Below are 56017 nucleotides of genomic sequence, written 5' to 3'. Positions count from 1 at the left end.
CGACCCGGCGGGGACGGTGACCTGGAGCTACCTGTCGCCGCCCGACGTCAACCCCGGCGCCGACGGCATCTTCGACGCGCTGGACCAACTCGCCGCCGATCGGAAGGTGATGGCCGGATGAGCACGCCACTGCAGGTCACCGCCCGACTTCGCGACCCGGTGACCACCGAGGACCACATCCGGGGGCCGGCCGACGCGGCGGTGACGATCGTCGAGTACGGCGACTTCCAGTGCCAGTTCTGTGGCGCCGCGTACCCGAACCTGCACGAGTTGCTGCGGCAGCGGGCCGACACCGTCCGGCTGGTCTACCGCTACTTCCCGATCGCCAACGTGCACCCGTACGCCGAGCGCGCCGCCGAGACGGCCGAGGCGGCCGCCGTCCGGGGTCGGTTCTGGGAGATGCACGACTGGCTCTACGAGCATCAGGACCAGCTCGACCCGGTGCACCTGTCGCTCGGCGTCGAGCAGGTCGGGTTGCCGCCGGACGAGTTGAACGCCGAGGTGGAGAACCGTGCGCACGCCGACCGGGTGCGCCGGGACTTCGTGGGCGGCATCCGCAGCGGGGTGAACGGCACCCCCACCCTGTTCGTCAACGGCATTCGGCACGACGGCGGATACGACCTGCCCGACCTGCTGACGGCTGCGGACGCCGCCGCGAACGCCTGATCGCCGTCCGCTCAGATCAGCCGCAACTCGCGCGCCCGCCGGACCGCCTCGCGCCGGCGGGTCGCGTCGAGTTTGCGGTAGATGTTGCGGACGTGGGTCTTCACCGTGTTGACCGAGAGGGACAGCTCACCGGCGATCTCCACGTTGGACAGGATGCTCTGCAGGTAGCGCAGGATGGTCAGCTCTCGCTCGGTGAGTGGCTCGTCGAGGGCGAGGCCGGGGCTGGCGGCCGGCCCGGCAGGGCCCGAGCCGGCGACCCGTACCAGATCGCTTACCAGTGCGAAGTGCGCGGTGCCGGCGTCCAGGTGGGCGGCCAGCAGGTCCCGCACGGGTGGTTCGGCACGGGTGAAGGCCCGTCGACAGCCGGACGGGCCGGCCAGGTCCAGCGTCCGCTCCAGGATCCGACCCGCCCGACGTCCGTCGCCGGAGCGTTCGGCAAGTACCGCGTCCAGCAGACCGGCGTCCAGCCGTACCGGTAGCGGCCAGGCGGTGGCGGCCGGCGCCTGCCAGTCCGGCAGGGTCCGTTCAGCGGCGGCGGCGTCGCCGGCAAGCAACTGCACCTTCGCCAACGTCACCGCGAGCACCGGGTCGGCCCCCTCGTCGGCGGCGCCGGCCAGCAGCTCTCGGGCGGAGTCCAGGTCGCCCCGCGCGGCGCGCAGGTCGGCTTCGGCGGCCCGCAGCAGACCTGTCACCGCGGCGGCCGACGGCCGGTCGGCGAGCGCCTCCCGGGCCCGGACGAGCAGTCGTTGGCCGGCCGCCGGGTCGCCGGAGTCGTGTCGCAGTCGGGCCTGGCACAGCGCGGCCACCGCCGCCGCCACCGGTTCACCGGAGGCGGCGACCAGCCAGTCGTCATCCCCTCCGGGGCTACCGGCCCAGCCGCCCGTCACGACGAGCGCCGGGCGGGCGAGGGCGAGGTTGGCCGTGGCCTCCCCGGGCTGGTCACGCAGCAGCGCCACCACGGCGAGGGCCAGGTAGGCGTAGCCGCAGTCGAGCCGGCAGGACCAGCCCCGGCCGGTCGGCATGGCGAGCGCGTCGCGGGCCGCCTGCTCGGCCGCCGCCACCTCGCCGCGCAACGCGAGCAGCAGCGCGGCGCGACTCGCGGCGACCAGCTCGGTACGTGGCCGATCGGCCTCCCGGGCCGCCGCCCGGGCCCGGACGAAGCGAGCGGTGGGCAGCGCGCCGTCGGCCAACCCGACAAGCCCCAGCGCGGTGCCGGTGAACGCCCGCAGGTCCAGGTCGTCGGCTGCGCCACCACCACCTGTCGTGGGGGCGGAACCGGCCACCCCGGCGCCTGTCGGCCGCCCGTCCGAGCCGACGGCGGAACTGCTCGGGGCAGTGGGCGTGGCGTCCGCCGGGCGGGTGCGCAGCAGTCGAGCCGCCGCGGCCCGGGCCTCGGCGCGGTCGTCGACGAGCCGGGCCACGGTCAGCTCCAGAGCGGTGACCAACCGGAGGAAACGGTCCCGGCGCGGCACCGGCAGATCTGCGGCGTGCGCGGCTGCGGCCCGCAGGTGACCGGTGGCGGCCGGCAGGTCACCGGCGTACGCGCGCTCGGCGGCGCAGGCCAACGCCGTCTCCGGGTCGGCGCGGATCACCTCCGCCGGCGGCGGCGCGGGTGCCGGGGCGTGCGTCGGGTCAGCGTCGTAGCGGGTCAGCTCCGGCCAGTTCGCGACGAACAGGTCGCCGGCCAGGTCCCAGCGGCCGGCGGCCAGGGCGTGCCGCAGCGCTTCGGCGGGCCGGCCGTCGCCCGCGTACCAGTCGGCGGCTCGGACGTGCAGCTCCCGCACCTCGTCGGCGGGCAACCGGGCCAGGTCGGCGCGGAGCAGGTCGGCGAGGAGCGACTCGCACCGGTACCAGGGCGGCCGGGTGTCCTCCCGGTGCAGCAGCCCATCGTGGGCCAGGTCGGCAAGCGCCCTGTCGGCGTCGGAGCGCCCGGTCAGGGCCTCGGCCAGGTCGGGGCAGACGGTGTCGACGAGCGCGGTACGGCGCAGCAGGTCCCGCTCGGCCGGGTCGACCGTCGCGAGCACCTCCTCGTGCAGGTAGCCGGCGATCTCCGGTTGGTCACCGCCGAACTGGCCCACCCAGCGCTCCGGGTCGGGCTGTCCGCGTACCGCCAGGGCCGCGATGCGCAGCGCGGCCGGCCAGCCGCCGGTGCGCTCGCGCAGCCGGTGCACGGCGGTCGCGGGCAACGCGGCGGCGTGGGCGGTGAGCAGGTCGGCCACCTCGTCGTCGGTGAACGCCAGCTCGTCCGGGCCGATCTCGGTCAGCTCGCCGGCGAGGCGGAACCGGTGCAGCGGCAGGTGCAGGCCGGCCCGCGCGCCGATCACCAGACGGAGCCGCCGCCCGGCGTGCCGCAGCAGGAACTCGAGGCCGCTCAACGCCGCCGGGTCGGCCACCCGGTGCAGGTCGTCGAGGATCAGCAGCACCGGCCGGTCGGCGGCGGCGAGGGTGGCGGCCAGCGCCTCCAGTTGGTCGGGGCGCGGCGGGCGGTCCGGCATGGGGCCGTCCTCCGCCGACCCGGTCGCCGACCGCAGCGCTGCGGCCAGGTAGGCCCAGAGCCGGTTCCCGTCGTCGCCGGTCTCCACCGACATCCACGTGGTCACCGGGTCGTCGGTGGGCGAAACCGACAGGTCACCGGAGTCGGGCACGACCGCGCCCGGCTCGACGTCGGGTGGCGCGCCGCCAAGCCGCACCCAGGAGGCGAGCAGCGTGGTCTTGCCCCAGCCGGCGGGGGCGGTCACCAGGGTGACGGGACCCGCGCTGCCCTCGTCCAACCGGCGCAGCAGGCGGGGCCGGGCCACCACCGGCTCCGGCGGCACGGCCGGCGTCAGCCGGGACGCCAACAGCGGTGGCCCCGGCGCCGACTCCACCCGTACCCGATTCTGTTCCGGCACCCAGCCCCACCCCCACCACGCGCTCCGCCCCCGGTCGGCGAGCGGTTACCCGACAAGGGCCGGTTCACCCCTTCCGGGCGAGCGCGCTTCACCCGGGCAGCACGGACGATCGAGGGACGCGAACCGGGAGGACGGGTGGTACCGATGGGACGGCTGGCGCGGACGGGACCCGCCCTCGGCGGCGCGGCGCTGGCCGGGGCGGCGCGGCTGCGGCGCGTACGCCGTTGGCTGGGCCGGCCCGGCGCGGACGGCGACGCGGGTGGCCGGCCCGGCGCGGACGGCGACGCGGGTGGCCGGCCCGGCGCGGACGGCGACCCTGGCCCGCCGGGTCGGTGGGAGGTGGTGACCGTGGACCGGCCACCGGAGCAGGTGCTGCCCGACGGCCGCCTGCCGGAGCCGCTGCGCCGCCTGGACGGCGCGGTCGAGGTGCGGGTGCGGCCGGCGCCCGGCGATCGGGGCACCGAGCTGGCCGCCCGGCCGCTGGCCGGCGTCACCCCGCCCACCGGGCTGGCCGCGCATCTGGTCGGCGACGACCCGGGTCTGCTGGTCCGCCGGACCCTGCGCCAGATCAAGCAACGGGTGGAGGCGGGTGAGGTGCTGCGCGCGGACCGCTCCGCGCTGGACCGTCCCGAGGTCCGCGGGTGAGGGCGCTGTGCTGGGTGGCCGCCGGCGAGCTGGGGGTACGCGAGGTGCCCGACCCGGAGCTGCGCAACGAGCGCGACGCCATCGTGAGGGTCCGGCGGAGCGCCACCAGTGGCGGTGACCTGCCGCTGCTGGCCGGGCGGCACCCGCTGCTGCGGGACGGCGACGTGCTCGGTGCGGAGTTCCTGGGCGAGGTGGTCGAGGTCGGCCCCGGGGTCCGCCGGCACCGCACCGGCGACCGGGTGGTGGTCGGCGCGAGCGTGGCCTGCGGCGGCTGCTGGTACTGCCGTCGGGGCCTGCACTCCTGCTGCGACAACGCCCATGCCGACCTGGCCAGCGTCGACCCCGACTGGGCCCGCTCGGACGCCGGCTGCTTCGGCCGCCCCCGGGCGGCGGGTGGCTTCGCCGGCGGTCACGCGGAGTACGTGCGGGTGCCGTACGCCGACGTCAGCGCCTTCCGGGTGCCGGACGCCGTGGACGACGACCGGGCGGTGTTCGCCGCGGACGCGGCGCCGACCGGGTGGCTCGCCGCCGAGTTGGGCGCGGTGCGCCCCGGCGACGTGGTGGCGATCTGGGGCGCCGGGGCGGTGGGCCAGTTGACGGCCCGGGCGGCGGTGCTGCGCGGAGCGGCCCGGGTGCTGGTCGTGGACCGGCACGAGGAGCGGTTGCGGATGGCCGAGCGGCACTCCGGCGCCGAGCCGCTCGACTACCGGCGCGGCGACGTCGCGGCCGAACTGCGGGACCGGAGCGGTGGGCGCGGTCCGGACGTGTGCGTGGTGGCGGTCGGCACGCCACCGGCCCGCTCGGTGGCCGACCGGTTCGCTGGTCGGCACGCCGACCGACCGGACGCGCTGCGGGAGGCCGTGCACGCGTGTCGCAAGAGCGGCGTGGTGGTGGTGCTCGGCGAGCCGGGTGGCTTCGTCGACGCGTTCCCGCTCGGCGCGCTGACCGAGCGGCGGCTCACGCTGCGCGGTGCCGGCCGGCCGGACCTGCGCGACGTGCCGGCGCTGCTGGATCGGATGGCCCGCGACGAGCTGCGGACCGAACACCTGGCCACCCACCGACTGCCGTTGGCGCAGGGCCCCGAGGGGTACGCGCTGTTCCGGGATCGGGCCGACGGCTGCGTACGGGCCGTGTTCACCCCGTGACGCGGGCCCGCACGAGTGTCGATCGGCGACCGCGACTGGCAGACTCCGGGCATGGCCGTGGAACGGACGTACGACGTGGTGCTGTTCGGGGCGACCGGGTTCACCGGCGGTCTGACCGCCGAATACCTGGCCCGACACGCGCCGGCCGGGCTGCGCTGGGCGCTGGCCGGGCGCAACCCGCAGCGCCTCGCCGCCGTCCGGGATCGGCTCGCCGCGATCGACCCGAGCCTGGCCGACCTGCCGCTGCTCACCGCCGACGTGACCGACGCCGGGTCGCTGCGGGCGGTGGCGGAGGGTGCCCGGGTGGTGGCAAGCACGGTCGGTCCGTTCATCCACCACGGGGAGCCGCTTGTCGCGGCCTGCGCCCGGGCCGGCACCGACTACCTGGACATCACCGGTGAGCCGGAGTTCGTCGACCTGATGTACGTGCGTCACCACGACGAGGCGACCCGCACCGGAGCGCGGTTGGTGCACGCCTGCGGCTTCGACTCCGTCCCGCACGACCTGGGCGCCTGGTTCACCGTCAAGCAGTTGCCCGCGGACGTCCCGATCACCGTGGACGGCTATGTGCGCGCGGGCGGCCGGTTCTCGGCCGGCACCTACCATTCGGCGCTCACCGCGTTCTCCCGTACCGGGCAGGCCGGTCAGGCCGCCCGGGAGCGCCGGGCGGTCGAGCCGCGCCCCACCGACCGTCGGGTCCGGGCGGTGCCCGGTCGGCTGGCCCGCTCGGCGGAGCTGGGCATCTGGACCGTGCCGCTGCCGACGATCGACCCGCAGGTGGTCCGCCGCTCGGCGGCGGCCCGCCCGGAGTACGGCCCGGACTTCCGCTACCGGCACTTCGCCGCGGTGAAGCGGCTGCCCACCGTGCTGGCCGGCGCGGCCGGGCTCGGCGCGCTGCTCGGGTTGGTGAAGGTGCCGCCCAGTCGGCGCTGGCTGCTGGGCCGGCTCGCGTCCGGGCAGGGGCCCACCGCGCAGCAGCGGGCGGCGTCCTGGTTCCGGGTCCGGTTCGTCGGCATCGGAGGCGGGCAGCGGGTGGTCACCGAGGTCGCCGGCGGTGACCCCGGCTACGACGAGACGGCGAAGATGCTCGCCGAGTCGGCGCTGTGCCTGGCCCTCGACGAGTTGCCGCCGACCGCCGGCCAGCTCACCCCCGTCGCGGCGATGGGTGACGCGCTGCTCGACCGGCTCGTCCGGGCCGGTCTCACCTTCCGGGTGCTCACCCGCTCGGCTTGACCCTCGACCGGGTCGAGGGGGCAGGATGCCCTGCGTGAGCGACCTGCACAGCATCGGTGAGCTGGCCCGGGCCAGCGGCCTGACCGTCAGCGCCCTGCGCTTCTACGACTCGGCGGGGGTACTGGAACCGGCGATGGTCGACCCGGTCACCGGCTACCGCTGGTACGCCGAGGGGCAGGTCGCCCCGGCCCGGCTGGTGGCCGGGCTACGCCGGATCGGCATGCCGGTGCCGGAGATCGCCGCCGCGGTACGCGCCGAGCCGGCCGTGGTGCACCAACTGCTCGACGCGCACCTGCGTCGGCTCGTCGACGGGCTCAGCGACGCCCGCCGTGAGGTCGATCGGCTCCGGGCCCTGGTCGACCCGGCCCCGCCGACAGCCACCACGCTCCTGGTCTCCCCCGCTGCCCTGGCCGCCGCGCTCGACGCGGTGCGCTTCGCCGTAAGCGTCGACCCGGAGCTGCCGATGCTCGCCGGCGTGCTGTTCGACGTGGAGCCCGACGGCGTCCGGCTGGTCGCCACCGACAGGTACCGGCTGGCGCTGGCGCGGGCCGGCGCCGACGTCGACGGGCCGCCGGTACGGGTGTTCGTGCCGGTGACCCTCGTCGACAGGCTTCGGCCGCTGCTCGACACCGCCGACGCCTGGCCGGTGCGGCTGAGCGTGGCGGGTGCGGACCTGCGGGTGCGGGCGGCCGACCGCACGGTGACCGGCACCGCGCTGCCGTACGACTTCCCGGACTACCACCGGCTGCTGCGTCAGTCCGTCGGCGAACGGCCGGCCGCGCGTCGGATCCCGGTGGACGTCGCCGCGCTGCGGGCCGCGTTGGCCGACCCGGCGGCCCCCACGGTCGCCCTCGACCAGGACGGCACGACCCGGCACGTCACCGTGCTCGGCGTCGACGACCGAGGCGACCTTCGGCTGCTGCGCACCGCCGACCTGGGCACCGACACGCTGCGGGTCGGGGTGGACGGTGGTTACCTGCTGGACGCGCTGGACGCGGCCGGCGCGCCGCAACTGGTGCTGGAGCTGGACGGGCCGATCGCCCCACTTGCCGTACGCCGACCCGACGACGCCGACACCTACTCGGTGCTGATGCCGATCCGGCTGGAGAACCTCCCCGTCCCGGGCCGAGGGGGCCGCGACGGTAGCATCTGATGGTTCACCAGTGAACCCCGGACGGAGGCGTACGGAGCAGCATGCTCGACATGGAGTTGATCCGGAAGGATCGCGAGGCGGTAGCGACCGCGTTGGCGAAGCGCCTGGATCCCGCCGAGGTCACCCGATTCCTGGACGAGATCCAGCGGCTCGACCAGGAACGCCGCGCCCTGATCACGGAGATCGACGCCGAGCGGCAACGCCGCAAGGCCGAGGCCCGGGCGTACGCGCAGGCGAAGCGGGCCGGCGAGGAGCCGCAGGTCGCCGCACCGGACGCCGAGCGTAAGCAGCTCGCCGAGCTGGAGTCCCAGCTGGACGAGGTGCAGGCCCGGCTGCGCGACGCGATGAGCGAGCTGCCCAACCTGCCCAGCGACGACGTGGTGGCCGGCGGCAAGGAAGCCAACCGGGTGGTGAAGACCTTCGGTGAGCCGCCGGTGATCGAGAAGGTCCGCGACCACGTGGAGCTGAGCCGCGCGTTGGGCCTGGTCGACTACGAGCGCGGTGTGAAGCTCGGCGGGTCCGGCTTCTGGATCTACACCGGCATCGGCGCCCGGTTGGAGTGGGCGCTGCTCAACTACTTCGTCGACCAGCACATCAGGGCCGGCTACGAGTTCCTGCTCCCGCCGCACCTGCTGCTGGATTCGGCCGGTTTCGCCGCCGGGCAGTTCCCCAAGTTCTACGACGACGTCTACCACCTCGACTCGGCGTCCGCCCCGCGCGGCCAGTTCCTGCTGCCCACGTCGGAGACGGCGATCCTCGGCGCGTACCAGGACGAGATCCTGGAGACCCCGAAGCTGCCGCTGAAGGCGTTCGCGTACACGCCCTGCTACCGGCGGGAGTCGGCCGGCTCGCACTCGGACGAGCGCGGCACCGTGCGCGGCCACCAGTTCAACAAGGTGGAGATCTTCCAGTTCACCCTGCCGGAGCAGGCCGACGCCGCTCTTGAGGAGATGCTCGCCCATGCGGAGAGCCTGGTCGAGGGGCTGGGCCTGCACTACCAGCGCACGCTGCTCTCGGCCGGTGACGCCAGCGCCTCGATGAAGAAGACCCTCGACATCGAGGTGTGGATGCCGAGCACCGGCAAGTACAAGGAGGTGTCGTCGGTCTCCTGGGCCGGTGACTACCAGGCGCGTCGGGCCGCCATCCGCTACCGCGAGCCGGGCGGCAAGCAGACCCGGTTCGTGCACACGCTCAACGGTTCGGCGCTCGCCACCAGCCGGCTCTTCCCGGCCATCCTGGAGCAGTACCAGCAGGCCGACGGCAGTGTCCTGGTCCCGAAGGTCCTCCAGGAGCGCCTAGGAACAGACCGCCTGACCCCGCGCTAGAACCAGCCCACCCCGCCGATCTTGCACTTTCTGTCGTATCGATGCCCCGATCCGCGTCTTTTGGGACGACAGAAAGTGCAAGATCGCGGGGCGTACCGGTTTACGCGCCGGACACCTCTGCGGAGGTGAGTCGGGCGTCACCGGGCCGCCAGTCGCCGACCGCGATCGCCACGTACCGCCCGGAGGCGCTGGTCGAGACGGTGGTCTCGGGTTTCGGCTTCGGGACCGAGGCGACCGTCACGTAGCCGAGCCCGTCGGCAGAGGTGGATACGGTGACCGGTCGCCGCCGACCGGGTGTCCAGGTCAGGCGGACCGACGTCAGTTCCCGGAGCGATCCGAGGTCGATCACCATTCGGCCGGTCGGGCCGGGTTGCCAGGTGGTCCCCGGGTCGCCGTCGACGGCCGCCGACGGGTCGGTCATGCCGGCCGGGAGCGGTGACGTCGGGTACGTCGTCCGGGACCGGGCCAGGTCGCTTGTCGGCGTCACCGTCCCACCGGCGAACGCGACGTCCTTGCGGTGTCCGGCGGGAACCGTCACTCGCTGGCGGGCACCGCCGGCCGCGGACTCCACCTGCACCTTCACGGCGTGCCCGGCGGGCGCGGTGACTCGCAGGTGGTGCGAGTCGGTGACGTCGAACCGGGTACCGGCCGGGATCGCCTTCTCCGGCTGTGCCGCGGTCACGGTGAACCGGGGCGGCTCGACGCGTGCGGTCGCGGCGGCGAGGTCGACCTGGTAGGTGCTGGTCCCCGATCCGGTGACCTGGCTTCCGCGGTACAGCCGCAGCGTCTCGCGCTGCGCAAGCGTGACGGACGCCGTCGTGATGTCGTCGCCGGACAGGTTGAACAGGCTCAGGTATCCGTCCGCGTCACTCACCCGCAACGCCTCCGGACCACCGCTGGGCAGGGTTCGAGACGCCGCGGCGGCCAGGGCCGACCTGCTCGCGCCCGCGTACCCCTCGATTACCAGCCGAGTGCTGCCGGTGGCCGGTCCGCTGGACAGGGTGACGGTGGTGGCGGTCACGGTGATCGGATTCTGGGCGTTGTGGACCACCAGACCCGCTCGTCCGTCGACGTCCAGCCAGGAGCCGGCGATGGTCGGGCTGTCCGGCACCACCGCCGCGTCGCTCCACTCGGTGCCGTCGAGCGAGGTCTGGATGACGTAGCGGGTGCCGTACGCGGCCTCCCAGTCCAGGCGTACGCCGCTGATGTCGACGGACTCACCGAGGTCGACGGCGAGCCAACTGTCCGCGCGGGCGCGTTCCTCCCGGGCGACCGCCCAGCGGGTGGAGGGGTTGCCGTCGGTCGCGCGCGCTGCCGGGTAGGCGGGGTCGGCGGACGAGGCCGTGGTGGGCCGGCCGGTGGCCCGGTCAACCCCAGCGGCGTCGAGCACGGCGAACGCGAACAGCGAGTAGCCGTACTGGTTGACCGGGGATCGGCCGAGCATCCGCACGTACCGGGCGGGACGGGGCGCGAAGCTGATCTGGTCGGTGCCGCCGTCGCCGACGCCCGACTGTCCGGTCAGGGTGACCGACCCCTGTTCGCCGGTGAACGTACGGCTGCCGGTGAGCCCGGGTACGCCGGGCATGTCCAGGTTGAACAGGGTGAGCGCGCCCTCGTCGACACCGGTGCCGGTGGTGGCGTACACGACCGTGCCGGTGGGCAGCGTGACGTATCCGGCGGTGCCGGCGGCGACGCGCAGAACTGTCGCCGTGGCGTCGAGACCGTCCCGGGCCACGGTGTACGCGGCGGAGGTGCGGCCCAGGACCGGCGCGGACTGCCTGGGCAGCAGCGAGGCGGCCCGGGTGTCGAACAACCAGTTGTCGTGGGCCGGTGCCCACTGGAACGAGACGAATCCGGTCTTGCTGACCGCAGCGGCGAACGCGGTCGGGGTCTGGTGGGCGGTCAGCCCGGCCTGCTCCCCGAAGTCCCGGGTGCCCGCCGCCGCCGTGAAGAACGTGGTGCTGGCGACCGGCTCGACCACGCCGCCGTTGGCTGCCCGCCAGGCATGGAAGAGGTAGCTGATGGCGACTTCGGCCCGGGCCTCGGGCTCGTACTTCGGCTCGCCGCTGAACTTGGTGAGCCGATTCTCGGGCGGGTAGTTCAGGTAGGGCATGAGCCGGTCGGCGAGGTCCGCCTCGGCCCGGGCGGCGTGCCGGTCGCCCTGGACCTGCGCGAGGAAGGCGAGCGGCAGGACGTCACGGCCGTACAGGTGGTAGCGGTCCGCGACCATCGGCATGAAGGGTTCGCCGGCATCACTGGCCAGCAGCCGCATGGTCCGCCACAGTTGGTCGCCGTTGGGCTGCCGGGAAAGCGCCTCGGGCAGCGGTTGGCCGGCGGTCAGGAAGTGCGCCGCGGTACGACCTGCGGTGCGCCACAGCTCCTCCTGGTAGTGCGGGCCGAAGGAGCCGTGGTTCTCGACGAGGAACGTGTCGTGGATGTTGTGGGCGGTGTTCCAGTCGGCGACCGCCCGCCCGTCGACGACGACGGGGTTGGCGCGGTCGGCTGCCGGCAGTCCGGTCGCGTTGAGCGTCCACATCGAGAACCGCTCGCGCCACGCCGCGGCTGCGGGGTCGTCCGCCGCCCAGGCCAGGCCGGGCGCGATCGCCTGGGCGTAGACCCCCATCTCCTCGAGCTTGGTGTCACCGATCCAGCCACCGGTGCGGCCGTTCGGCGTCCAACTGCCACTCAGCGGGTCGTTGCCGGTGCCGAGGGAGTGGGCGTACGCGGCCTGCCCACGGGCGATGCGGTCGACGTTGGTGCGGGTCAGCTCGTCCAGGTCGGACCAGAGCAGTCGGGCGGCCAGGACGAAGTACAGCTCGAAGGTGCTGTCCCAGAAGAGCTGTCGGCCCCACTCGGTGCCGCCGGCGAGCCGGTTGGTGGCCGCGAACCGGCGGATGGTGGCGACGGTACGCGCGTGCAACGTGTCCCGGTCGACGCCTGCTGCCGCCGGGTCGTACCCGGGCGAGGTGAGCAGGACCGCGTTACCGAGGACGACCGCGAACCTGAAGTCCGCGAGGCGGTACGCGTTGATCGCCGGATCCCACTGCTCCTCGGCCCATCGGGTGTGGGCGAGCAGCAGCGCGTGGTAGGTCCTGGCGACCGGGCCGGTGGCCGCGGCCGGTGACGTGGTGGCGGCTGGCGCGGCCTGGGCGGCGGCGGGCCGGGCGATGGCGAGTCCAGCGCCGACGGCGCTGCCAAGGATGAGGAGCCGCCGCCTGCTCAACTCGAATTCGGACATACGCATGGTGGCCCTCCGATGTGACAACGTTGTCAGCCCACCCTCCGGTGATCCTTCCCCGAAGTCAACCCCACGCGCCCTAATCGTTGATCATGAAGTTATTGCCCCTCGCCCCGGCGTGTCGGGGCAGTAACTTCATGATCAACGGGGGCTGCGGTCTGGCGGTGGGTGCGTTTCACCAGGAGCGCGGTTACGAGGAGCAGGGCCAAGGTGGCCAGCAGGACCGTTGGGCCGGCCCGGTCCAGGGCATCGGCCAGGGCTCGCTGGACCTGGGCGGCCACCCGGATGACCGGGTCTTCGAGGGCGTCGCGGCGGCCGGCGGCGAGGCGCAGCTCGTACCAGCCGTACCAGCCGACGTAGCCGCCGGCGAGCAGCAGCACCAGGCCACTGAGGCGGGGCACCAGCGCGCCGGCGACGCGCAGCCGGGCCACCAGACCGTCGCGCAGCAGCGCCACCCCGAGCGCGGCGACCGCGACCACCAGACCCATCCCGAGGGCGTACGCGCCGAACAGCGCCAACCCCTGGCCGGTCGAGCCGGCCTGGAGGCTGGTCACCACGATGGCCAGGAAAGGTGCGATGGCGCAGCCGAGCGACGCCAGCGCGTACGCCGCGCCGAACAGCGCCATCGACGGCCAGGACCGGGTCAGTCGGGGGGCCCGCGCGGACCAGCCGGGGGCCGGCAGCCGCCGACCGGCAAGCAACCAGCAGCCGGCCACCACAAGCAGCACGCCGAGCGCCACGGTCAGCCACGGCAGCCGGGGTCGCAACCAGCCGGCAAGCGGCGCGAGCGCAAGGCCGAACGCGCCGAACACCAGCACGTACCCCAGGGTCAGCCCGGCCGCCGCGGTGAGCGCGCGGCCGACCGCGCCCCGGGTGTCCGACGTCCCGGAGACCAACAGCGAGAGGTACGCGGGCAGCAGCGCGAAACCGCACGGGTTGACCGCGCCGAGCATGCCGGCGGTCAGCGCGAGCAGCAGTGCGCCGGTCACGCCCCGGCCAGTGCGGCGACCTTGGCGGTGAGCGCCTCACCGTCCAGGAAGCCCTGGTGGACGACCGTGCCGTTCCGGTCGATGACCACGAAGATGCTCTGCTCGGTCACCTTGAACCGCTTCCAGAGCACGCCCTTGCTGTCCTCGATCTGTGGCATCGCGCCGAGCTCGAACTCGGTGACGAACTCCTTCATGGCCTTCCGTTCGCCGAGCCCGGCGACGCCGACGATCGGCACGGTGTCCCGGTACTTCGGTGCGATCTCGGCCACCGTCCAGGCCTGGCTGGCGCAGGTGGCGCACCACGGCGCCCAGAACCACAGCACCACCGGCCGGCCGGCGAGCTGCGCCGCGTCGAACGCGGCCCCGCCGAGGGTGGTCCCGGTGAAGCGCAGCACGTCCGGGACCTGCGCCGGAGCGGCGGGTGGTCCGCCGCTCGGCGCGACCGGCGGCGTGGTCGGCGAGCCGGCCGGCGTGGTCGCCGAGCCGGTCGCGGCCGGGGGCGATCCGGCGGCGGCGGGCCCACCCGGCGCGGTGCCGGTACAGGCGGCGACTCCGACCAGGGCCGTGAGCAGCGCGCCGGCGGTGACGGCGCGGCGCAGCCGCCCGACCCCCGCCCGGCGCCGCACCCGCCCGAGCGTTCCCCACGCCATGCCGATCCGCATCCGCTGCTCCGTTCCGGTCCGGAAGGGACCCCTGCTGGGCCTTGAAGCTTGCCTACTCGACCTTGGCGAGTCGCAGAGCCAGCTCCGGGCAGACCTTGACCGCCTTCAACGCGCCCTCGCGCAGCCAGGTCGGCACCGGGGTGGCCGGGAAGGCGGGGTATCCGTTCGCGTCGAGCCGGATGAAGTCCGGTACGACGTGCGCGCACAGGCCGTGCCCGTCACAGCGCGACCAGTCCAGGGTGAGCTTCTGCGGGTTCGCGTCGGGTGCGCCCGGCAGCCCCATCACGCCCTTGACCCGTCGGCCGCAGCCGTCGCCGGTGCTGTGCAGCCGCAGGTCGTCGGTGAAGACCTCGATCGCGGAGAGCGCGAACCGGGCGGTGCCGTCCGGGTGACTGCACGCGCCCCGGCCCTTCACCTCGCCGGCGGCGGCCCGTACGACGTCCGCCGGTTGGCTGCCGGCAACGGCCAGGTCCACCGCGCGGGCCAGGTCCGGCAGGCCCATCTTGCACGGTCCGCACTGACCGGCGGACTCGCCGGCCAGGTAGCGCACCACCTGGGCGGCCTCACCGAGTGGGCAGGTGTCCACGCCGAGCGGAATGATGATGCCCGCACCGAGGGTGCCACCGACGGCGGCCAGGCCCTTGCGGGAGACCTCGGCCTTCTCCGCCGCCTCCGGGGTGATCCACTTGCCGTGGTAGCCGCCCATCAGGATGCCCTGGACGTCCGGCACCTCGCACAGGTCGAGCACGTCGCGCAGCGGCATGCCGGCGGTGCACTCCACCACGGCCGGTCGGCCGGCCGCCCCGGTCACGGTGAGCAGCACGGTGCCCGGCTCGTCGTCGGTGCCGAGCGCCGCGTACTCGTACGGGCCCAGTCGGGCACCGATGGCGAGCTGCGCAAACGTCTCGGCGTTCGACAGCAGGGTGGGCAGGCCGCTGACCCCGGAGTCGCTCGAACGCTTCTTGGTGCCGGGCGGGATGTGCGGCAGACCGTTGATGCCGTTGACGAGTGCGCCGCCCTCACCGGAGATGAACCGGTGCGGCACGGTCACGATCGTCGTCTGCACCGGCATCCGGCGCTCGTCGAGGGCCTCCATCAGCGAGTCCTTGCCGACCCCGTCGTCCGCCACGCCGATCACGATCTCGTCGGCGTCGAGGGCGTACGCCGCCAGGGCCGCGCCGTCCAGGATCAGGTGCGGGGCGCGGGTCAGCAGGACCTTGTCCTTCCAACTGGCCGGCTCCCCCTCGGTGGCGTTGACCACCACCACGGCGGCCAGGTCCTGCCGCTCGCAGGACTCCAGCACCGCGCGCATCTTGCGGGCGAACGGGAACCCCGCCCCGCCCTTGCCCTTGAGCTGCATGCCCTCGGCGAGTTGGAGCAGTTGCGCGGGCTCCATCGGGCCGATGGGTCCGTGCACCTCCTCGTGCGCGGCCAGGTCGAGCCGGCCGTACTCGGCGAAGCCGGCGGTGAGCCGGGGCTCGCCCACGCAGGCGACCGGTGGCACGGCGGTGCGCATCACTTCGCCTCACCGCGCAGCCCGGCCCAGTACGCCCCGTCCACCGCGTCGGCGCTTGCCTTGCGGCGCTTGGCGGACCGGCCCTCGCCGGCGGCCCGCTTGGCGCGGCGGGACGCCAGGTCGACGAGGGTCGGGGTGTCGTCGACGGGCGGCGCCACCTCGTCCGGCACGTACCGGGCCGGCGGACGCCAGTAGTCCGGCTCCTCGGGCAGGTCGTCCTCGACGCTGTGCCGGCCGCTGCCGCTGCGCGGCGCCGACGAGATCGGGTTGCTGGAGACCGGGCCGGCCGAGATCGGCTCCACGGAGATCGGCTCGGTGCCCTGCCACCGGCGCGGGCTGTCCCACGGCTCCTCCGGCTCGGCCGTCGGCAGCGGCGGGGCCGAGTACCTGCTGTCCTCGTCCTCGCGGCGGGACCGGCGGCTGGGCCGCTCGGCGTCCGACTCCTCGGCGCGTCGCCGGCCGGTCGGAACCTCCTCGTCCCGGGTACGCGAGCCGCGCCGCCGGGCCACCGGCTCCAACTCCTCCTCGTCGCGTCGGCGGGTGCCGGTCTCCTCCACGCTGCGGCGGGCCGAGCGACGTGTGGTGGGCTCCGCCTCGTCGCGTCGGGTGCGGGACGACCGTTCGGTGTCCCGGCGGGCCGCCGGCTCCTCCTCCCGTCGGCGTCGACTCGGCCGGGCCGGCTCGACGAGCGAGCCGGGTTCGGGCACCACCGGGACGGTGAACCGTTCCGGGTCGCGCCGGGCGGCCGGGGCGGCCCAGGTGGCGGTGGTGGTGTCCGCCCAGGCGGGACGCTTGTCGGCGGGCTTGCTGCGCCGCCCCAACCCGGCAAGCAGCGTTCGGGCGGTCTTCGCCTCCTCGGCCCGGCCAGCCATCACCGCGTTGCGCACCGCTGCCTGGTGCTGCTCGCGGCTACGCCGGCCGATGCTCACCGAGAGCCGGACCAGCAGGGCCAGCACCACGAGCAGGATGCAGCCCAGGTAGCTGAACATCACCCAGGGCGCTGCGGCGCGACCGGCGTTGAGGCCGTGGAAGACAGCGAACGGCCAGGCCAGATACGCGACGGAGTGCAGGGCCCGCCACAGCCACTTCGGACCGACGTCGGCGAAACGGGCGCGGATGATGCCGGTCCAGATCACGCTGACCATCAGCAGGGCGGCGACGGTGCCGAGCCCCACGTAGAGCCCCCGGCCGCCGACGAACGGCACCAACGCGTCGGTCGGCGCCGCCCGCCCGGTGGCGATCTTGGTGAGGACGTGGAAGCCGAGGCCGGCCACGCCCAGCACGCCGGTGGCCCGGTGCGCGGACTGCGTCAGCACCCGGTGCGGGATGCGCAGCACCAGCCGGTCGGTGGCGAGCAGACCGAGCATCACGGTCAGGCTCAATGCCACCAGGGAGACCACCCCGGCGAAGAACTCGGTGAAGAAGAAGCCGTACGCGTACGCCTTCTGGCCGGCGCCGGTCAGCATGATCGCCGCCCAGAGCGCGGCGAGCAGCGACGCGATCAGGAGGGCGCTCGCCGACCGCGACGGGGTCCGCACCCCCCGACTGCTCTCGCTGGTCCGGACGGTCGCCGCCTTGTTGTCCTGCTGTGCCCGGGCCATCTGCTCCTCGATCGTCTCGCGGCGGCGTACCACCGGCCGACCCCTGCTCCCCCATCCAGTACGGACCGGCGGGGCGCGCGGATCACCCGGCGACGAAAAAATTCTTGGCCGGAATCGAACCGAGGGGCACAGCCGTGCGTTGCACTCGCCCACCGCACCACCACCCCCGCTCCCGTCAGGAGTCCCCATGCACCGACGACGCGGCTCGGCGCTCCTCACCCTCGGCCTGATCGCCAGCCTGCTCGTGCCCACCACCGTGCCGGCAACCCCGGCCGTCGCCGCCCCGCCGGGCGGCAAGAAGGTCATCGTCCAGCTCTTCGAGTGGAACTGGCCCTCGGTCGCCAGCGAGTGCTGATCACGGTGGACGGTAACGGCTGGTTCGCCGCGAACGTGCCGGCGCACGACGCCGTGGCCATCCACATCGGCGCTCGGGTCTGACGCGATCGGGGCCTCCGGACGGCGGGTCTCGCCGAACCGGGGGTCCCGAAGCATCCGCCACCATAGAGTGGTTTCGTGCCGTTTGACCGAAAGAATCCGTACCGCCGTCGCGGTGTCTGGGTGGCCGCCGCCATCGGCGTACCCGCGCTGCTGGTGACCGCGCTGCTCGTCGGCCAGGCCCTCACCCCCAGCTCGACGGCCCCCGACGACCGCGACGTGGCGGTGGCCGACCCGACGCCGAGCAGCGTGGAGCAGAGCCCGGAGGAGTCGATCCCGCCGGCCGCGCCCGCCCCGGACGGGCTGCCGGTGGTCGACTACGACCCCGCACCCGGCGGGTTCCCGGCCGATCCGGCCACCATGGACGTCACACCGCTCACCGACGGCGCGCACCCGACCAGACGGATCGCCGCGTACGACGCGCCCGGCGGTCGTCCGCGCGCCTTCCTCGAACCGACGATCCGCGGTGTCGAACTGACCATGCCGATCGCCGAGCGACGCGCCGGCTGGACGGCCGTCCTGCTGCCCTCGGCCAACCGCCGACTCGCCTGGCTGCCGCCCGGCGGGTTCGACACGGTGCCGCTGCGCGACCAGATCGTGGTGGAACGCAAGGTCCACCGGCTCACCTGGTACCGGGCCGGCAGGGCGGTGCGCTCCTGGGAGGTCAGCCTCGGCCAGTCCGGCCAGGAGACCCCACTGGGTCGGACCTTCGTCCTGGGTCGCACCCCACCGCCGGAGGAGGTCTACGGCGGGGTGGACATCTACGCCCTCGGATCGGTGCCCGACGACCCGGAGTCCGTGCCGTCCGGGCTGCGCGGCGCGCACATCGGGGTGCACACCTGGCAGCACGACGACGAGCTGGGCGAGAACACCACGAACGGCTGCATCCGGCTGACCCGCAGCGGTCAGCGGGAACTGCTCGCCGAGGTCCGCCCCGGCAGCAGCGTCGTCGTCGTCGACCAACTGACCGAGCCACCACCGACCGCCTGAGCGCCGGCTCGCCGGTCACTCGCCGAGCAGCCAGCCGTTCTGCTCCGCGACCCGGATCGCGTCGGCCCGGTTACGGGCATCGGTCTTGCCGATCGCCGCCGACAGGTGGTTGCGTACCGTCCCCTCGGACAGGTGCAGCGCCCTGGCCAGGTCGGCGACGGTGCCACCGCCGCGTGCGGTCCGCAGCACCTCGGTCTCCCGCTCGGTCAACGGGCTGGTCCCGGCAGCCAGCGTCTCCGCGGCAAGCGTCGGGTCGACCACCCGCAGGCCCGCGTACACCCGGCGGACCGCGTCCGCGAGTTGCCGGGCCGGGGTGTCCTTGACCACGAAGCCGCTCGCGCCGGCCTCCATCGCCCGGCGCAGGTAACCGGGTCGACCGAAGGTGGTCACCACGAGCACCCGGCAGGTCGGCAGCGCGGCCCGCAACGCCGCGGTGGCGGCGATGCCGTCCAGACCGGGCATCTCCACGTCAAGCAGGGCGACGTCGGGTGCGCTGCGGCGGGCCTCCGGCACCACCTCGTCACCCCGGCCGACCTCGGCGACCACGGTCAGGTCCTCCTCGAGCGAGAGCAGGGCGGCCAGCGCACCCCGGACCAGCGCCTGGTCGTCGGCGAGCAGCAGCCGGATCGGCGTGGACCCGCCGCTCACCGGGCCTCCCCCGGCGCGTGCACCCGCAACAGGAAGCCGGCACCTTCCGGCCGCCGCCCGACGGTCACCACCGCGTCCAGCCGCCGCGCCCGCTCCCGCAGGCCGACCAGCCCGTTTCCCTTCGGGTCGGGAGTGGACGGCCCCCGGCCGTCGTCACCGATCTCGATCCGATCCGGGTGCACCCGGATCACGCAGCACCGAGCCCCGCTGTGCCGGACCACGTTCGTCACCCCTTCCCGCACCGCCCAGCCGAACAGTGCGTCCCACTCCTCCGGCAGGTCCGGCACCTCGGCCGGCAGGTCCGCCGCGATGCCCGCCGCGGCCAGCGCCGATCGGGCGCCGGCCAGCTCCGCGACGAGAGTGACCTCGCGGTACGCCCCGACCGTCTGTCGCACGTCGGCGAGCGCCGCCCGGGCCAGCGCCTCCACCTCGGCGATCTCGACGGCGGCCCGGTCCCGGTCGACCTCGATGAGCCGCCCGGCCAACTCGGCCTTGATCGCCACCACGGTCAGCGAGTGCCCGAGGATGTCATGCAGGTCGCGGGCGGCACGTGCGCGCTCCTCGGCGACCGCGAGCCGACCGATCTCCTGCTGGGCGGCCCGGAGTTCGCTGTTGCGCTGAGCCAGCCGGGACACCCCGAACATCGCGAACGAGGCGAGCAGCACCGCCCAGACGATGCCGTGCTCGGCCTCCCAGCCCGGCACCAGCCAGGACGTCAGCGCGGGGGTCAGCGCACACAGCACCACGACGGCAAGCGACTCCCACGGCGGCAGCAGGAACACCGCCGCCGCCGCGACGTAGACCAGGGCGGCCAGCCAGTCCCCGCCGGTACCCGGAAGGCTGGCCAGGCCCACCGCGAGCAGCAGCGCCAGCCCGGCCCGCGCCCGGCCCGCCGGAATCGGCAGCAGGGCCTGCCGCAGCTTGCGGGCCCACTGGAACAGCAGCACGTACCCGACGCCGAAGACGACGAGCGCCACCACACCGGTGACCCGCCGCCACGGCTCCGGCTGGTGCAGTGCGGTGGCAAGCGGCACGTTGAGGAAGAACAGCCAGACGGCGGCCAGCAGCCAGCCGGTGACCCGCCAGTGGCGGCTCACCGGCAAGGGCTGCCCGGTCGAGAGGTCCATCGGGTTCACGCTAGCGGCCCGGCCGCTCAGACCCGCGCGGTGTCCCGGCGGAACAGCCGGGCCGCGCCGACACCGAAGAGCAGCGCCCAGACCACGAGGTTCGCCACCGCCGCCATGCTCACCCCGTCACCCGTCAGCGGAGCGCGGGCCAGCACCCCCATGCCGTACACCGGGGTGAACTTCGCGACCTGCTGGAGCACGTCCGGCAGCACCTCGACCGGGACGAACAGCCCGCCGAACATGGCCAGCACCGCCAGCACCGGACCGATGATCTGCATGACGTTCTCGGCCGGCGCGAGGTAGCCGACGAACAGACCGAACGCGGCGAAGACCAGCGAGCCGACCCACGCGGCCAGCCCGGACAGCAGCCACACGTATGCCGGGACGCGGACACCTGCCACGGCACCCACCAGGAACTCGACGACGACCGCGAGCAGACCGAGGCTCATCGCGGTGATCAGCTTGGTGGCCACATAGGCCGCCGGGCGCAGCGGGGTGAGCCGCAGTTGTCGACTCCAGCCCAGCGCCCGCTCGGTGGCCACCGCACCGCCGACACTCGTGGTCGCCACCATCGCCGCGTACACCGCCAGGCTGATCATGATGTACGCCGACACCGGCCGACCATTGTCCAGCGACTGCCCGCCCTGCGGCAGGCCGAAGATGAGGAAGAAGACGCCCGGCATGATCAGCGTGAAGGCGAGGGTACGGCGGTTGCGCAGCACCCGACGCACCTCGATGCGCAGGGCGCCGGGGGCGAAGCCGCCAAGCGCGGGCAGCCGACGGTCCGGCTCGGTGACACCGGGGCGGACGGCGGTGGAGGTGGTCATCTCAGGCTCCGGTCTGCGTGGTGGTCAGGGCGAGGAAGGCGTCCTCGAGGTTGCGGGAGGTGATCTCGACGTCCCGGGCGGCGGTCCGGGTCAGCAGGTGCCGGGCGATCGCGTCCGAGTCGTTGGTGCGCACCAGCACGCTGTCGCCGCGCACCTCCACGGCGTCCACGCCGGGCAGGGCGGCGAGCGCGGCCTGGTCCGCACCGGGCAGGGTGGCCCGCACCGTACGACCGGCAGCCAGGTTCTTGATCTCGGCGGTGGTGCCGTCGGCGACGATGCGCCCCTGTCGGACCAGCACGATCCGGTCGGCGTACGCGTCCGCCTCGTCCAGGTAGTGGGTGGCGAAGATGACGGTCCTTCCACGGCGGGCGTCGCGGCGCAGCGCCTGCCAGAAGTCCCGCCGCCCCTCCACGTCCATGCCGGTGGTCGGTTCGTCGAGCACCATCAGGTCCGGGTCGGGCAGCAGAGCCAGCGCGAAACGCAGTCGCTGCTGCTGACCCCCCGAGCAGCGCCCGACCACCCGGTCGGCGATGTCGGCGATGCCGGCCCGCTCCAACACCTCCGCAGCCGGGCGGGTGTGCCGGTAGAAGTACGCGGTCATCCGTACCGTCTCGCCCACGGTGAGGTCCTTGAGCAACCCGCCGGTCTGGAGTACGGCGGCCACCCGACCTCGGGCCACCGCGTCGTCGGGGGTGCCGCCGAGGACGCGGACGGTGCCGGTGTCCGGACGGGACAGCCCGAGCAGCATGTCGATCGTGGTGGTCTTGCCCGCGCCGTTCGGGCCGAGGAACGCCACCACCTCGCCGGGCTGCACCCGAAGGCTCAACCCGTCGACCGCGGTGACCGCGCCGAAGCTCTTGGTGAGGCCGTCCAACTCGACAGCCGGATGCGTACTTGTCATGCACATGATGCTGCGGCGGCGCGTACCCCGATGCCCGGAGCGGTCGTCACGCCCCGACCGTGACATTTGTCAGGGGCCAGGTGTCACGGAGAGTGACCTCCGTGCGCCCAAACACCGCGACGAGCGTGATGTCCCTGAGTCATCACGATGCCCCTGAGTCATCGCGCTCACTGCCATGTCCGGCCCGAGCGCGCATCGCCGTGTCGAGCAAGCGGCGGAGGAATTCCCGGCGCGGCAGCGGGTAACCGCTCGGCCGGACACCGCGACACCGGGAGGACGCGATGGGTGCCACGCCGCAGGGTCAGGTCGACACGGTCGTGCTGATTCACGGGCTCTGGATGACGCCACGCAGTTGGGAGGGGTGGGCCCAGCGCTACACCGAACGCGGCATGCACGTCATCGCCCCCGCCTGGCCCGGCATGGACCGGTCCGTGGAGCAGTTGCGCGACGACCCCGCCCCGATCGCCGAGCAGAGCATGGCCACCATCGTCGCGCACTACGACAAGATCATTCGTGCGTTGCCCCGACCGCCGATCATCATGGGCCACTCGTTCGGCGGCCTCTTCGCGCAGGTCCTCGCCGACCGGGGCCTCGGCGCGGCGGTGGTGGGAGTGCACCCCGCGGCGATCAGGGGCGTGCTCAAGGTGCCGCTGAGTCAGCTCCGTTCGGGCTTCCCGATCCTGCGCAGCCCCGCCAACCGCAGCAAGGCCGTCCCGTTCACCCCGGACGACTTCGCCTACACCTTCGGCAACACGATGAGCCGCGAGGACTCCGACCGGGCCTGGCAGCGCTACGCCGTACCCGGTGCCGGTCGGGTCTTCTTCGAGGGCGCCTTCGCCAACGTCGACCCGCGCTCACCCGCCCGCGTCGACATCGGGCGCAACGACCGGGCACCGCTGCTGCTGATGGCCGGCGAGTCCGACCACGTGGTGCCGGCGTCGGTGGTCCGCGCCAACGCCGGGCTCTACCAGAAGTCCCGCGCCCTCACCGCGTACGAGGAATTCCCCGGCCGATCACACTTCACCGTCGGACAGCCCGGCTGGGAGCAGATCGCCGACTACGCGCTGGACTGGGCGCTGCGCGCGGCGGCCCTGCCCCGCGAGGCCACCATCGCCAGCGAAGCCCCGCGCCGCTGACCGGACCCGATCCGCCACCCGACCCACCAGCCCGCGAGCCCGCCAGCCCGCGCATGATCCACTCGCGTTCCTTGAAGTCGGGGTAACCCTTCCGCCGGGACCCCCCGACTTCAAGAAACCGGAGCGCCACGACAAAGGCGGCCCCCGTCACCACCACCGCACCCAGCCATCCGGCAACGACCCAGCGCAGCCCCGCAGCCCCGCAGCCTCCGCGGCCCCGCGACTCCGGCCACACTGCCCAAGATCCGCACGCCGGCCCGCGACCGGGACCGGAGTCGGACCCCGAGGGCCCCGACCAAGCAGGCGCGACCAAGAGGCGCAAAGCGGCGCAACCAAGCGGCGCATTCCTCGGCATGCCGGCAGGCTGGCGGGGTACCTCGGTGGGATGAGGGCCAGTTTCCGGCTTGGCCGGGTCGCGGGAGTGCCGGTCGGCGTCAACTGGAGCGTGCTGGTCATCTTCGCGTTGATCGCGTGGGGGTTGGCCGCGAACCAGTTTCCCCGTTCGTACCCGGACCGCTCGCCGGTGGCGTACACCCTTGCCGGGCTGGCGGCGGCGGTGGTCTTCTTCGTCGGCCTGCTGGCCCACGAGGTGTCGCACGCGGTGGTGGCCAAGCGCAACGGGCTGACTGTCGACGGCATCACGCTGTGGCTGTTCGGCGGCGTGGCCGAGTTGCGGGGCGAGCCGCGTGACCCGGGTGCCGAGTTGCGGATCGCGGGCGTCGGCCCGCTGGTGAGCCTGCTGATCGGGGCGTTCTTCGGCGCCATCGCGGCGGTACTCGCGCTGGCCGGGCAGGGCGGGCTGCTGTTCGGGGCGGTGGCCTGGCTGGCGGGCATCAACGTGCTGCTTGCCATCTTCAACGTGCTGCCCGCCGCACCCCTGGACGGTGGTCGGCTGCTGCGCGCCGCGGTCTGGAAGGCCACCGGCGACCGGACCCGGGCGTCAGTTGTCGCGGCCCGGGCCGGCTGGGTGCTGGGTGTGCTGCTGATCGGCCTGGGGCTGTGGCAGTTCCTGTCCGGGGTCGGCTTCGGTGGGCTGTGGTTGGCGCTTATCGGCTGGTTCCTGATCGGCGCGGCGGGGATGGAGGAACGCCAGGCCCGCACCGGTACGGCGCTGCGCGGGATCCGGGTGGGCGACGTGATGACCCCGCAGCCGCAGACAGCATCGGCGGAGATGACCGTCGCGGATTTCGTCGACCACTACCTGTTCGCGTACCGGCACTCGGCGCTGCCACTGACCGAGGACGGCCGGCCGACCGGCCTGGTCACCGTCGACCGGGTGCGGGGCGTGCCACCGGAGCGGCGGGCATCGACCACGCTTGTCGAGGTGGCCTGCCGGGCTGACGAACTGGTGCTGGCCCAACCCGGCGAACAGCTCAACGACCTGCTCCCCCGGCTCACCGCGTGCGCCGACGGCCGAGCCCTGGTGGTGACCGACGACGGCCGCCTGACCGGAATCGTCTCCCCCAGCGACATCAGCCGTGCCGTCCAACGCAGCGCCCTGCACACCCCCACCCCCTCCCGCACTCCACCCCGTTGATCATGAAGTTATGGCGCCGACACGCCGTGCCGAGTGGCAATAACTTCATGATCAACCGAGGCGGGGACGGTGGCGTGGGGCGGGGACTGCGGGTCAGGAGTGGGGGCAGGTGTTGCGGTACTCCTGGATGGTCGCCGAGGCTGGGGGTGCGGGGCAGAGGAACTGGTCGTAGCGGGTGTCGTCGTCCACGAAGCGCTTCAGCCAGGAGATGCTGTACTTGGCGACCGTCACGTTCGTCGAGGTGGGCGCGGAGTGGCTGGCGTTGTTGAGTTCCAGGTACGCCTTGTCCAGCGTGGATGGCAGGCTGGTGTAGAAGGGTTCCGAGTGCGACGAGACCGGGGCCACCGAGTCGTTCTCCGCGCCGATCACCAGCGTCGGCACCCGTACGCCAGACCAGTTCTTGACGGTGTGCCAGCCGGTCAGCGGGATCGCGGCCTGCAACTGCGGTCGTGAGTTCGCCGCCGAAAGGCTGCCGCCGCCGCCCATCGAGTGCCCCATCACGGCGAGCCGGTTGCGGTCGATCCTGGTACGCACGCCGCTGGTGTTGGTGAGGTAGTCCAGTGCTGCGAGCAGTTGCGTGCCCCGGCTGGCCGGCTGGTCGTAACGGGACAACGTATCGATCGTGATCACCACGAAGCCCTGGGAGGCGAGGCGTGGCCCCAGCCAGGTCACGCTGGACTGGGTGGCGGTGTAGCCGGGTGAGATCGCCACCGCGCCGAAGGTGCCCTCGGCGGTGCTGGTCGGGTAGTAGATCGTTCCGCCCCGGAAACCGCTGACGCTGGAGGCGGCGACGGTGCTCTGGGCGATGGCGAACGCGCCCCGGCTGGCCTCGATGCTGGCCACGGTGGGGGCCGGGCCGCGCTCGTAGGGACTGGCGGCGGCGTGGGCGGCCGGCGCGGCACCCAGCCCGGCGGCGTGGGCGGCCGGCGCGGCACCCAGCCCGGCGGCGAGCACGGCCAGGGTGAGCGCCCACCGCAGCCCACGGCGGGGGCGGTGGGGGTGGTGGGCGACCGGGTCGGGGGTGATGGCGGGTACGGGCTGCATGTCTCGCTCCGAGGGGTGGAGCCGACGATCCCGGGACGGGGACCGGCCGATGAGACTCATCGACGAACATGAGTGTCTGCCGGCGAGGCTCCACCCCACCAATCCCATCCGCCCCATGCCAGCGCGCTATGGCACGAGATTGGATCAGCGGGGGAAGTAGCGGTCCATGGCCTCGGTGCGGAACGTGCCCTTCGGGTCCAGGTGGGCCAGGAGGGCGGCGAAGTCGGCGTAGCGCGGGTAGCGGGCGGACAGCTCGACCGGGTCGGTGACGAAGACCTTGCCCCAGTGTGGGCGGGGCGCGAAGGGCGCCAGGCGCTCCTCCACGGCGGCCACCACGGGCAGCACCGCCTCGGTGTCGTCGATCCAGGTGAAGTGCAGCACGAAGCTGTCTCGCCGGTAGTTGGGGCTGAGCCACAGCTCGTCGGCCGCCACCGTCCGCAGCTCGGACACCAGCAGCACCGGGGCGATCAGCTCCGCCACGTCGTCGAGCGCGGCGAGGGCGTCGACCGCCGCCGGCCGCGCGACGTGGTACTCGGACTGGAGTTCGTCACCGCTGCTCGGGGTGAAGCCGAGCTTGAAGTGCGGCAGCCGCTCGTGCCAGGGGCCCGGTTCGCCGAGCTGCGGGGTGCAGTTCTCCGCGGGCATCCCGAGCACCGGGTGCCGGGGCTGGTCAGCGGCGGTGGTGCCCAGCCAGTCCGCCGGGGGTGGCGGCTCGTCGGCCACCTGCTTGCGCCACACCTCGCGCAGCCGGGGCGTCCGGAAGTCGGTGAAGACGCTCACGCTGTACGCCGAGCCGAGCGCCTCGTCCAGCGCCGTCCGGTCCAGGCCGAGGCGTACGTACTGGCGCAGCGCGAAGGTCGGTACGACGTCGAGGGTGACCCGGGTGACCAGGCCGAGCGCGCCGAGCCCCACCACCATGCCGGCGAACGTGTCGGTGTCGCGGTCGACCCGCAGCAGGTCGCCGTCGGCGGTGACCAGCTCCAGGCCGGCGACCGCGCTGGCCAGGTTGCCGTGGGTCTGGCCGGAGCCGTGGGTGGCGGTGGCCACCGCGCCGGCCACCGAGATGTGCGGCAGCGAGGCGAGGTTGGCCAGCGCGTACCCCTGGGTGTGCAGCTGTCGGGCGAGGTCGCCGTAGCGCATCGCGCCGCTCACGGTGACCTGCCCGCGCTCGTGGTCCACCTCGACGACCGGGGGCAGCCCGGCGAGGCTGACCAGGTCGCCGTCGGTGTCGCCGAGACGGTTGAAGGAGTGCCCGCTGCCCACCGCCCGGATGCGGCTGCTGCCGGCGACGAGCCGGCGCAGCTCGTCGACGGAGGTGGGCCGGTGGAACGCCTTCGCGGCGTACCGCACGTTGCCGGCCCAGTTGCGGCGCGGAACGTCGGTGCTCGAGGCGTCCTGCGGTCCCTGCGGGGTCATGTGGCGGCCTCCCGATCGGTGGTCTGCTGGTCGGCCAACGCGGCGACGAGGGCGTTCAGAACCGTATCCGCCTGAAGGGTGTGGTAGCCACGCTGGGCGATCGGCAGGCCGGCCGTGGTGGCGCGTTCGATCTCCCCCCGGGCGGCCTGCCGCGTCGACGCGTCCCCGGACAACAGGGCGTCCTGGCCGCGTCGGATCAAGCCGTCGACCCGGTCCATCTGGTAGCCGCGCAGGCCGACCGGGAGGTCCGGGGCGTCGAAGGCGCTGCGACGCAGCGCGAGCAGGTCGACGAATCGGTCTCCGGCGTGGTGGGTGAGCGCGGCGGCCACCTGCTCGGGCTGGTCCCGAACCTGGTCGAGGACGAGCAGCTCGATGGCGGGTCGACCGTCGAGCGGATGGCGGGCGGTCGCCGGTTCGAACGTCACACCCGGTGCGGGCACCAGCAGCAGTCGCGGCGGCTCCGGATGGCCGTCGCGCCGGGGCGGCTCGTCGAGGACCAGCACGCCGATCTCCGCCCACCGGATCTCTCGGCGCAGGCCGGGCCGCCGGATGCTGAGGCCGTCGGGGTGGATCCCGAATCGGAACGGGCGCAGCGCGCTGACGAGCGCCAGCGCGCCGAGCGCGATCGCCCCCACCGCGATGATCGTCCGTAGCAGGGCGCCGTCGCTGGGATAGACCAACAGGAGCACCCCACCGAGTACGCAGACCAGGGCGAGCAGGCGAGCGCCCCGACTCCGGCGCAGTTCCACGCTCGGACCCCCGTTCATGACCGTGGCGTCGGTCCCCGCATCTTCCGCCAAACCGGGCACCGAGGACACCGGTCGATCGGGCACGGTTGTTCTCGTCATCGTCGGGGAACCCTACGCCCATGAGCAGCTACCGTGATCCGGCCGCACGAGGTGACGTCTTCCCCTCCGAGGAGGAGCTGGACCCGACCGGGTCCGGCATCGAGCAGGCGAGCGCCCCGCCGGCCGACGGGTTGCCGAGCCACCCGTCGCCCACCCCCGGCCCTCGACCCACGCCGGCGCCCGCACCCGCCCCGACGCCGGTGCCGGCTCCCGGCCCGCCGCCGCGCGCCCCGGGCGCACAGTCGATCGTGACCCGCCACCTGGACGGCTCGGTGGAGGTGGTCACCGACCTCGACGGTGACGGCGTCGCCGATGTCGTCCAGATCGACGTGGACGGCGACGGCATCCCGGACATCACCTATGTGGACAGCGACCGGGACGGGCGACTGGACACCGTGCTGGGCGACCCGCGCGCGGCCAGGACGGGCGCACACCGGGCCTGACCGGCGACGTTGTCGCCGGTCGGTCGCCGGGCCGCCCGGCCGGCTCAGAGCTTCGCCATCACCTCACCGGCGACCAGTTCCAGGTGCTCCAGGTCGCTGAGGTCCAGCACCTGGAGGTAGAGCCGCTCGCTGCCGATCTCCGCGTACCGGCCGATGGTGTCCAGCACCTCGCCCGGCGTCCCGGCCAGGCCGTTAGCCCGCAGCTCGTCCGGTGCGCGGCCGATGGCCGCGGCCCGCCGGGCCACCTCGGCGTCGTCGCGCCCGCAGCAGAGCACGAGGGCGTTGGACCAGACCATGTCGGCCGGGTCCCGACCGATCGCGACGCAGGCCGCGCGGACCCGGTCGAACTGCGCCGCGGTGTCCGGCACCGAGGCGAACGGCAGGTTGAACTCGTCGGCGTAGCGGGCGGCCAGCCGGGGCGTGCGTTTCGGGCCCGTCCCGCCGAGCAGGATCGGCGGACGCGGCTGCTGCACGGGCTTGGGCAGGGCCGGCGAGTTCCGGACCGGGTAGTACCGGCCGTCGTGGTCGAACCGCTCCCCGGGCGGCGTGGACCAGAGCCCGGTGATGACGGCGAGCTGCTCCTCCAGCCGGTCGAACCGCTCGCCCAGCGGCGGGAACGCGATGCCGTACGCGCTGTGCTCCTCGGCGTACCAGCCGGTGCCGATGCCCAGTTCCACCCGGCCGCCGCTCATCTGGTCGACCTGCGCCACGGTGATCGCCAGCGGGCCGGGCAGCCGGAAGGTGGCAGCGGTCATCAGCGTGCCGAGCCGGATGCGGCTGGTGTCCCGGGCCAGGCCGGCGAGCGTGGTCCAGGCGTCGGTGGGGCCGGGTTCGCCACTCCCGTCACCCATCACCAGGTAGTGGTCGGACCGGAAGAACGCGCCGTAGCCGGCGTCCTCGGCACAGCGGGCGACGGCGAGCAACTGGTCGTAGCTGGCGCCCTGCTGGGGCTCGGTGAAGATCCGCAGTTCCATGATCCGAGCATAGGGTTCCCCGGTCGGCCCGGCCGGGTGCATGCCGACCGGGCCGCCGGGTCAGCTCAGACGTACGGCCGTTTGGCGTACGCCTCGCGGAGCGCGGTCAACCCGGTCGCCTTCGGCACCAGGGTGCCCCACCCGGAGTTGAAGTAGTTGGTGCGTACGATCCGTGGCCCCCGCTCGGCGTTGAGCTGGGCGATCGCCGCCGGGACGGTGGCGATCCAGGCTGCCTGGTTGGGAATCTCGGCGACCCTGACCCCCCACTCCGCGATGATCACGGGTCGGGACAGCGCCACCGGGCCGAGATCCGCCACCGCCCAGTCCTTGGTGCGCCGAAACCGGGCCAGCGCGGTGTGGCTGGCGTTGGTGGCGTACGCGTTCCACTGGAGGTAGTCGAGGCGGGACATCAGCGACTCCGGGTGGGTGCGCTGGAAGCATTCCCGGTCGAAGCCGGCCAATCCCACCGAGAAGGTCGTCCCGGTGGGCAGCGTCCGCGCCTTGAACCACGTCAGGATGTAGTTGATCGCCTGCACCGCGCGAGCATCCGACTCCGCCCAGCTGTACGCCTTGCCGTCCTCGGTGGTGCCGAACTCGTGATCGGTGTCCAACTCCGAGGCGAGCTGGATGTTCACCCCGAAGCCGAGCGCCCGGTACTGCGACAGGGCGCGGGCGAACAACCCGTCGCACTGCCCCTTGAGCACCTGGCTGTACCCGTACGCCCTCGGCCAGGTGGTGCCGGGCCGCTGCTGGATGGTCATCGACGGGGCCGGCACGGTGTAGCTGACGCCGTCCACCATGAAGCTCTGCGGCCCGTAGTTCGGGGCGCCGTAACTCTTCAACTCCAGGACCATGTTCATCTGCACGTCGGCCTTACCCAGGTTGACCAGCCAGGGCCGGTTGTAGCCGGGGAAGATGAAGCCGTCGGCGAAGCTGCGGTACTGGGTGAGCGACCGGAAGTTGCCGCCGGCCATGTCGGCGGTCGGGTCGGCGCCGCCGGAGAGGTAGTAGCCGCCGAGCACGGGTTGGCCCAGGCTGTAGTCGACGCCGGCCGTCGCGGTGTTGCCGGCGGCGTCGCGAACCTGGACGGTGACCCGGGGCATCACGCCACCGACCGATACACGGCCACCGAGCCGTTGTCGGAGACCCGGGTCCAGGTACGCCCGGAGTTGTCGGAGACGGTCACGGTGAGCGGGTCGATGACCGCGGTGACCTTGACCGGCGCGCTGCTGTTGCCCTGCGCGTCGGTGACCACGATGGTGACGGTCAACGGTTTGGTGTCGGCGTCCGAGTAGGTGACGGTCAGCAGCATCTGCTCACCCGGCGCGAAGGTGGATGCGTTCAGGGCTGCGGTTGCGGTGGGAGCGGCCATGTCGGGCCCTTTCTGGCTCGGTCACCGGGCTCGGCGCGCGGTTGAGCGACGCGGCTTCGAGGCCGGGCTTGGTGAGAGGGGCACCGGTGCGGACGATGTTGTCCCCGCCGGTCCGGAGGATCGGGATGTGGCCCGCCACCCGTCTACCTCCACCTGCCCCAAGCGTGCTCTACCAGGGGCTCTACCGTCTTGTCCGAATTGCGACAAGGGTCGGTGTGGCGGCTAATCGGCCGCCGTGCCGCGTACGGCCCAGGCCCGTGCGGTGAGCCGGATCGACCCGTCCGGCTCGACCGGCAGCCGGCTGGCCAGCAACTTCCGCAACGCCGCCCGGTCGGGCTCGGCAAGCGTCGCGACGTACCCCGGTGCCGAGCCCTGCCCGCCGAGGAACGGCGTCCAGTAGTCGGCGAAGTCGGTGAAGGTCGTCGGCACGTCGACCGGCCACACCGACACGTCCCGCAAGCCGGCCCGCTCCCACAGCGCGCGGAGCGTGTCGGGCTGCCACACGCTGGTGCGGTTCCCCTCGTCCCGCTCGGCCGAGGCCGGGTCGAGTTGCGCGGCGGCGGCCCAGAAGTGCCGCATCATCGCCATCCCCTCGGCGTAGTCCCAGACGTACGCGGCCACCACCCCGGCCGTCCGGACCACCCGGGCGAACTCCGCCACCGCCCGTGCCGGCTCCGGCACGAAGTTGAGCGTCAACCCGCTGACCACCACGTCCGCGGCACGGTCGGGCAGCGGCAGCGCGCGGGCGTCACCGACCTGGAAGGTCGCCCGGGGATCGGTGACCCGGGTACGCGCGACCGCGACGAAACCCTCCGACGGGTCGATGCCGGTCACCCGGACCGGATCCGTGCGGGTGAGGATCGTCGCGGTCAGCGCCCCGGTGCCGCTGCCCACGTCGAGCCAGTGCCGCCCCGGCGGCACTGCCAACCCCCGCAGGAACTCCACCGCGACCAGGCGGCTCCACCGACCCACGTACGCCTCGTACACGTCACCGTTCGCCCACACCGGCTGCGCCATTCCGGAACGATACGACGGACCCGGCCGGTCGTTGCCGGCGTTCAGTCGAGATGGTCGGCGGGGGCGGTCTGGAGCAGCCAGGCCAGCGGCATCCGTGCCCGCGCCTCATAGGTGCCGGCCCCACTCAACTGGTGCAGGGTGACTGTCTGCGCGCCGTCCCGATCGACCACCCAGTACTGCGGGATGCCCGCCGACGCGTATTCCCGGACCTTGGTCACCGAGTCCATCGCCTCCGAGCCCGGCGAGACGATCTCCACGACGAGCACGACGTCGGCGACCGCAGCCCAGACACTGCGGGACGGCGGCTTACGCCAGACACTCAGGTCGGGATTGCGGCCGCCGTCACCGTCCGGTCCGGAGATGCGCACACCGACTGCTTGAAGCACCTGCTCGGCGGGCCATCCCGCCACGATCAACCAGGCGAACAGGCGACTGGCGATCGTGGCGTGGTCCGAATCGGGCGGCGGCATGACCGACAGGACCCCCTCGGGGCTGGTCTCGTAGCGGTGACCGTTCGGATCGGCGGCGTTCATCGCCGCGACGTCGTCGAGCGTCACAACGGCGGGCATGTGCATGCCGACAGCCTCAGCGCTCATGGGTCTCATCCTAGGTGACCAGCGGTCCCGATCGCCGCACCTGAAGGCTCAGCGACGCCGCATCGCCGCATCGAGCAGGGCGGGCGGGGTGTCGAACTTCTCGGCTGCGGCGAGGTCGACCCCGGGTGCGACGATCGCGTCGATCGCGTCCAGCACGTCGGCCGGGAGCACGGTGTCCGCGGCGGCGAGTTGTGAGTGCAGGTGGTCGATGGTGCGGGGGCCGATGATCGCGCTGGTCACCGCCGGGTGGGCGGTGACGAACCCGAGTGCGAGCTGGATCAGGGTGAGCCCCGCCTGGTCGGCGACGGCGACCAGTTGCTCGACGGCGTCGAGCCGGGCCTGGTTGGCCGGGATGCTGAGGTCGAAGCGGGCGGGCAGGAGCGTCGAGCGGCTGGTGGTGATCTCTCGGCCGGCGCGGATCGCGCCGGAGAGCCAGCCGGAGGCGAGCGGGCTCCAGGCGAGCACACCGAGCCCGTACTGCTCGGTCACGGGCAGGACGTGGGCCTCGATTCCTCGTTGCAGGATCGAGTAGCTGGGCTGCTCGGTGACGTAACGGCCCAGGTGGTGCTCCCGGGCGGCCCACTCGGCCTGCACGATGCGGTACGCGGGGAAGGTCGAGGAGCCGAAGTAGCGGATCTTTCCCGCCCGTTGCAGGTCGGTGAGTGCGGAAAGGGTCTCCTCGTCGCTGGTGGTCGGGTCCCACCTGTGGATCTGGTAGAGGTCGACGTGGTCGACGCCGAGGCGGCGCAGGCTGTTGTCCAACTCGGTGACCAGCCAGCGGCGCGAACTGCCCCGCTGGTTGCGCTCGTCGCCCATCGGCATGCCAGCCTTGGTGGCCAGCACGATGTCGTCACGGCGGCCGGCGATGGCCTTGCCGAGCAGTTGCTCCGACTCGCCCTGGCTGTACATGTCGGCGGTGTCGATCAGGTTGATCCCGGCGTCCAGCGCGGCGTCGACGATCGCCGTAGCGTCGCTCTGGGTGGTCTGGCCCAGTTTGCCGAAGTTCATCGCGCCGAGGGCGAGGGTGCTGACCTGGACGCCGGTGCGCCCGAGGGTGCGGTATCGCATGGCTGTTCCTCCACGGAAAAGGTGGGGTGGCACTGCGCCACCCGCTCTGACAACCGAAACAAGTGGAACGATGTTCCGCTAAGAACGATACGGAACAGCGTTCCGGATGACAAGTGACGAGGGCCACGGCGGGCGCCGCAGGCCGGGCGCCGCAGGCTGGAAGGTCGGCCGCGATAGCTTCTCGATCATGGTGGAGTGGAAGCTTCGGCCGGCCTCGATGGCGGACGTCGAGGCGGTGGCCGAGTTACGGGCGGTGGTGCTGCGGGCCGATCTCGAACGGCTCGGGCGGTACGACGCACAGCGGGTGCGGCAGCGCCTGCGGGACGGTTTCGCGCCGGCGTACACCTGGGTCGTCGAGGTGGGCGGCGGGCTCGCCGGCTGCGTGGCGCTGCGACCCGCCGCGGACGCCCACTGGCTGGAGCACTTCTACCTGGCCCCTCAGCTTCAGGGCAGCGGCATCGGAACGGCCATCCTGCGCGACCTGCTGAGGCGGTGCGACCGGGACGGCACGCTGGTCCGGCTGAACGTGCTGCGGGGCAGCCCGGCCCGACGGCTGTACGAGCGGCACGGGTTCACGCTCGACGATGAGGACCCGGTGGACGTGTTCATGGTCCGCGCACCCGGGGCCGGTCGGCTGTCAATGTAACGTTGACAGATGACGTCGGAGCTGGACCGGTTGGCGAACGTGCGCACCGCCCGCGCCCGGCTCGACGAGCAGGAGCTGGAGATCATCGACCGCGCGCGACACGAGGGCGCCACGTGGGCGCAGATCGCGACGGCACTCGGCCTGGGCAGCCGGCAGGCCGCCGAGCAACGTCGACAACGGCTGATGGCGGCACGGCGGTCGCGGCGGCGGCAGCTCGATCTGCGGCAGCCCCCGCAGATCGCGGCGCTGCGGGCGGCGGTGGCCGACCTCGACCGGTGGATCAGTGCCGACCAGCGCTGGGACGGCCGGTTTCCGCGAGCGGCACTGGTACAAAGCACCGTGGACGCGGCGCTGGACGCCACCCCGGGGGCGCTGCACGCGTTGGCCCTGCACCTCGCCGCGGATCTCGCCGACGCGGACGGGCGACTGCCCGCACCCGCCCGGACCGCCGCGACCGCGATCGACGCCGCCCTGTCAACAGACCGTTGACAGGGCATGACAGCATTGCCCGCACTCCGCTCAAGACCAAGGATATGAGTCACCTCGACTCACCTCGGAGTGCTCATGCGTCGCAACGCGGGCCTGTTCGTGGCGATCTCCCTGCTGTCCGGCTTCGGCAGCAGCGCCATGTCCCTGGTCGCCGGCATCTGGATCCTGGACCTCACCGGCTCCACCAGCCTCGCCGCCCTCGCCGGGCTCTGCGTGTACGCCCCGGTGCTGGCCGGCCCGTGGCTCGGCGGTCTGCTCGACCGAACGCCCCGTCGGCCGCTGGTCGTCGCCGTCAACCTCATGTTGGCGGCCGCCCTGCTGGCGCTCCTCGCGGTGCGCGGGCCGGGGCAGACCTGGCTCGTCTTCGCCGTCTCGTGCGCCTACGGCGTCAGCTACGTGCTGATCGACGCCGGTGAGACGGCGCTGCTGCCGTCGGCGCTGGCACCGACCGAACTCGGCGACGTCAACGGGTGGCGCTCCAGCGCCCAGGAGGGCATGAAGCTTGTCGCTCCCCTGGCCGGTGCCGGCCTCTACGCGTGGCGGGGCGGCCACGCGGTCGCCGTACTCAGCGCGGCCATGCCGATCCTGGTCGCCACCCTGTACGCGCTACTCCGCCTGCACCAGACACCCACCGACCGGCCCACCGAACGCGGCAGCGGCCCGCGTACCGGATTCGTGGTCCTGTTCGAAGCGCGAGCGACGGGTCTGCCGGTGCTGCTCGCCGCGGTGTCGATAGCCATGTCCGGGTTCACCACGGCCGGGATCTACGCGGTCGTCGTCACCGAACTGCGTCTGCCGACGACGTTCCTGGGTGTGCTGGCCAGCGCGCAGGGCGCCGGTTCCGTCCTCGGTGGCCTGATCGTCGGCCGGCTCATCGCGGCGAGAGGCCCCGTCGCCGTCGGTGTCATCGGGACGGCACTGTTCGCGGTCGGCTGCCTGGCGCGGTGCCTGCCCTGGTGGCCGACCACCGTCCTCGGGGCGGTGGTGGCCGGCGTCGGCCTGCCGTGGACCCTTGTCGCGGCGGTGACCGCCGTGCAGACCCACACGCCGTCGGCGCTGCTGGGTCGGGTCTCCGCAACGGCGAACACCGCGATGTTCGGTCCGCTCGTCGCGGCGATCCCGCTCGGCTCCGCAGCCGTCCACATCGGCGCCCGCCCGCCCCTCGTCACCGCTGCGGCGATCTGCCTGACAGCCGCGGTGGCGATCGGGGCCTCCCGCCCAGGCCCGAACCAACCCTGAACCGGCCGCCGTGCGCCTGGATACTGTCTAGTCATGCCGCTCAGTCCGGACGAGGTCGAGGTGTTCGAGCGCTCCAGGGCCCGCCTGGAGGCGATCGCCTACCGCCTGCTGGGCTCGGCGAGCGACGCGGAGGACGCCGTCCAGGACACCTTCCTGCGCTGGCAGGGCGCCGACCGGGAACACGTCGAGACCCCCGAGGCGTGGCTGACGAAGGTCCTCACCAACGTGTGCCTCAACCAGCTCACGTCGGCGCGGGCCAGGCGGGAGACCTATGTGGGCACGTGGCTGCCCGAGCCGGTCCTCGCCGGGGACCGGATGCTCGGCCCGCTCGACACCGCCGAGCAGCGCGAGTCGGTCTCGATGGCGGTGCTCACCCTGCTGGAACGGTTGTCGCCGAACGAGCGCGCCGTGTACGTGCTGCGGGAGGCGTTCGGCTACGCGCACGGTGAGATCGCCGAGATCCTCGGCATCACCGAGTCGAACTGTCAGCAGACCTACCGGCGGGCCAAGCAGCACGTCACCGCCGAACGGGCCCGCGCGGAGGTCGACCAGGCCGCCGCCCGGAAGATCGTCGCGGAGTTCCTCGCGGCGGCGAACAACGGCGAGATCCAGCGGCTGGTGGAGTTGCTTACCGATGACGCGACGAGCACCGCCGACGGTGGCGGCAAGATCCCGGCCCGGTCCGCGCCGATCGTCGGCGCACTCGCGGTGGCGAAGTTCCTGCGGGGCCTGTTCAAGCCGGCCGACGTCAAACGGGACCTGGTCGGTGGCAGCCCGGCCGTGCACGTCGCCACCGCGAACGGCGCTCCGGCGGTGATCGTGGTGATCGACGACCGGGTGATCGGCGTGATGTTCCTGGTGGTCACGCCGGAGGGCGTCGCCGCCATCCACAACCAGGTCAACCCCGACAAGCTCGCCCGCGCCACCCGGCAGTGGGCCGCCTCCGAGCACGAGGAACCCATCCTCCGCGTCTGGTGATCCAGCTCATACCCGCGCCCTGTCAGGAATCGCGTCGCTGTCCGGTTCAGGAGGCGACCACAACCGAGACAGGAGTGCCACCATGAAGCACCGCATCGTCGTCCTCGGAGCGGGGTACGCCGGAGCCATGGCCGCCGGGCGTCTCGCCAAGCGGCTGCACCCGGACGACACCGAGATCACCCTCGTCAACGCCGACGCGGACTTCGTCGAGCGGGTCCGCATGCACCAACTCGCCACCGGACAGGACCTCACACCACGTCCACTCGGCGAGGTCTACGCCGGCACCGGCGTCACGCCCCGGGTGGCCCGGGTCACCGCGGTCGACGTCGACCGCAGGACCGTCGCGCTCGCCGGCGACCACGGCACCGACGAGATCACCTACGACACGCTCGTCTACGCCCTCGGTAGCGCCGCCGCGGACCATGGCGTCCCGGGGGTCACCGCGCACGCGTACGACATCTCCGGCAGGCCCTCGGCGCTGCGGTTGCGCGACCGCCTCGCCCACCTCGCGGCCGGCGGGACCGTGCTCGTCGTCGGCGGGGGCCTCACCGGCCTCGAAGCGGTCACCGAGATCGCGGAGGCCCGACCGGACCTCGACGTCGCGCTCGCCGCACGCGACGGTCTCGGCGACTGGCTCAACGGCAGGGCGCAGCAGCACCTGCGGGGTGTCTGCGACCGGCTCGGCATCACCGTGCACGAGCACGCCGACATCGCTCGGGTGCAGGCGACCGGCGCGGTCACCGCCGACGGTCGGGAGATCCCGGCCCAGGTGACCGTGTGGACGACAGGCTTCTCCGTGCACCCCATCGCCGCCGCGACGACACTTGCGGTCGCGGAGACCGGCCAGATCGTCGTCGACGACACCATGCGGTCGGTCTCACACCCCGAGGTGTACGCGGTGGGCGACGCCGCCATCGCCGCAGGACCTGGCGGCAAGCCACTGCGGATGTCCTGCGCCTCGGGCATCCCGATGGCCTGGCAGGCCGCCGACGCGATCGCCGCGCGGCTGACCGGCCGGGCGAAGTTCCCCAAGGCCCCGCTGCGCTACTTCAACCAGTGCATCAGCCTCGGCCGCCGCGACGGCATCATCCAGTACGTCACCGCCGACGACCGGGCCAGGGCGGGCCTCCTGACCGGGAAGATCGCAGCCCGGTACAAGGAGTTCGTCTGCGCGGGCGCGGCCTGGAGCATCGGGCATCCGGTCCTCTACCCGGTCCGCCGTCACCGCATCGTCTCGACCAGGTGAACCAGCACCAGCGCCGTGCTCTCGTCCGGTTGCACGAGCGCGGTGCGGATCAGGTAGGTGCCACGGGGCAGGTCCACCGCCAGGTGGGTGGTGTGCTCCAGCCCGTCGCCGGTGTAGGCGGAGTCGAACAACTCGGCTGGCCCGCTCGTCGTCCAGGTGCCCGCGTCCTCCCAGTCGGCGATGTCCAGCGCCCGGGGAAGGAGGCGGACGACCTCCGCCTCGGAGGACGCGTAGAGCCACCGCACGAAGAGCCGTCGCTCCGGCAGGTACGTGGTGGAGGCCGGTTCGTCGGCCAGAACGAGCGCCTGGTCGGCACCGACCCCCAGGACCCCGACGTAACCGTCGACCCGGCAGGCCCGCCCGTAGTCACCCCAGGAGTCGTCGTCGTCCACCGACGCGCCCTCCCACTGGCCGAGCGCCGACGCGGGCACCACGATGAGCGGCCCACCTTCGGAATCGACCCACGGCAGTTGGCTCACCGGCCTACGCGTACGAGCGAGGACGCCGGCCAGGTCGCTCATGTCGGTCACGATCGCGTCGGCACCGGCGGCGGTGAGGCGTTCGGCCTTGCCGGGCCGGTTGGCGTACCCGATGCAGGCGACACCGGCCGCGCGGGCGGCGGCGATGTCGGTGGTCGAGTCACCGACCAGGACAGCGGCACCGGGCGCGACCTTCAGCGCACGCAGGGCCTGCACCACCGGCACCGGGTTGGGCTTCAGCAGGTCGGGGTGGTCACCTCGACCGATGACGGCGGCGAAGTAGCGGGCCCGGTCGCGGCGCCCGAGATAGGCGCCGATGGCGGCGGCCGAGTTGTCGCTGACGATGGCGAGAGACCGCCCGGTCTCCAGGCAGGCCGCGACCACGTCGAAGGCACCGATCGTGGCCTCCGCCGACGCCGCCGCCTCGACCTCCGCCGCCGTGAGTGCCGCACCGACGACGCCGACCAGATCGGGTGCGAACACGGCAGTCGCGCGGAACAGATCCAGCGGGTCGTCCCCGTCGCGCAGCTCGTCGGGCACGGCGACGCCCCGGCTGAGGATCAGTTGACGCAGGTCGGCGGCGATGCGCGGCGCGGCCTTTCTGCCGAACAGGCGGCAGATCGGGCCGTCGAAGTCGACGAGCACGACCTCGGCCCGCTCGGCGATGCCCGCGAGCTGGTCGGTCGGCGATGCTGCCCCGGTCGTCATCGCGTGCTCCCACCGCCGTCTTCGCCGTCAAGGCTGTCGATCCTAGAGGCCGACGAGCGGCCGAGCCGTCCCCGGACGACTCGGCCGCTCGTCACTGGGTCAGCCTGTCACCCGGGTGGCCGGGCCGTCGCCCGGCAGGCCCCCCGCATCGCGGTCCGTCTCCACCGGCGGCAACGGGGTGATACCGAGAACAGCACCAGCACCGGAGTACGCGGTGATGGTGGCCGGTTGGTCCGGTGGAACCCGGGTGGTGCCGGCGTTCGACGCGTCGAGGGCGACGGTGGCCGACGGTGCGCCTCCGACCGTCACCGTGACGCGGGCCGCGTCCGGCGGGGCGATCACCCGCACCTCGCCCGTGGGAGGGCGAGTGCCGTCCTCGGTCCGGACCCGCCAGCCGATCGGTCGCTGTTCGACGCCCTCGGCCGGCAGCAACAGCCGCAGGTCGGTCCACCAGCCGGTCCGATCGTCGCCGTGCAGGGCGTACGCGATCACCCCACCGCCGGCCGGCTGCACGGTGAGCAGGGCGGCGGCCTGACCGTGCTCGCGGCTGGACCACCGCAGCCGTAGCGTCGTGCCGACGGCCGGGAGGCGGCTGTTCTGAAGTGCCGTGTGCACGAAGGTGCGGAGGTTCGCGTCGTCGAGCGGCGTACCACGGGTGGGTCGGCGAGCATCGGTGAGCAGGGCGTCCATCTCCGGCCCGCTCGGATCGAGGCCGGCGTACGGGCCGCCGCCCAGACCGCCCTGGAAGAGCACCCGATCGCCGCGGCTGACCCGGACGACGGGTTCGTGCGGCAGCGCCTCGGGTGGCAGGACGGCGAACCCGACTCCAGCGCCGTCGGCCCTGGCGACGTCCTGGTACTCGAGCGTCCCCTTCGACGTGTACCGGGGGTCGCCACTGATCGTCACCGTGGATTCGGCCGGACCGACGGCGACCGCGAAGCCGGCCCGGTCCGGGTGGACCTGCATCAACGTCAGCACCGGGTCGTCGGTGCCCTCGCTGTAGCCGCCCGACCGCATCTGGTCGGCACCGGCCCCGGCCGGACCCACGTACCAGACCAGCGCCTGTCTGGTCAGCAGGCCGAACCGCAGCGGCACCGCGACCAGAGCGACCCGGTGTCCCGGCAGGTCACTGCCGTAGATCAGCCGGATCCGGTCTCGGTCGCCGACCTTCCAGGCCCCCACCGGTGCGTCGATCCGCACCGGCGGGTCGGCGTCGATCCGCGCCCGCAAGGTGTCCAGCCAGGCCCGATCTCCGGCCAGCGCACCCCGCGGTGGCCCGTCGAGCAGCGCCGTGGGAGTGGCGGCGACCGCGATGCCCGGTGCCCATCCGGGCAACGGAACCACGTTGGTCTGGACCCCGACGAGCGCGACCCCGACCGCGGCGGCCAACGCCGCGCGGATCAGCCGCGTCCGCTGGTGCCGTCGCTCCCGGCGGGCGAACCCGGGCCAGGGATCCTCGGGTACGTCGACGCCGTCGGCGGCCTGCCGTAGCGCCGGACTGAGCGTCGAATTGGCGAAGCTTCCGGTCATGCCAGTTCCTCCTCGAGCCGTACCGGGGACTGAGCGGCGGGTGGGGCGGCGAAGTCGCTGCGCAGCCGGGCCAACCCGCGTGACGCCTGGCTCTTCACCGCACCGACCGAGCAGCCGAGAACCTTCGCGGTGTCCACCTCGCTGAGATCCTCGAAGTAGCGCAGCACCAGCACCGCCTGTGTCCGAGGCGGTAATCGCCGGAGTGCGGCGAGGAGTAGTTGCCGCTGCTCCACCTGCACGTACGCGTCATGCGTCGGCTGACTGTCGCCGGTCAGCAGTGGCACCTCCAACGGCCGCCGTCGACGCCGCCAGGAGATCGCCGTGTTGACCATCGCCCGGCGTACGTAGACCTCGGGCGCGTCCCTGCGCAGCACCCGACCCCAGCGCCGATGGGTCTTCTCCAACGCCGACTGCGTCAGGTCCTCGGCTGTTCCCCGGTCACCGGTCAGCAGGTAGGCCGTTCGGAGCAGCGACCCCCACTGTCGTTTGACGAACAGCCGGAACTCTTCGTCGTCCTCATGCCGAACCACGCCACCTCCTGGTTGCGTCCACCTCGGGTCTGAGTGCGGACGCAGGGTGAGACGCCACCGACGACCTCAGGGGTTGAGCGGATCGCCCGCCGGGTTCGGGACTAGACCTCTACCGCTCACCACCTCATCCGACCCGACGACGATGACCGACGGTGACGGCCGAGCCGTGCGGTCCAGTCAGAACCCGCCCCACTGCCGGGCCGAACACTTCCAGGTCTTGCCGCCATCCTGCGAGACGCAGAAGACGAGGATCTTGCCGAGGATCGGAAGGTTGAGGGTGAAGAGGTGGCCCTTCGTCTTCGCGTACACGACGCCTGACTTCTCGGCGACGTCGGCGAGCGCCCACCCGGGGTCCGGTCGGTCCACTGTCGCCACCCGGCGCAGCGACGGGATGTCCTTGCCGTCGAGGAGCGTCCTGATGTCGTCCGCCGAGGGCTCACCCTCGCCGACGAGCGTCTGCACGCTTGACGGGCCGTCGACGGCGACGCCACCATTTGCCTTCTCGAAGGCCGCCTTCGTCCCGCCGACCGTGGTGCCGCCGGGCAGGTCGAGGGTGAGGACCAGGTCGCCGGTCCGCCGCGACAACAGGCACTCCCAGATGGACTTGCCGGACGCGACGCACATGGTCAGGCACCACTCCCGCCCGTCCGGCGTGGACGAGGCGAAGAGCAGGGATGTCGCCGTCCCGCCGTCGCCCCTGCCGTCGTACGCCCCGTCGGCGAGGTCGGCCATCGTCGTGCCGAGCACGTCCCTGCTGCCCGGAATCGTGCCGACGACAGTGACACCGTCGACCTTCTCTCCGGCGGCGAGCGCCTCGAGCTGGTCGCGGGTGAGTTTCCGCCCGCCGGTGTCGACGGCCAGCACCGCGTCCAGGTCGCCGACGGGCCGGCCGGTCAGGTCCTCGAACTGTCGGAGCATCGTCCCCGGGGCACCGGGGTGGTCGGTGATCGTCGTCCGGGCCTCGCTGTCGGCGGCGTGGGACGGGGCGTACGAGGCGGTCAGCCCGACGATCAGAGCGGCCACGACGATCGTGGCGCGCCTGGTGACGTTCCGCAGAGATGTCATTGCTGTCCTCATTTCCGTGATCGGAGTCGGCGGGTCGGGACGGGCTACCAGCGACACGTGACGATGTCACCAGTGGTGTTGGGTGACCCCCACTCGCAGTGGTCGTCGATCCACTCGCCGACATCGCTGATCGTGTCCACGATCCAGGCGAACACCGACTTGATCGCGCCCCAGAGGCTGAAGTAGACGACTGTCGTCTCCGGGGTGCCGCCGGCCTCGTCGATGACGTCCTTCGTCGACATCGCGGCGTCGGGCTTCTCGATGATGTCCAACACCCGTACCCCGGTGTCGTCCTTGCCGGCCAGCAGCGCCGCGACCTGCTCCGGGGTGCGCTCCTTGCCGTCGTCGACGGCGACTATCGCGCGGTCGACGAACACCTCCCGGCTGCCGCTGACAGCCCTGGCGATGCCGGCGATCTCGCCCACCGTGAGGGCGTTGTCGAGCGCAGGGCCGGTGAACCGCCGGACCGACACGGCACCGGACGGCTCCACCTGGATCGCGTCGGCAGTGATCCTGTCGTCTTCCCCGAAGGGCTCCCAGGCGTACGTCCACTTCCCGCCGACGCAGCGGAACGGGCGGTACTCCCGCCCCTCGGGCGCGGTCTCGGTACGGACGACGTCGCCGCGCTCGTCGACGTGCTGGACCACGCAGTCGGCGCCCTTGCGCGGCGGCTTCTCGGTCTGCGCCACGGCGGCGGCGGCGGACATGGTCAGCACCGTCGCGCTGACCACCCCGACCACCCCGAGGCGGTGTGCCAAACGACTCATCGGACGCTCCATTCCTGCTCGGAAGAGACTGGTGTCCGAAGAGTGCCGGGCCCTGCTGAAACGGCCCGGAAACGGCGCTGAAAGAGGGTCAGCCCAGCCGCGTGGCGTCGAGCTGTTCGAGGTTGACGCGGATCGACTCGGCGTCGGCATCGCCGAGTTCGTCGAGGATGGTCAGGGCTCGACGCCAGGCGGCACGGGTGGCGGTGAGGTCGTCGAGCGCCCGGTGGCTCCCGCCGAGGTTGACGTACGTGCTCGCTTCGGCGTACCGGTCGTTGACCTTGGTGAAGAGTTCGAGGGCGTGCTCGTAGCAGGCAATCGCGCGCCGGTCGTCCCCGAGCTGGTGGTGGGCGTGGCCGAGGCTGTCCCAGGTGTCGGCCTGTCCCTGGACGTCGTCGACCTCCTGCAACATCCGCAGCGCCTCGCCGCACGACTCGAGGGCGCTGTGGTAGTTGCCGAGCAATGCTTCCTGCCAGCCGACCGCGTTGAGGGTGTACCCCTGCCCGGCCCGGTTCCCGGTCCCCCGGAACAGCGCCAGCGCCTGCCGGGAATGACGCAGCGCCTGCTGGTGCTGCCCCTGCCGCTCCGCCAACTGACCGAGGTTCAGGCAGGTGTGCGCCCGACCGGCGTCGTCGCCGACCTCGGTGAACAGGTCGAACGCGCGGCGCAGGTGGTCGTCGGCCTCGTCGTACCGTCGCAGGCGGGAGCAGGCGAGACCGAGGCTGCGGTGCGCGTGGCCCTGCCCCGTCCGGTCCCCGATGCGGGACGCGGCGGCGAGCGCGATCTGCTGCGTGCCCAGCCAGTCCTGCCAGTGCCCCTGCCGGTGCAGGAAACCGGCCAGGGTCCAGGCGAGCCGCCAGGCGTGTCCCTCGAACCCGGAGCGCGCCGCGAGGGGCACCGCGGCGAGCAGGACGGGGACCTCGACGGTGAACCACGCCGTGGCGGCCGACCGGCTCCTGGGGCGTTCCGCCGTCACGCCCGCCCCCGGCGGCGGGAGGCTGATCGTGCTGAAGTGCGGGTGCAGTGCGAGATCGGCGGCGTGGGCGGTGTGCAGGCAGTGGTCGAGCAGCCGGTGCACGGCGGCCCTGCGCTCGGCCGGCGGCTCCGCCTCGTCGGCGAGGTCGGCGGCGTACGCGCGCAGCAGGTCGTGGAACGCGTAGCGCCCGTACGTGTGCTCGGTGAAGAGGTTCGCCCGGGTCAGCTCGGTGAGGAGCGGGCCGACCGCCGAACCGTCGACGCCGGCCAGGCTGGCCACGGCCGGGGCCGAGACGTCCGGACCAGGGTGCAGGCTCAGCAGCCGGAACAGCCGGACCGCCGGTGGGCTGAGCGTCCGGCACGACCAGGAGAAGACCGCCCGCACGTCGGTGGCCTCGTCGCCGCCGTGGAAGGCGTCCAGGTCGCCAAGCTCGCCGGCGACGGCGGCCAACGAGAACTGCCGGTTGGTCGCGGCTCTGGCCGCCACGATGGCCAGGGCGATGGGCAGCCGCGCGCAGCGGTCGGCGATGGTGTCGGCCGCGCCGGGTTCGGCGGCGACCTGACCCGCCCCGAGCCGGCGGACCAGCATGTCACGAGCTTCGCCGGGGCTCAGCAGGTCGAGCGGCACCGGTTGGGCGCTCTCGGTGACGACGAGCGGGATGAGCTGGTCGCGGCTGGTGACGATCGCGAGGCACTCCGGTGAGCTGGGCAGCAACGGCCGGACCTGTTCGGCGTCCCGTGCGTTGTCCAGCACCACGAGCAGCCGCCTGCCGGCCACCGTCGTGCGGTACAGGCTCACCATCGCGTCCGGGTCGCTGGGCATCCGCGCCGCCGGGACGCCGAGCGCCTCCAGGAAGCCGTGCAGCGCTCGTGCCGGTTCGGTGGGTGTGGCCGCCGGGTCGAAGCCGCGCAGGTTGACGTAGAGCTGCCCGTCGGGGAAGCGCTCGGCGGCCCGGTGCGCCCAGTGCACGGCGAGCGCGGTCTTGCCGACACCGGCCGTCCCGGACACCACGACGGCGCCGCCCCGGTCGACGAGCGCGTCGAGGGCGGCGAGCTCCGCGGCACGTCCGGTGAACGTGGGCACGGGAGGAGGGAGCTGCGCCGCGACCGGTGCCCCCGCAGCCGGCCCCGCCAGGGCAGGTGCGGCGATGGCGGTGTCCTGGCGCAGGATGGCGCACTCCAGGTCACGGAGCCGCGGCCCCGGGTCGATGCCGAGGTTCTCCCGCAGGTTGTCGCGCAGCCGCCGGTAGGTGGCGACCGCGTCGCCCTGTCGGCCGTCCCGGTACAGGGCGAGCATCAGCTGCGCGTGCAGGTGCTCGTCGAGGGGGTGCTGTCGGACGAGCCGCTCCAACCCGGGTACGAGCCCGGCGTGCTCACCGACGGACAACCTGGCGTCGGCGAGCGACCGTTCGGCCTCCAACCACAGGCGTGCCAGGTGCTCCGCCTGTTCCTCGAGCCAGGCCGACCCGGCCACGTCGGCGAGCGGTGGGCCCCGCCACAGGGCCACCGCGGCCGTCAGGTGCTTCACCTGCTCGTTGTGGTCCGTCGACCGCCGGGCCAGCTCGATGAGGCGCTCGGCGGCCTGGACGTCGGTGGAGTCCGGCCCGGTGTCGAGCAGATAACCCGGCGGGCGTGCCACGATCGACCCCGGCTCGCCGAGCACCCCGCGCAGGTAGGAGATGTGGCGTTGCAGGGTGTTCGCCGCGGTGGCCGGTAGCTGGTCGCCCCAGACCACGTCGATGAGCCGGTCGACGCTCACCACCCGGCCCGCGTGCAGTGCCAACGTCGCAAGCACCGCCTTACGGCGCAGGCCGTTGACCGCCTGCGGTCTGCCGGCGACGACCACCTCCACCGGCCCGAGCAGCCTGACCCGCACGCCCGTACCAACCATCGAAATCACCGAATCAGGCTAAATCTCCACCCCCGCATGCTCGATCCCATCGTCGCGCACTGGACACGATCCAGGGGGCACCAGAACCGGACTCCGGTACGAAGATGCTGACGCCTGTGGGCTCTCGAAGCAGCTGCGGCACAGTGTGTGGCCGTAAGCTGGTCCCCCGCCCGGAAGTCGTCGATGGAGAGCGCTGTGACCACACGTAGCGGCAAGGTGATCGTCGACCAGACCATCTCCGCCGACGGACACTCCGCCGGGCTCAACCAGACCGAGGAACGCCCGTTCGGCGACGACGGCGGCGACGGCTGGGGCGGTGGGCTGCACGCCTGGATGTTCGACGACGCCGAGGAGAACCAGGCCGAGCTCGACCAGATCACGCAAGCGTCGGCGGTCATCATGGGGCGCAACATGTTCGGTCCCGTGCGCGGTGCATGGGATCAGCAGTGGAACGGCTGGTGGGGTGACAACCCACCGTTCCACAAGCCGGTGTTCGTGCTCACCCACCACGCACGCGAGCCGCAGCCGATGGAAGGCGGCACCACCTTCCACTTCGTCACCGACGGGATCGAGTCCGCGCTCGCGCGGGCCCGTGCGGCCGCCGGTGACGGCGACATCCTGATCCATGGCGGTGCGACCACCATCAACCAGTACCTCGCCGCCGGCCTGGTCGACGAGGTGCGCCTGCACATGGTGCCGCTCACCCTCGGCACCGGTATGCGGCTGTTCGACGGCGTCCCGTCCCTGAAACTCGAACAGGTGACGGCACGGGCGGCAAGCGCGGTCCTGCACGTCACCTACCGCGTGCTCTCCTGAGCCGACGGAGGATGCGTTGTCCGCCATCGCGTCGCTGACAGTGGTCCCCAGGGACAGCATCACCGAGCTGGCCCGCCTGGCCCGTACATCTCCGTCGTCGTTCCACGCGTACCTGGCCGAACACGGGAGCAGGGCGCGGCAGGATTACGACTGGTCCGGCTACTGCATGTTGTACGTCCTGACCTACCTGGAGGAGCACGACATCAACCTGGAGTCCTCGGAGCTCAACGCCGAGTCGGAGGCGATCAACAGCTCGTACGGCCTGACCACGCTCATCACCCCCGCACGGGGGTTACTGGATCAGCTCGACCCCGGCGCGCACCGCGCGGAGGATCTGGCGGCCCACTTCGCCGAGATGGGGATGGACTTCGAGGAGAGTGGCCCGGCCGGGCTGGACGGGCTGAGGCTGTTGCGCGACTGCGTCTCCGACCTCAGCGACCACCAGGTGTTGCTGCTGCACATCGGCTGAGCTGACTCGTCCAGCTGGAAGACACTGCCTGACCCGCAGGCCGGTTTGGTTCCGGCAACGGCGGGAACCCGCGGCACCGGAAGGCTCTTGGGTGACCACCGTGGGGGGGACTCGTGCGCTGGTTTCGCGCAGCTCGCGGCGTCTCCACCGACGGCACAACCAGATCCAGCAGCCCGATCGGCGCGGAACGCGATCCGAAGCGACTCGTCACCTTCAGCGACGCGGTCATCGCCATCGCCGTCACCCTGCTCGTCCTGGAGATCCAGCCGCCGGAGGACACTGAGCACCTGCTCCGCGGTCTGATCGAACTGTGGCCCTCGTACGTGGCGTACGCCATCACCTTTCTGCTGATCGGGCAGATGTGGGTGAACCACCACGTCATGTTCGACCACATCCGCTCCGCCGACCGGCTGCTGCTCCTGCTCAACACCCTGCTGCTGATGGTGATCGCGTTCCTGCCGTTCGCCTCGTCCCTCCTGGCCCACGCGTTCGAGTCCGGCCACGGCCAGCGCACCGCACTCATCTTCTACGGCGCCACCTACGAGGTGGCCGCCATCCTCTTCAACGTGATCTGGGAGTACGCCAGGTACGGACGACGACTGTTGACCTCCACCACCGACAACGACACCGCCTGGGCGATCAGCAGACGTTTCCGCCCCGCACCGTTCTGGATCATCGCCGGGACCGCGCTGGGTGCCCTTCATCCGGTCGTGGGCCTGGTGGTGGTCACCGCGTTCATCCCGTTCTACTGGCTGCCGATCAGAGGCGAGGTGGCAAGCATCAAACGCACCCGCGAGCAGAGCCACGGTGACCGGTAGCCACGAACCCGCTGCCCTCCGGTGACTAGCGGGGCCGTCTGTCGCGGGGCGCGAGCGGTCGACCCCCCGCATCCTGGACGGAGACCGACACCGAGTTCTTACCGGCCCAGTCCGGGCCGGGTGGTGCGGCCTGCACCACGAAGCGACCGCCTCCGTCGAAGCCGTGGACTTCGAGGGGCACCAGTTCGGCGTCGCGGAACCGGGCCTGAACATCGCCGCCGTCCGCGGCCACCTCGGCTCGGGCTGCCGCTGCGGGAAGCATGCCGAAGAGGATCGGGGTGGTGGCACCGCGGAGTGTGCGGACACTGATCTCGTAATCTTGCAGCACCCCGGACTCCGTGCAGGTGCGTGCCACTGTCGCACCGTCCTGACGCAGGTAGAGACAGTCGCCCCAGGTGTCTTCCCGAACCTGGACCACGGACCAGTTCGCGCCGCCGGTAGTGCCTTCTTTCAGGAGCCGGGGGCCGCTGACGCTCGGCCGCCGCCCGTCCCAGCCCTCCCAGGTGAGGCCAGCGACCACGGCGAGCCCGCCGAAGACCACCACGACGGCCACCAGGGTACGGAAACGGCTAGTAGACATGCAGCCCACCGCCCTGCGCATCGCGCAGCCGCAGCGACTCGACCTCGACCCGGTCCCCGGCGTCGGGCACGTACACGGCGTAGACCCGATAGTCGTCGTGACCCGATCCGATGGTGACCGCCTCGCGTGGCGTCCCGTCGTCAAGAACGATCTCGATCGACGCGGCGGCGGCTGGCACGATGCCGTAGAGGATCACGTCCGGCAGACGCCGGCCCAGACGCTCCGAGTTGACCTGCTCGACCCGCCCGCCGGCCAGCCAGCCGTCGCCGTCTGCCACCCGCGGCCAGGCGCAGTCCTTGCCCGCCTCCCGCCAGTTGACGTACGGGTCGGAGAATGTCTCCCGCTCCAGTTTGGCGCAGCGGACATCGAACGAGCCGGTGACCCGGAGCCGATAGTTGTCGCCCTCGTCCAGCGTGAAGAAGGCGACGTTGCTCTTCCATCGGTCACCGATGGCGACGTAGGTCCACCCGGAGACCGCCAGCAGGACGAGGAGGACGGTGAGGCCACGGCGTAGGGCCTTGCGCGGTGCGGCGGTCATGCGGCGCTCCTCGGTGGTGTGACGCACCCAAGGTAGCGGCGACACACCACCACCTCGGGGGCCTACCGTGTCAGCTCGCCGCGCCTGGCCAGACCGTCACCCGAATCTTCCACCCACCGCCTACGGGCTCGATGAACTCGACGACTGCGACGTGGAGATCGCCCTGCGTGCGGACGCAGTAGCGGCTTCCCTTGACAAATCTCGAGTCGCTCGTCGGAAAGCTAGCGAGCAGTGACAAGCAGTGCTGCCGCTGCGGTGCGCCGGGATGGTGGCGACCTTCGGTGGGTCCGCGTCGAGGTCGACACCGTTGTTCGTGAAGAGCAACTCGTAGGGACCCGCGCCCGCGCGCTCCACCGGACCGGCACGCGATGGTGTGGCCTGGGCGCCGGTCGTTCCCGCCGAACTGATAGCGACGGAAGGCGTGGCGGTCACTCCGGTGGCCGCCTGTTGACCGCCGTCCGCGCCGAAGCCGCCGATCTGGTAGATAAAGGCCGCGGCGCCAACGATCGCGGTGATCAGGGCTGCGACGGCGGTGAGCATCCCGGCCATCGTCTGCCAGAACGGCTCCCGCCGTCCGGAGCCGTGCTGCGGATCGGTCACACCCTATCCTTCCGCCGCGTGGCTCTCGCGCTGATCATCGCACGCACCTGCCACCCGGCACTGCCTTTGGCGTTCCGGACATCGACAGTCGTAGGATGCCCGCCGTGGGATATTCGGTGTGGCCGTCAGGCCGTCTGCACCTACCGGAGTCGGACGACGTCGCGGCGACCGCCGCAGCCAAAGCCGCGATGGCCGAACACGCGGGTTGGTACCGGCCCGATGAGTCTCCGTCGGATCACACCCTCGTCGACATAGCGTGCGAGGCCAGAGCATCCATCACCCGTGACGGCGACTGGATCGAGTTCGACCACGACGACGAGGGCGATCCCAAGTGGTCGTACCAGGCCATGGCCTTCTATGTCGCGATCGCGCCATTCGTGCGCTCGGGAGTGGTTGACATCGAAGGCGAAGACGGCGCTCGCTGGTCCTACGTCTACGCCGACGGGCGGATGACCCAACACGGTTGGAACGGTTGGGACGGGTCCGTCGAGCCCTTCGGTCAATACGTCGATCTCCCATCCCAGGACGACTGAGCCCCCTCGTGACGTGACGGCTGCACCGTGCGCTCGATCGGCTAGGAGGTAGATCAGCCGAAGAGCTCGATACCTCAGAGGTATCAATATGACCCTGAGGTATACCGCTCACCACCACATTCGCCCCGACGACGGTGATCGCCGATTCGTCCGGGGCTTCGCTTCACCAGGCCACCCAGGTGGCGTCGGCTTCGTAAGCTCTGGCGGAGTGCAGGCGCCCTCCATCTCACTGTCCGCTTGGCTGATCCGAGCCGACCTCGGCGACCTGGCGACGTGGGTCGGCGCGCTCGCCAACGTCGCCACCCTCGCGTTCGCCCTCGTTGCAGCTTTCGTCGGCTTCCGCGTCCACAAGATCGAGTCGGGGCGGGATCAGCGGGCCGAGAACGAACGAAGGCAACGCGCGCTCGACCGTGAGCGCGACCAAGCCTCGCTCGTGTCGGCATGGTTCTCTCGGTTCCAGGGCGTGCACAACGTGGTCTACGGGCCCAGCTACGGCGTGATGGTCCTCTACAGATGGCACGGCGAATCGGAGATCGTGGCGCACGAAGAGCTGCGAGTCGTACCGCCGCACCAGGACGCCGTCCGGACGTGGCCGTGCAGTTCCGCGACGCAGCCGGCCGGCGGTGGTGGCGCGACTGGGATGGCTTCTTGAACGAGTCTCCGAACTGGCAGCCGAGAATGGTCAGTACGCCCAACGGCGTCGGTCCCCTGAACCTGCTTGTCCCGCCGACCTTGCCATATGGCGGCCTAGCAGCGGAAACACCTCTCAACATCTCACACCACTCCCCCGCCATCCGCCGGCCTCTTGCGGACCAGATGCGGACTGCTCGGCCCCTCGGGCTGTGATCGAATACGGGTTGTAGCCTCGGCCCGTATGAGCTGGCTGCCTGAGGACTTCGTCCACCCCGTCTACGTGCCCGTGCCCAACACCGCGCTTCACCTGCGGCCGATCCGGGAGGCGGACACCGCGATCGACTATCCCGCCGTGATGGGCTCCCGGGAGCGCCTGTGGGAGATCTACGGCCCGGCCTGGGGGTGGCCCCCGGAGACGATGACCTATGAAGAGGACCGCATCGACTTGCTGCGGCACGAGAAGGAGATAGCCGCGCACCAGTCGTTCAACTACGCGCTGCTGGACGAGGAGGAGACGGCGATCCTCGGCTGCGTCTACATCGATCCGCCCGAGCGCACCGGCTCCGACGGAGAGGTCTCCTGGTGGGTGGTGGACGACCTTGTCGGCGGCGAGGTGGAGCGCGCGCTCGACGCGCTGGTGCCGCAGTGGATCGCCGCCGACTGGCCCTTCCAGCAGCCTCGTTATCTGGGCCACGACATTACCTGGCAGGACTGGCTCGCACTGCCGCGTGCCTCGTGACACGTCCGAGGCGGTGAAGCGGATCTCCTCGTCGACCTTGGCCCCGTCCGGGGAGGCTGGTAGCCCTTGTGGTGCTGGTCGGCTGACTCGTAACGTCGCCTCAGGTGTGCGACTCCCCCGTGTCGGGCGCTCCGAGAAGGTGTTCCTGACGCACGGCCAGGTGGGCGAGCTGGCGGCGGCAGAGCCGCACGGGCTGATAATCCGCGTGCTGGCCTACACCGGCTTGCGGTGGGGCGAGTTGGCCGCGCTTCGGGTGCGACGGGTGGACCTGGTGAAGCGTCGGCTGCTGGTCGCGGAGTCGGTGACGGAGGTCAACGGGCGGGCGGTGTTCGGTACGCCGAAGACGCACCAACGGCGGCCGGTGCCACTCCCCCGGTTCCTGGTCGAGCCGATCGCCGCGCGGATCGCCGGCCGTGCCGGTGACGAACTGGTGGTCACCTCCCCGGCCGGCGAGGTGCTGCGCAACAACAACTTCCGTCGCCGGGTCGTGCTGCTGCGGACTCAGTGCGGACTGAGGGCGTCCGGCCGGACCTTGACGCGGTGCGTCCGGGTCGTCGGCAGCATGGCTGACCAGGGAAAATGGCTGGTGGGGCGGGCGGGGCTCGAACCCGCGACCGAGGGATTATGAGTCCCCTGCTCTAACCGGCTGAGCTACCGCCCCGAACACCGCGCCGGATCTTATCCCGCTCGACGATCAGCAGCCAGCACCGAGCCGGCCTGGTGCCCACGCCTGCACCAGCACGATGGGCTACAGGAATATAACAGCGTGCTCGGGTACGGCGGTCAGCCGGCGCGCAGCTCGTCGAGTACCGCACCGGCGGCGCGCCAGCCGCTGGTGAGAGCGCCCTGGATCGATGGGCTGTCCCGGTGGTCACCGGCCACGAACAGGCCCTCCCCCAGCGCCACCGGCTTACGCAGCCGGTCCTGCGGGGGTGGCGCGGCGGGGAGCGCCTTCGGCACGGCGACTGTGGTGAGGTGGATCCAGTCGGCGGTGGAGTGGCCGTACAGCCGGGTCAACTCGGCCCGGATGGTCGGCTCCGGTGGGGCGGTCGGGCCGACCACCGAGGTGGCGATCAGGTGCCGTCCGGTTGGCGCGTACGTCGCGGCGGCGTTGCTGAGCACCACCGTGTTCGCCACGAGTTCGCGTCGGTCGCCGTCGACGAGCAGGATCGGCTCGGTGAGCGGCGGTTCGGGCGCGCTGTGGTAGTAGGTGGTGTAGCTGTGCATGCGTACCGTCGCCAGGGCTGGCAGCAGCGCGGACGCGGCGGGTGGATCGACGGCGACCACGACGGCCCGGCAGCGGATGTCGCCGGCCTGGGTGCGGACCCGGCCCGGGGTGACCTCCGCGACCGGGGTGTCCAGGTCGAGCAGGTCCGCGGGCAGTGGCGCGGCGATGGCCCGGGGCAGCGCGGCCATTCCTTCGGCGGGCAGGCCGATCCGGCCGCGGGCGAAGGAGCGCAGCACCATCGCGAACACGTGGCTGGAGGTGGCGAGTTCCCGGTCGACGAACACGCCGGACAGGAACGGTCGCAGCAGTTCCTCGATGATCGCGTCGGAGAGGCCGGCGCGGCGCAGCGCCGTCTCGGTGCTGGTCTCCGGCGCGGCGAGCAGCCGGGACGCGGGGAGGGTGGCGCAGCCGGTGGCGAGCGCGGCGAAGCGCAGCCGGTCGAGCAGTGAGCCGACCCCGGCGAGCGCGGTGCCGGGCCCGCCGGTCGGTTCGCGTACCGGGTTGACCAGCCGCACCAGGTTGTCGCCCTTGCGGACCAGCACGCCGGAGGTGAAGTACCCGAGGTCGAGCGTGTCGGTGTCGAGCAGCGTGCCGAGCCGGGGGTAGGCGGTGTTGAGCACCTGGAAGCCCCGGTCGATGAGGTGACCGTCGACCACGTCGGTGGCGACCCGGCCGCCGAGCCGACCCTCGGCCTCCACCAGCCGCCAGGGCACGCCGGCGCGGTGCAGCCGGCGGGCGGCGGCGAGGCCGGCCAGGCCGCCGCCGACGATGACCACATCGGTTTCAGCCAGCACCGCGCGCCTCCCGCTCACCGTTCGTCCGGGACAACCGGCCCGGCCACCAGATCTTCGGCCCGATGTCGTACGCGAGTGCGGGCACCAGCAGCGACCGGACGATGATGGTGTCGATCAGTACCCCGATCGCGACCGCCGTACCCAACTCGACGAGCACCACGAGTGGCAGGACGGCGAGGGCGGAGAATGTCGCGGCGAGCACGACGCCGGCGGAGGTGATCACCCCGCCGGTGACGGCGAGACCGGCGAGCACCCCGGCGCGGGTGCCGCGCTTGACCGATTCCTCGCGGACCCGACTCATCAGGAAGATGTTGTAGTCGATGCCGAGCGCGACCAGGAAGACGAACGCGAACAGCGGGAACGCCGAGTCCACGCCGGGAAAGTCGAAGACGTGGCGGAACAGCAGCGCGCAGAGGCCGAGGGTCGCCGCGAAGCTGAGCAGCACGGTGGCGATCAGCAGCAGCGGGGCGAGCAGCGCGCGCAGCAGCAGGGCCAGGATGACCGCGATGACCACGAGCACCACCGGGATGATGACGTTCTGGTCGCGCTTCGCGGCGTCCGAGGTGTCCACGTTGATCGCGGTGAAGCCGCCGACGACCGCGTCCGCGCCGGGCACCCGGTGTACGGCCACCCGCAACTCGCGGATGGTCCGCTCGGCCCCGTCGCTGTCCGGTGGGTCGGTCAGGGTCGCGTCCAGTTGCACCCGTCCGTCGACGACCTTCGGGGCGGCGTTCCCCTGGGGTGGGCCGGTCTGCGGGCCGGCCGTCAGGGGGCGGACGTCGGCGACGCCGCGCACGTCCTGCGCCACCTGGGCGACCTGACGGGCGGTCTGCTCGGTGGTGAAGATGGTGGCCGGGCTGCCCGTGCCGGCCGGGTAGTGCCGGGAGATCACCTCCTGGCCGTCGACCGAGTCGGTGCGCTGGGTGAAGAGGTCCGACTGGCCGAGGGTGGTGGCGCCGAGCTGGGTGAGGCCGAGCGTCAGCAGGGCCAGCACGACGGCGGTGCTCAGCCAGATCGGGCGGGCGTGCCGGGCCACGAAGCCGGCGACGCGGCTCCAGATGCCGTGTTCGACCCGCGGGTCGGCCTGGTCGGCTCGGGGCCGACGGGGCCAGAACGCCCAGCGTCCGCCGAGCACCAGCAGCGCGGGCAGGAAGGTGAGCATCACCAACAGGGTGGCGGCGATGCCGATGGCGGCGACCGGGCCGAGCGCACGGTTGGAGTTGAGGCTGGACAGCAGCAGGCAGAGCAGGCTGACGATGACGGTGCCGCCGGAGGCGATGATGGCCGGCGCGGCACCCTTCCAGGCGGTCCTCATGGCATCCCACGGGCGGTCGTGCCGGTGCAGCTCCTCCCGGTAGCGGGCGATCAGCAACAGCGCGTAGTCGGTGCCGGCCCCGAAGACCAGCACGGTGAGGATGCCCTGAGCCTGCCCGTTGAGTTTGACCACGCCCGCGTCGGCGAGCAGGTAGACGAAGACCGAGGCGAGGGCGTACGACATCCCGGCGGCGAGCAGCGGAAAGATCCAGAGGACCGGGCTGCGGTAGACGACAAGCAGGATGACGAGCACCACGACCAGGGTGACGAGCAGCAGTGGCCCGTCGATTGCGGCAAAGACCTCGATCAGGTCGGCGAGCAGGCCGGCCGGGCCGGAGACGTCCACGGTGAGGCCGTCCTGGTCGCCGCCGGTGATGTCGCGCAGGTGCTCGACGACGGTGCCGATCTCCTCGCCCTCGGCGTCGTCCACCGGGACGACGACCTGGAGTGCCTGGCCGTCGGCGCTCGGTATGGGTGGGGGCAACGGGGTGACCACGCCGGGGATCTCGGCGAAACGGGCAAGGTCGGCGCTCACCCGTTGCCGGTCGGCGGCGGTGATGCCGGCCCGCCGCTCGTAGACGACCAGAGCGGGGATCGTCTGCCGGTCGACGAACTCGCCGGCGAGGTCCTGGGCGCGGGTCGCCTCGGCGTCGGTGGGCAGGAAGGCGGCGTTGTCGTTGGTGGCGACCTCGCTGAGCCGCCCCGCGAACGGGCCGGACACGCCGCCGATCACCAACCAGGCCAGCACGACCGCCACCGCGACAAGTGTGGCCCTGCCGCCTCGTCCGGACATGCGTACTCACCCCAAGGATCGGCGCGTCGATCGACGCAGCGGAAGGTCGACATCGACCATCCTGCCGGGCACGAGACCCCCAAGCGGCCGAAACCTCTCATTCCGCCCCGCGCCCCGCGCCCCGCGCCCCGCGCCCCGCGCCCCGCGCCCCGCGCCCCGCGCCCCGCGCCCCGCGCCCC

Annotated in this window: 54 protein-coding genes and 1 tRNA gene (1 of these 55 cut by a window edge); 23 read left to right on the top strand and 32 right to left on the bottom strand. The window is 72.4% G+C overall.

The features are described from left to right. Both AB0C15_RS19355 and AB0C15_RS19350 read left to right on the top strand, forming a co-directional pair. Positions 1-121, top strand: the end of a protein-coding gene (locus AB0C15_RS19355) for a redoxin domain-containing protein (RefSeq protein ID WP_357353739.1). It extends 377 nt beyond the left edge of the window; the window shows 121 of its 498 coding nt (coding positions 378-498); the start codon falls outside the window, past its left edge; it ends in the stop codon at positions 119-121. Then, positions 118-666 (top strand): DsbA family protein, encoded by a 549-nt coding sequence (locus AB0C15_RS19350; RefSeq protein ID WP_357353737.1) that lies wholly within the window; start codon positions 118-120, stop codon positions 664-666. Before AB0C15_RS19355 ends, AB0C15_RS19350 begins: the two co-directional genes overlap by 4 nt. Positions 667-677: 11 nt before the next feature. Here AB0C15_RS19350 and AB0C15_RS19345 read toward each other — a convergent pair whose 3' ends face one another. After that, positions 678-3557, bottom strand: coding sequence for a LuxR C-terminal-related transcriptional regulator (locus AB0C15_RS19345; RefSeq protein WP_357353735.1), 2880 nt, complete (start codon positions 3555-3557; stop codon positions 678-680). Positions 3558-3701: 144 nt separating this feature from the next. On the opposite strand from AB0C15_RS19345, the gene AB0C15_RS19340 reads away from it, so the two are divergent. The 5 genes from AB0C15_RS19340 to serS are packed head-to-tail and all read left to right on the top strand — an operon-like array spanning position 3702 to position 9058. Further along, entirely contained in the window at positions 3702-4202 is a 501-nt protein-coding gene (locus tag AB0C15_RS19340; RefSeq protein ID WP_357353732.1) for a hypothetical protein, read from the top strand. Further along, complete coding sequence (locus tag AB0C15_RS19335; RefSeq protein WP_357353731.1) at positions 4199-5347, top strand: alcohol dehydrogenase catalytic domain-containing protein; 1149 nt, start codon at positions 4199-4201, stop codon at positions 5345-5347. The genes AB0C15_RS19340 and AB0C15_RS19335 overlap by 4 nt, the downstream gene beginning before the upstream one ends. Positions 5348-5398: 51 nt before the next feature. Continuing rightward, complete coding sequence (locus tag AB0C15_RS19330) at positions 5399-6580, top strand: saccharopine dehydrogenase NADP-binding domain-containing protein (protein WP_357353729.1); 1182 nt, start codon at positions 5399-5401, stop codon at positions 6578-6580. Between the two features lie 25 nt (positions 6581-6605). Continuing rightward, positions 6606-7733, top strand: a complete 1128-nt coding sequence (locus tag AB0C15_RS19325) for a MerR family transcriptional regulator (protein WP_357353727.1) — start codon at positions 6606-6608, stop codon at positions 7731-7733. 41 nt (positions 7734-7774) lie between these two features. After that, a complete protein-coding gene (serS, locus tag AB0C15_RS19320) occupies positions 7775-9058 on the top strand; it encodes a serine--tRNA ligase (protein WP_357353725.1) in 1284 nt (427 codons plus the stop codon). Between the two features lie 100 nt (positions 9059-9158). On the opposite strand, the gene AB0C15_RS19315 is transcribed toward serS, so the two are convergent. The 5 genes from AB0C15_RS19315 to AB0C15_RS19295 form a co-directional block, all read right to left on the bottom strand. Continuing rightward, the gene (locus AB0C15_RS19315) at positions 9159-12302 is read right to left on the bottom strand and encodes a discoidin domain-containing protein (RefSeq protein ID WP_357353723.1); all 3144 of its coding nucleotides are present in this window, start codon (positions 12300-12302) and stop codon (positions 9159-9161) included. Between the two features lie 92 nt (positions 12303-12394). Continuing rightward, the gene (locus tag AB0C15_RS19310; protein WP_357353721.1) at positions 12395-13285 is read right to left on the bottom strand and encodes a cytochrome c biogenesis CcdA family protein; all 891 of its coding nucleotides are present in this window, start codon (positions 13283-13285) and stop codon (positions 12395-12397) included. Beyond that, a complete protein-coding gene (locus AB0C15_RS19305) occupies positions 13282-13947 on the bottom strand; it encodes a thioredoxin-like domain-containing protein (RefSeq protein ID WP_357353719.1) in 666 nt (221 codons plus the stop codon). The genes AB0C15_RS19310 and AB0C15_RS19305 overlap by 4 nt, the downstream gene beginning before the upstream one ends. Positions 13948-13999: 52 nt before the next feature. After that, a complete protein-coding gene (locus AB0C15_RS19300) occupies positions 14000-15463 on the bottom strand; it encodes an NADH-ubiquinone oxidoreductase-F iron-sulfur binding region domain-containing protein (protein WP_357353717.1) in 1464 nt (487 codons plus the stop codon). Continuing rightward, on the bottom strand, positions 15463-17097 hold the full coding sequence (locus tag AB0C15_RS19295) for a ferric reductase-like transmembrane domain-containing protein (RefSeq protein WP_357353715.1): 1635 nt from the start codon (positions 17095-17097) through the stop codon (positions 15463-15465). The genes AB0C15_RS19300 and AB0C15_RS19295 overlap by 1 nt, the downstream gene beginning before the upstream one ends. A 154-nt stretch (positions 17098-17251) precedes the next feature. Between AB0C15_RS19295 and AB0C15_RS19290 the strand changes: the two genes are divergently transcribed. Both AB0C15_RS19290 and AB0C15_RS19285 read left to right on the top strand, forming a co-directional pair. After that, positions 17252-17419 (top strand): hypothetical protein, encoded by a 168-nt coding sequence (locus AB0C15_RS19290; protein ID WP_357353713.1) that lies wholly within the window; start codon positions 17252-17254, stop codon positions 17417-17419. Positions 17420-17577: 158 nt separating this feature from the next. Then, complete coding sequence (locus AB0C15_RS19285; protein WP_357353711.1) at positions 17578-18489, top strand: L,D-transpeptidase; 912 nt, start codon at positions 17578-17580, stop codon at positions 18487-18489. A 15-nt stretch (positions 18490-18504) separates the two neighbouring features. Here the strand turns inward: AB0C15_RS19285 and AB0C15_RS19280 are convergent, their stop codons facing one another. From AB0C15_RS19280 to AB0C15_RS19265, 4 genes are read right to left on the bottom strand one after another with little or no spacing between them, the layout of a single operon-like run. Next, positions 18505-19137, bottom strand: a complete 633-nt coding sequence (locus tag AB0C15_RS19280) for a response regulator transcription factor (protein WP_357353709.1) — start codon at positions 19135-19137, stop codon at positions 18505-18507. Continuing rightward, positions 19134-20264, bottom strand: a complete 1131-nt coding sequence (locus AB0C15_RS19275) for a histidine kinase (protein ID WP_357353707.1) — start codon at positions 20262-20264, stop codon at positions 19134-19136. The genes AB0C15_RS19280 and AB0C15_RS19275 overlap by 4 nt, the downstream gene beginning before the upstream one ends. Before the next feature lie 26 nt (positions 20265-20290). Continuing rightward, a complete protein-coding gene (locus tag AB0C15_RS19270; RefSeq protein WP_357353704.1) occupies positions 20291-21091 on the bottom strand; it encodes an ABC transporter permease in 801 nt (266 codons plus the stop codon). 1 nt (position 21092) lies between these two features. Beyond that, entirely contained in the window at positions 21093-21992 is a 900-nt protein-coding gene (locus AB0C15_RS19265) for an ABC transporter ATP-binding protein (RefSeq protein ID WP_357353702.1), read from the bottom strand. Positions 21993-22273: 281 nt separating this feature from the next. Between AB0C15_RS19265 and AB0C15_RS19260 the strand changes: the two genes are divergently transcribed. Both AB0C15_RS19260 and AB0C15_RS19255 read left to right on the top strand, forming a co-directional pair. Beyond that, entirely contained in the window at positions 22274-23128 is an 855-nt protein-coding gene (locus AB0C15_RS19260; RefSeq protein ID WP_357353700.1) for an alpha/beta fold hydrolase, read from the top strand. Between the two features lie 385 nt (positions 23129-23513). Further along, positions 23514-24665 (top strand): site-2 protease family protein, encoded by a 1152-nt coding sequence (locus AB0C15_RS19255; protein WP_357353698.1) that lies wholly within the window; start codon positions 23514-23516, stop codon positions 24663-24665. Between the two features lie 93 nt (positions 24666-24758). Here the strand turns inward: AB0C15_RS19255 and AB0C15_RS19250 are convergent, their stop codons facing one another. From AB0C15_RS19250 to AB0C15_RS19240, 3 genes are all read right to left on the bottom strand, one after another. After that, positions 24759-25709 (bottom strand): alpha/beta hydrolase, encoded by a 951-nt coding sequence (locus tag AB0C15_RS19250; protein ID WP_357353697.1) that lies wholly within the window; start codon positions 25707-25709, stop codon positions 24759-24761. Between the two features lie 144 nt (positions 25710-25853). Continuing rightward, complete coding sequence (locus AB0C15_RS19245) at positions 25854-27125, bottom strand: FAD-binding protein (RefSeq protein ID WP_357353695.1); 1272 nt, start codon at positions 27123-27125, stop codon at positions 25854-25856. Continuing rightward, positions 27122-27892, bottom strand: coding sequence for a hypothetical protein (locus AB0C15_RS19240; RefSeq protein ID WP_357353693.1), 771 nt, complete (start codon positions 27890-27892; stop codon positions 27122-27124). Before AB0C15_RS19240 ends, AB0C15_RS19245 begins: the two co-directional genes overlap by 4 nt. A gap of 101 nt (positions 27893-27993) precedes the next feature. Here AB0C15_RS19240 and AB0C15_RS19235 point away from each other — a divergent pair, with 101 nt between their 5' ends. Further along, positions 27994-28416, top strand: a complete 423-nt coding sequence (locus tag AB0C15_RS19235) for a hypothetical protein (protein ID WP_357353691.1) — start codon at positions 27994-27996, stop codon at positions 28414-28416. Positions 28417-28460: 44 nt separating this feature from the next. On the opposite strand, the gene AB0C15_RS19230 is transcribed toward AB0C15_RS19235, so the two are convergent. From AB0C15_RS19230 to AB0C15_RS19205, 6 genes are all read right to left on the bottom strand, one after another. Beyond that, positions 28461-29390, bottom strand: a complete 930-nt coding sequence (locus tag AB0C15_RS19230; RefSeq protein WP_357353689.1) for an LLM class F420-dependent oxidoreductase — start codon at positions 29388-29390, stop codon at positions 28461-28463. A 65-nt stretch (positions 29391-29455) separates the two neighbouring features. Further along, entirely contained in the window at positions 29456-30493 is a 1038-nt protein-coding gene (locus AB0C15_RS19225) for a hypothetical protein (RefSeq protein ID WP_357353687.1), read from the bottom strand. Continuing rightward, complete coding sequence (locus AB0C15_RS19220) at positions 30493-30762, bottom strand: hypothetical protein (RefSeq protein WP_357353685.1); 270 nt, start codon at positions 30760-30762, stop codon at positions 30493-30495. Before AB0C15_RS19220 ends, AB0C15_RS19225 begins: the two co-directional genes overlap by 1 nt. Positions 30763-30984: 222 nt before the next feature. Further along, the gene (locus AB0C15_RS19215) at positions 30985-31779 is read right to left on the bottom strand and encodes a class I SAM-dependent methyltransferase (RefSeq protein WP_357353683.1); all 795 of its coding nucleotides are present in this window, start codon (positions 31777-31779) and stop codon (positions 30985-30987) included. A 41-nt stretch (positions 31780-31820) separates the two neighbouring features. After that, complete coding sequence (locus AB0C15_RS19210; RefSeq protein ID WP_357353681.1) at positions 31821-32375, bottom strand: Uma2 family endonuclease; 555 nt, start codon at positions 32373-32375, stop codon at positions 31821-31823. A gap of 48 nt (positions 32376-32423) precedes the next feature. Next, positions 32424-33443: an aldo/keto reductase gene (locus tag AB0C15_RS19205; protein ID WP_357353679.1), complete on the bottom strand. Its 1020-nt coding sequence runs from the start codon at positions 33441-33443 to the stop codon at positions 32424-32426. A gap of 187 nt (positions 33444-33630) precedes the next feature. On the opposite strand from AB0C15_RS19205, the gene AB0C15_RS19200 reads away from it, so the two are divergent. From AB0C15_RS19200 to AB0C15_RS19180, 5 genes are all read left to right on the top strand, one after another. Beyond that, positions 33631-34089, top strand: coding sequence for a GNAT family N-acetyltransferase (locus tag AB0C15_RS19200; RefSeq protein WP_357353677.1), 459 nt, complete (start codon positions 33631-33633; stop codon positions 34087-34089). A gap of 9 nt (positions 34090-34098) precedes the next feature. Then, complete coding sequence (locus AB0C15_RS19195; protein WP_357353675.1) at positions 34099-34578, top strand: hypothetical protein; 480 nt, start codon at positions 34099-34101, stop codon at positions 34576-34578. 75 nt (positions 34579-34653) lie between these two features. Next, positions 34654-35817: an MFS transporter gene (locus tag AB0C15_RS19190; RefSeq protein WP_357353673.1), complete on the top strand. Its 1164-nt coding sequence runs from the start codon at positions 34654-34656 to the stop codon at positions 35815-35817. A 33-nt stretch (positions 35818-35850) separates the two neighbouring features. Then, positions 35851-36795, top strand: a complete 945-nt coding sequence (locus AB0C15_RS19185) for an RNA polymerase sigma-70 factor (RefSeq protein WP_357353671.1) — start codon at positions 35851-35853, stop codon at positions 36793-36795. An 82-nt stretch (positions 36796-36877) separates the two neighbouring features. Beyond that, positions 36878-38041, top strand: coding sequence for an FAD-dependent oxidoreductase (locus tag AB0C15_RS19180; protein WP_357353669.1), 1164 nt, complete (start codon positions 36878-36880; stop codon positions 38039-38041). Here AB0C15_RS19180 and AB0C15_RS19175 read toward each other — a convergent pair. The 6 genes from AB0C15_RS19175 to AB0C15_RS19150 all read right to left on the bottom strand — a co-directional run bounded on the left by AB0C15_RS19175 (position 38017) and on the right by AB0C15_RS19150 (position 45983). Further along, the gene (locus AB0C15_RS19175; RefSeq protein WP_357353667.1) at positions 38017-39228 is read right to left on the bottom strand and encodes an Imm21 family immunity protein; all 1212 of its coding nucleotides are present in this window, start codon (positions 39226-39228) and stop codon (positions 38017-38019) included. The two genes, AB0C15_RS19180 and AB0C15_RS19175, sit on opposite strands and share 25 nt — an antisense overlap. Positions 39229-39327: 99 nt before the next feature. Then, positions 39328-40758 (bottom strand): hypothetical protein, encoded by a 1431-nt coding sequence (locus AB0C15_RS19170; protein WP_357353665.1) that lies wholly within the window; start codon positions 40756-40758, stop codon positions 39328-39330. Beyond that, a complete protein-coding gene (locus tag AB0C15_RS19165; RefSeq protein WP_357353664.1) occupies positions 40755-41288 on the bottom strand; it encodes a SigE family RNA polymerase sigma factor in 534 nt (177 codons plus the stop codon). The genes AB0C15_RS19170 and AB0C15_RS19165 overlap by 4 nt, the downstream gene beginning before the upstream one ends. A 177-nt stretch (positions 41289-41465) precedes the next feature. Further along, positions 41466-42353 carry a hypothetical protein gene (locus AB0C15_RS19160; RefSeq protein ID WP_357353662.1) on the bottom strand — a complete coding sequence of 296 codons (888 nt, stop codon included), beginning with the start codon at positions 42351-42353 and terminating at the stop codon, positions 41466-41468. Between the two features lie 44 nt (positions 42354-42397). Further along, positions 42398-43120 (bottom strand): hypothetical protein, encoded by a 723-nt coding sequence (locus tag AB0C15_RS19155; RefSeq protein ID WP_357353660.1) that lies wholly within the window; start codon positions 43118-43120, stop codon positions 42398-42400. An 88-nt stretch (positions 43121-43208) separates the two neighbouring features. Continuing rightward, positions 43209-45983 carry a BTAD domain-containing putative transcriptional regulator gene (locus tag AB0C15_RS19150; RefSeq protein ID WP_357353948.1) on the bottom strand — a complete coding sequence of 925 codons (2775 nt, stop codon included), beginning with the start codon at positions 45981-45983 and terminating at the stop codon, positions 43209-43211. A gap of 195 nt (positions 45984-46178) precedes the next feature. Here AB0C15_RS19150 and AB0C15_RS19145 point away from each other — a divergent pair, with 195 nt between their 5' ends. The 3 genes from AB0C15_RS19145 (at position 46179) to AB0C15_RS19135 (ending at position 48086) form a co-directional block, all read left to right on the top strand. Further along, on the top strand, positions 46179-46799 hold the full coding sequence (locus AB0C15_RS19145; protein WP_357353657.1) for a dihydrofolate reductase family protein: 621 nt from the start codon (positions 46179-46181) through the stop codon (positions 46797-46799). A gap of 16 nt (positions 46800-46815) precedes the next feature. Then, entirely contained in the window at positions 46816-47268 is a 453-nt protein-coding gene (locus tag AB0C15_RS19140) for a hypothetical protein (protein WP_357353655.1), read from the top strand. 113 nt (positions 47269-47381) lie between these two features. Beyond that, positions 47382-48086, top strand: a complete 705-nt coding sequence (locus tag AB0C15_RS19135; protein ID WP_357353653.1) for a TMEM175 family protein — start codon at positions 47382-47384, stop codon at positions 48084-48086. Positions 48087-48111: 25 nt separating this feature from the next. Here the strand turns inward: AB0C15_RS19135 and AB0C15_RS19130 are convergent, their stop codons facing one another. The 3 genes from AB0C15_RS19130 to AB0C15_RS19120 form a co-directional block, all read right to left on the bottom strand. Then, the gene (locus tag AB0C15_RS19130; protein ID WP_357353651.1) at positions 48112-48666 is read right to left on the bottom strand and encodes a hypothetical protein; all 555 of its coding nucleotides are present in this window, start codon (positions 48664-48666) and stop codon (positions 48112-48114) included. Continuing rightward, positions 48656-49204 (bottom strand): hypothetical protein, encoded by a 549-nt coding sequence (locus AB0C15_RS19125; protein ID WP_357353649.1) that lies wholly within the window; start codon positions 49202-49204, stop codon positions 48656-48658. Before AB0C15_RS19125 ends, AB0C15_RS19130 begins: the two co-directional genes overlap by 11 nt. Before the next feature lie 120 nt (positions 49205-49324). Next, positions 49325-49804, bottom strand: a complete 480-nt coding sequence (locus tag AB0C15_RS19120; protein WP_357353647.1) for a hypothetical protein — start codon at positions 49802-49804, stop codon at positions 49325-49327. A 104-nt stretch (positions 49805-49908) separates the two neighbouring features. Between AB0C15_RS19120 and AB0C15_RS19115 the strand changes: the two genes are divergently transcribed. The 3 genes from AB0C15_RS19115 to AB0C15_RS19105 all read left to right on the top strand — a co-directional run bounded on the left by AB0C15_RS19115 (position 49909) and on the right by AB0C15_RS19105 (position 51709). Then, positions 49909-50337: a hypothetical protein gene (locus AB0C15_RS19115; RefSeq protein ID WP_357353645.1), complete on the top strand. Its 429-nt coding sequence runs from the start codon at positions 49909-49911 to the stop codon at positions 50335-50337. 208 nt (positions 50338-50545) lie between these two features. Continuing rightward, the gene (locus AB0C15_RS19110; protein WP_357353643.1) at positions 50546-50989 is read left to right on the top strand and encodes a hypothetical protein; all 444 of its coding nucleotides are present in this window, start codon (positions 50546-50548) and stop codon (positions 50987-50989) included. Positions 50990-51211: 222 nt separating this feature from the next. Continuing rightward, on the top strand, positions 51212-51709 hold the full coding sequence (locus AB0C15_RS19105) for a GNAT family N-acetyltransferase (protein ID WP_357353641.1): 498 nt from the start codon (positions 51212-51214) through the stop codon (positions 51707-51709). Between the two features lie 213 nt (positions 51710-51922). Here AB0C15_RS19105 and AB0C15_RS19100 read toward each other — a convergent pair whose 3' ends face one another. The 4 genes from AB0C15_RS19100 to AB0C15_RS19085 form a co-directional block, all read right to left on the bottom strand. Beyond that, positions 51923-52174 (bottom strand): hypothetical protein, encoded by a 252-nt coding sequence (locus tag AB0C15_RS19100; RefSeq protein WP_357353639.1) that lies wholly within the window; start codon positions 52172-52174, stop codon positions 51923-51925. A gap of 119 nt (positions 52175-52293) precedes the next feature. Further along, positions 52294-52370: transfer RNA gene (locus AB0C15_RS19095), tRNA-Ile, on the bottom strand. Between the two features lie 122 nt (positions 52371-52492). After that, positions 52493-53731 (bottom strand): FAD-dependent oxidoreductase, encoded by a 1239-nt coding sequence (locus AB0C15_RS19090; RefSeq protein WP_357353638.1) that lies wholly within the window; start codon positions 53729-53731, stop codon positions 52493-52495. Continuing rightward, entirely contained in the window at positions 53721-55838 is a 2118-nt protein-coding gene (locus AB0C15_RS19085; RefSeq protein ID WP_357353636.1) for an MMPL family transporter, read from the bottom strand. Before AB0C15_RS19085 ends, AB0C15_RS19090 begins: the two co-directional genes overlap by 11 nt. Positions 55839-56017 lie beyond the last annotated feature (179 nt).

It is taken from the genome of Micromonospora sp. NPDC048835 (assembly GCF_040649995.1).
GTDB lineage: Bacteria > Actinomycetota > Actinomycetes > Mycobacteriales > Micromonosporaceae > Micromonospora.
The sequence above is the reverse complement of the archived record's forward strand: the minus strand, read 5'-3'. Positions and strand labels throughout refer to the sequence as shown.

Bases quoted from the DNA above. Each gene is read 5' to 3' on its own strand.
- AB0C15_RS19215 (WP_357353683.1), bottom strand. From the start codon at position 31,779: ATGGCGCAGCCGGTGTGGGCGAACGGTGACGTGTACGAGGCGTACGTG.
- AB0C15_RS19220 (WP_357353685.1), bottom strand. From the start codon at position 30,762: ATGGCCGCTCCCACCGCAACCGCAGCCCTGAACGCATCCACCTTCGCG.
- AB0C15_RS19325 (WP_357353727.1), top strand. From the start codon at position 6,606: ATGCCCTGCGTGAGCGACCTGCACAGCATCGGTGAGCTGGCCCGGGCC.
- AB0C15_RS19175 (WP_357353667.1), bottom strand. From the start codon at position 39,228: ATGACGACCGGGGCAGCATCGCCGACCGACCAGCTCGCGGGCATCGCC.
- AB0C15_RS19260 (WP_357353700.1), top strand. From the start codon at position 22,274: ATGGGTGCCACGCCGCAGGGTCAGGTCGACACGGTCGTGCTGATTCAC.
- AB0C15_RS19170 (WP_357353665.1), bottom strand. From the start codon at position 40,758: ATGACCGGAAGCTTCGCCAATTCGACGCTCAGTCCGGCGCTACGGCAG.
- AB0C15_RS19270 (WP_357353704.1), bottom strand. From the start codon at position 21,091: ATGACCACCTCCACCGCCGTCCGCCCCGGTGTCACCGAGCCGGACCGT.
- AB0C15_RS19315 (WP_357353723.1), bottom strand. From the start codon at position 12,302: ATGCGTATGTCCGAATTCGAGTTGAGCAGGCGGCGGCTCCTCATCCTT.
- AB0C15_RS19125 (WP_357353649.1), bottom strand. From the start codon at position 49,204: ATGACCGCCGCACCGCGCAAGGCCCTACGCCGTGGCCTCACCGTCCTC.
- AB0C15_RS19155 (WP_357353660.1), bottom strand. From the start codon at position 43,120: ATGAGTCGTTTGGCACACCGCCTCGGGGTGGTCGGGGTGGTCAGCGCG.
- AB0C15_RS19180 (WP_357353669.1), top strand. From the start codon at position 36,878: ATGAAGCACCGCATCGTCGTCCTCGGAGCGGGGTACGCCGGAGCCATG.
- AB0C15_RS19290 (WP_357353713.1), top strand. From the start codon at position 17,252: ATGCACCGACGACGCGGCTCGGCGCTCCTCACCCTCGGCCTGATCGCC.
- AB0C15_RS19275 (WP_357353707.1), bottom strand. From the start codon at position 20,264: ATGGACCTCTCGACCGGGCAGCCCTTGCCGGTGAGCCGCCACTGGCGG.
- AB0C15_RS19330 (WP_357353729.1), top strand. From the start codon at position 5,399: ATGGCCGTGGAACGGACGTACGACGTGGTGCTGTTCGGGGCGACCGGG.
- AB0C15_RS19205 (WP_357353679.1), bottom strand. From the start codon at position 33,443: ATGCGATACCGCACCCTCGGGCGCACCGGCGTCCAGGTCAGCACCCTC.
- AB0C15_RS19160 (WP_357353662.1), bottom strand. From the start codon at position 42,353: ATGACATCTCTGCGGAACGTCACCAGGCGCGCCACGATCGTCGTGGCC.
- AB0C15_RS19250 (WP_357353697.1), bottom strand. From the start codon at position 25,709: ATGCAGCCCGTACCCGCCATCACCCCCGACCCGGTCGCCCACCACCCC.
- AB0C15_RS19105 (WP_357353641.1), top strand. From the start codon at position 51,212: ATGAGCTGGCTGCCTGAGGACTTCGTCCACCCCGTCTACGTGCCCGTG.
- AB0C15_RS19300 (WP_357353717.1), bottom strand. From the start codon at position 15,463: ATGCGCACCGCCGTGCCACCGGTCGCCTGCGTGGGCGAGCCCCGGCTC.
- AB0C15_RS19230 (WP_357353689.1), bottom strand. From the start codon at position 29,390: ATGGAACTGCGGATCTTCACCGAGCCCCAGCAGGGCGCCAGCTACGAC.
- AB0C15_RS19130 (WP_357353651.1), bottom strand. From the start codon at position 48,666: ATGTCTACTAGCCGTTTCCGTACCCTGGTGGCCGTCGTGGTGGTCTTC.
- AB0C15_RS19340 (WP_357353732.1), top strand. From the start codon at position 3,702: ATGGGACGGCTGGCGCGGACGGGACCCGCCCTCGGCGGCGCGGCGCTG.
- AB0C15_RS19210 (WP_357353681.1), bottom strand. From the start codon at position 32,375: ATGAGCGCTGAGGCTGTCGGCATGCACATGCCCGCCGTTGTGACGCTC.
- AB0C15_RS19185 (WP_357353671.1), top strand. From the start codon at position 35,851: ATGCCGCTCAGTCCGGACGAGGTCGAGGTGTTCGAGCGCTCCAGGGCC.
- AB0C15_RS19150 (WP_357353948.1), bottom strand. From the start codon at position 45,983: ATGGTTGGTACGGGCGTGCGGGTCAGGCTGCTCGGGCCGGTGGAGGTG.
- AB0C15_RS19350 (WP_357353737.1), top strand. From the start codon at position 118: ATGAGCACGCCACTGCAGGTCACCGCCCGACTTCGCGACCCGGTGACC.
- AB0C15_RS19235 (WP_357353691.1), top strand. From the start codon at position 27,994: ATGAGCAGCTACCGTGATCCGGCCGCACGAGGTGACGTCTTCCCCTCC.
- AB0C15_RS19240 (WP_357353693.1), bottom strand. From the start codon at position 27,892: ATGAACGGGGGTCCGAGCGTGGAACTGCGCCGGAGTCGGGGCGCTCGC.
- serS (WP_357353725.1), top strand. From the start codon at position 7,775: ATGCTCGACATGGAGTTGATCCGGAAGGATCGCGAGGCGGTAGCGACC.
- AB0C15_RS19190 (WP_357353673.1), top strand. From the start codon at position 34,654: ATGCGTCGCAACGCGGGCCTGTTCGTGGCGATCTCCCTGCTGTCCGGC.
- AB0C15_RS19195 (WP_357353675.1), top strand. From the start codon at position 34,099: ATGACGTCGGAGCTGGACCGGTTGGCGAACGTGCGCACCGCCCGCGCC.
- AB0C15_RS19225 (WP_357353687.1), bottom strand. From the start codon at position 30,493: ATGCCCCGGGTCACCGTCCAGGTTCGCGACGCCGCCGGCAACACCGCG.
- AB0C15_RS19255 (WP_357353698.1), top strand. From the start codon at position 23,514: ATGAGGGCCAGTTTCCGGCTTGGCCGGGTCGCGGGAGTGCCGGTCGGC.
- AB0C15_RS19265 (WP_357353702.1), bottom strand. From the start codon at position 21,992: ATGACAAGTACGCATCCGGCTGTCGAGTTGGACGGCCTCACCAAGAGC.
- AB0C15_RS19200 (WP_357353677.1), top strand. From the start codon at position 33,631: ATGGTGGAGTGGAAGCTTCGGCCGGCCTCGATGGCGGACGTCGAGGCG.
- AB0C15_RS19305 (WP_357353719.1), bottom strand. From the start codon at position 13,947: ATGCGGATCGGCATGGCGTGGGGAACGCTCGGGCGGGTGCGGCGCCGG.
- AB0C15_RS19245 (WP_357353695.1), bottom strand. From the start codon at position 27,125: ATGACCCCGCAGGGACCGCAGGACGCCTCGAGCACCGACGTTCCGCGC.
- AB0C15_RS19085 (WP_357353636.1), bottom strand. From the start codon at position 55,838: ATGTCCGGACGAGGCGGCAGGGCCACACTTGTCGCGGTGGCGGTCGTG.